35 protein-coding genes are annotated in these 41,648 nt (G+C 46.1%); 18 read left to right on the top strand and 17 right to left on the bottom strand.

Annotated elements, in window-relative coordinates:
- The first annotated feature begins 224 nt into the window (after positions 1 to 224).
- A complete protein-coding gene (gene cofE, locus VNN20_16475; protein ID HWP93786.1) occupies positions 225 to 989 on the top strand; it encodes a coenzyme F420-0:L-glutamate ligase in 765 nt (254 codons plus the stop codon).
- A 311-nt stretch (positions 990 to 1,300) separates the two neighbouring features.
- On the opposite strand, the gene VNN20_16470 is transcribed toward cofE, so the two are convergent.
- Positions 1,301 to 2,182 (bottom strand): decaprenyl-phosphate phosphoribosyltransferase, encoded by an 882-nt coding sequence (locus VNN20_16470; GenBank protein ID HWP93785.1) that lies wholly within the window; start codon positions 2,180 to 2,182, stop codon positions 1,301 to 1,303.
- A 70-nt stretch (positions 2,183 to 2,252) separates the two neighbouring features.
- Here VNN20_16470 and VNN20_16465 point away from each other — a divergent pair, with 70 nt between their 5' ends.
- The 4 genes from VNN20_16465 (at position 2,253) to VNN20_16450 (ending at position 5,708) form a co-directional block, all read left to right on the top strand.
- Complete coding sequence (locus VNN20_16465; GenBank protein ID HWP93784.1) at positions 2,253 to 2,936, top strand: glycerophosphodiester phosphodiesterase family protein; 684 nt, start codon at positions 2,253 to 2,255, stop codon at positions 2,934 to 2,936.
- A gap of 62 nt (positions 2,937 to 2,998) precedes the next feature.
- On the top strand, positions 2,999 to 3,685 hold the full coding sequence (gene cysE, locus VNN20_16460; protein HWP93783.1) for a serine O-acetyltransferase: 687 nt from the start codon (positions 2,999 to 3,001) through the stop codon (positions 3,683 to 3,685).
- A 397-nt stretch (positions 3,686 to 4,082) separates the two neighbouring features.
- On the top strand, positions 4,083 to 5,276 hold the full coding sequence (gene nifS, locus VNN20_16455) for a cysteine desulfurase NifS (protein HWP93782.1): 1,194 nt from the start codon (positions 4,083 to 4,085) through the stop codon (positions 5,274 to 5,276).
- Between the two features lie 6 nt (positions 5,277 to 5,282).
- Positions 5,283 to 5,708 (top strand): transposase, encoded by a 426-nt coding sequence (locus tag VNN20_16450; GenBank protein ID HWP93781.1) that lies wholly within the window; start codon positions 5,283 to 5,285, stop codon positions 5,706 to 5,708.
- Between the two features lie 367 nt (positions 5,709 to 6,075).
- Here the strand turns inward: VNN20_16450 and argC are convergent, their stop codons facing one another.
- Complete coding sequence (argC, locus tag VNN20_16445) at positions 6,076 to 7,116, bottom strand: N-acetyl-gamma-glutamyl-phosphate reductase (protein ID HWP93780.1); 1,041 nt, start codon at positions 7,114 to 7,116, stop codon at positions 6,076 to 6,078.
- Between the two features lie 144 nt (positions 7,117 to 7,260).
- Here argC and gap point away from each other — a divergent pair, with 144 nt between their 5' ends.
- The 3 genes from gap (at position 7,261) to VNN20_16430 (ending at position 10,802) form a co-directional block, all read left to right on the top strand.
- On the top strand, positions 7,261 to 8,262 hold the full coding sequence (gap, locus tag VNN20_16440) for a type I glyceraldehyde-3-phosphate dehydrogenase (protein ID HWP93779.1): 1,002 nt from the start codon (positions 7,261 to 7,263) through the stop codon (positions 8,260 to 8,262).
- Between the two features lie 6 nt (positions 8,263 to 8,268).
- Entirely contained in the window at positions 8,269 to 9,468 is a 1,200-nt protein-coding gene (locus tag VNN20_16435) for a phosphoglycerate kinase (protein ID HWP93778.1), read from the top strand.
- A gap of 248 nt (positions 9,469 to 9,716) precedes the next feature.
- Positions 9,717 to 10,802, top strand: coding sequence for a class I fructose-bisphosphate aldolase (locus VNN20_16430; protein HWP93777.1), 1,086 nt, complete (start codon positions 9,717 to 9,719; stop codon positions 10,800 to 10,802).
- A gap of 256 nt (positions 10,803 to 11,058) precedes the next feature.
- On the opposite strand, the gene fbp is transcribed toward VNN20_16430, so the two are convergent.
- The 3 genes from fbp to VNN20_16415 all read right to left on the bottom strand — a co-directional run bounded on the left by fbp (position 11,059) and on the right by VNN20_16415 (position 15,949).
- Positions 11,059 to 12,069, bottom strand: coding sequence for a class 1 fructose-bisphosphatase (gene fbp / locus VNN20_16425; protein ID HWP93776.1), 1,011 nt, complete (start codon positions 12,067 to 12,069; stop codon positions 11,059 to 11,061).
- A gap of 235 nt (positions 12,070 to 12,304) precedes the next feature.
- Positions 12,305 to 12,910 (bottom strand): CvpA family protein, encoded by a 606-nt coding sequence (locus VNN20_16420; GenBank protein ID HWP93775.1) that lies wholly within the window; start codon positions 12,908 to 12,910, stop codon positions 12,305 to 12,307.
- Positions 12,911 to 12,913: 3 nt separating this feature from the next.
- Entirely contained in the window at positions 12,914 to 15,949 is a 3,036-nt protein-coding gene (locus VNN20_16415) for an AAA family ATPase (GenBank protein ID HWP93774.1), read from the bottom strand.
- 118 nt (positions 15,950 to 16,067) lie between these two features.
- Between VNN20_16415 and VNN20_16410 the strand changes: the two genes are divergently transcribed.
- Together VNN20_16410 and VNN20_16405 are read left to right on the top strand one after the other, a co-directional pair.
- Positions 16,068 to 17,048: a polyprenyl synthetase family protein gene (locus VNN20_16410; protein HWP93773.1), complete on the top strand. Its 981-nt coding sequence runs from the start codon at positions 16,068 to 16,070 to the stop codon at positions 17,046 to 17,048.
- 44 nt (positions 17,049 to 17,092) lie between these two features.
- Entirely contained in the window at positions 17,093 to 18,742 is a 1,650-nt protein-coding gene (locus VNN20_16405) for a methylmalonyl-CoA mutase family protein (GenBank protein HWP93772.1), read from the top strand.
- 30 nt (positions 18,743 to 18,772) lie between these two features.
- Here VNN20_16405 and rimI read toward each other — a convergent pair whose 3' ends face one another.
- A complete protein-coding gene (gene rimI, locus VNN20_16400; protein ID HWP93771.1) occupies positions 18,773 to 19,195 on the bottom strand; it encodes a ribosomal protein S18-alanine N-acetyltransferase in 423 nt (140 codons plus the stop codon).
- Positions 19,196 to 19,548: 353 nt separating this feature from the next.
- On the opposite strand from rimI, the gene VNN20_16395 reads away from it, so the two are divergent.
- The 4 genes from VNN20_16395 (at position 19,549) to cobT (ending at position 24,421) form a co-directional block, all read left to right on the top strand.
- The gene (locus VNN20_16395; protein HWP93770.1) at positions 19,549 to 21,657 is read left to right on the top strand and encodes a cytochrome c/FTR1 family iron permease; all 2,109 of its coding nucleotides are present in this window, start codon (positions 19,549 to 19,551) and stop codon (positions 21,655 to 21,657) included.
- 245 nt (positions 21,658 to 21,902) lie between these two features.
- The gene (queC, locus tag VNN20_16390) at positions 21,903 to 22,577 is read left to right on the top strand and encodes a 7-cyano-7-deazaguanine synthase QueC (GenBank protein HWP93769.1); all 675 of its coding nucleotides are present in this window, start codon (positions 21,903 to 21,905) and stop codon (positions 22,575 to 22,577) included.
- Positions 22,578 to 22,716: 139 nt separating this feature from the next.
- On the top strand, positions 22,717 to 23,358 hold the full coding sequence (locus tag VNN20_16385; protein HWP93768.1) for a radical SAM protein: 642 nt from the start codon (positions 22,717 to 22,719) through the stop codon (positions 23,356 to 23,358).
- Position 23,359: 1 nt separating this feature from the next.
- Positions 23,360 to 24,421 carry a nicotinate-nucleotide--dimethylbenzimidazole phosphoribosyltransferase gene (gene cobT / locus VNN20_16380; GenBank protein ID HWP93767.1) on the top strand — a complete coding sequence of 354 codons (1,062 nt, stop codon included), beginning with the start codon at positions 23,360 to 23,362 and terminating at the stop codon, positions 24,419 to 24,421.
- Between the two features lie 130 nt (positions 24,422 to 24,551).
- Here cobT and cobU read toward each other — a convergent pair whose 3' ends face one another.
- The 3 genes from cobU to cobS all read right to left on the bottom strand — a co-directional run bounded on the left by cobU (position 24,552) and on the right by cobS (position 26,713).
- A complete protein-coding gene (cobU, locus tag VNN20_16375) occupies positions 24,552 to 25,064 on the bottom strand; it encodes a bifunctional adenosylcobinamide kinase/adenosylcobinamide-phosphate guanylyltransferase (protein HWP93766.1) in 513 nt (170 codons plus the stop codon).
- The gene (gene cbiR, locus VNN20_16370) at positions 25,046 to 25,813 is read right to left on the bottom strand and encodes a cobamide remodeling phosphodiesterase CbiR (protein ID HWP93765.1); all 768 of its coding nucleotides are present in this window, start codon (positions 25,811 to 25,813) and stop codon (positions 25,046 to 25,048) included. Before cbiR ends, cobU begins: the two co-directional genes overlap by 19 nt.
- 144 nt (positions 25,814 to 25,957) lie before the next feature.
- Positions 25,958 to 26,713 carry an adenosylcobinamide-GDP ribazoletransferase gene (gene cobS / locus VNN20_16365; GenBank protein HWP93764.1) on the bottom strand — a complete coding sequence of 252 codons (756 nt, stop codon included), beginning with the start codon at positions 26,711 to 26,713 and terminating at the stop codon, positions 25,958 to 25,960.
- 535 nt (positions 26,714 to 27,248) lie between these two features.
- Here cobS and VNN20_16360 point away from each other — a divergent pair.
- Positions 27,249 to 28,757, top strand: a complete 1,509-nt coding sequence (locus tag VNN20_16360; GenBank protein ID HWP93763.1) for a DASS family sodium-coupled anion symporter — start codon at positions 27,249 to 27,251, stop codon at positions 28,755 to 28,757.
- Positions 28,758 to 28,923: 166 nt separating this feature from the next.
- Positions 28,924 to 29,100: a DUF559 domain-containing protein gene (locus VNN20_16355; GenBank protein ID HWP93762.1), complete on the top strand. Its 177-nt coding sequence runs from the start codon at positions 28,924 to 28,926 to the stop codon at positions 29,098 to 29,100.
- Between the two features lie 89 nt (positions 29,101 to 29,189).
- On the opposite strand, the gene VNN20_16350 is transcribed toward VNN20_16355, so the two are convergent.
- The gene (locus VNN20_16350; protein ID HWP93761.1) at positions 29,190 to 30,845 is read right to left on the bottom strand and encodes a diguanylate cyclase; all 1,656 of its coding nucleotides are present in this window, start codon (positions 30,843 to 30,845) and stop codon (positions 29,190 to 29,192) included.
- A gap of 87 nt (positions 30,846 to 30,932) precedes the next feature.
- Positions 30,933 to 32,744: an EAL domain-containing protein gene (locus VNN20_16345; protein HWP93760.1), complete on the bottom strand. Its 1,812-nt coding sequence runs from the start codon at positions 32,742 to 32,744 to the stop codon at positions 30,933 to 30,935.
- A 727-nt stretch (positions 32,745 to 33,471) separates the two neighbouring features.
- Between VNN20_16345 and VNN20_16340 the strand changes: the two genes are divergently transcribed.
- Complete coding sequence (locus tag VNN20_16340; protein ID HWP93759.1) at positions 33,472 to 34,182, top strand: SIMPL domain-containing protein; 711 nt, start codon at positions 33,472 to 33,474, stop codon at positions 34,180 to 34,182.
- A 75-nt stretch (positions 34,183 to 34,257) separates the two neighbouring features.
- Here VNN20_16340 and VNN20_16335 read toward each other — a convergent pair whose 3' ends face one another.
- From VNN20_16335 to VNN20_16315, 5 genes are all read right to left on the bottom strand, one after another.
- Positions 34,258 to 34,629 (bottom strand): DUF971 domain-containing protein, encoded by a 372-nt coding sequence (locus tag VNN20_16335; protein ID HWP93758.1) that lies wholly within the window; start codon positions 34,627 to 34,629, stop codon positions 34,258 to 34,260.
- Between the two features lie 31 nt (positions 34,630 to 34,660).
- Entirely contained in the window at positions 34,661 to 36,142 is a 1,482-nt protein-coding gene (locus VNN20_16330; protein ID HWP93757.1) for an AAA family ATPase, read from the bottom strand.
- A gap of 85 nt (positions 36,143 to 36,227) precedes the next feature.
- The gene (locus VNN20_16325) at positions 36,228 to 37,772 is read right to left on the bottom strand and encodes a 2-isopropylmalate synthase (GenBank protein HWP93756.1); all 1,545 of its coding nucleotides are present in this window, start codon (positions 37,770 to 37,772) and stop codon (positions 36,228 to 36,230) included.
- Between the two features lie 291 nt (positions 37,773 to 38,063).
- On the bottom strand, positions 38,064 to 38,300 hold the full coding sequence (locus tag VNN20_16320) for a type II toxin-antitoxin system Phd/YefM family antitoxin (GenBank protein HWP93755.1): 237 nt from the start codon (positions 38,298 to 38,300) through the stop codon (positions 38,064 to 38,066).
- Positions 38,297 to 38,695 carry a type II toxin-antitoxin system VapC family toxin gene (locus VNN20_16315; protein HWP93754.1) on the bottom strand — a complete coding sequence of 133 codons (399 nt, stop codon included), beginning with the start codon at positions 38,693 to 38,695 and terminating at the stop codon, positions 38,297 to 38,299. Before VNN20_16315 ends, VNN20_16320 begins: the two co-directional genes overlap by 4 nt.
- 488 nt (positions 38,696 to 39,183) lie before the next feature.
- Between VNN20_16315 and VNN20_16310 the strand changes: the two genes are divergently transcribed.
- Positions 39,184 to 40,110, top strand: coding sequence for an HNH endonuclease (locus VNN20_16310; GenBank protein HWP93753.1), 927 nt, complete (start codon positions 39,184 to 39,186; stop codon positions 40,108 to 40,110).
- Positions 40,111 to 40,483: 373 nt separating this feature from the next.
- Here VNN20_16310 and VNN20_16305 read toward each other — a convergent pair whose 3' ends face one another.
- Complete coding sequence (locus VNN20_16305; protein HWP93752.1) at positions 40,484 to 41,539, bottom strand: pentapeptide repeat-containing protein; 1,056 nt, start codon at positions 41,537 to 41,539, stop codon at positions 40,484 to 40,486.
- Positions 41,540 to 41,648: the final 109 nt, after the last annotated feature.

Here is a 41,648-nt window from a genome sequence, read left to right as displayed (position 1 = left end):
ATGTGATTTGGACAGCATATGCAGAGTAAACAGACAAAAGAGGGGTAACCTGGTTTTGAAAAGGAGGTTTTATCTGTCTAAAAGCCTTGTTTTACGGGGATGGATTTCTTGATACCTGATTATTTTGGACAGCAGTGTTTTATTCTATTAATTTAGACTAGCTAAATGAAAGTTTTCTTCCCCCACACCTAAACTTCCGTTATAATGAACATCGGAAAATCACAATGAGTTCCCGCCCACAAACTATCTCCATCATTCCCATCCCTGGCATTCCGGAGATAAATCCGGGAGATGACCTTATTAATATAGTGACCGATGCTTTTTTCAAACAAGATATTTCCATAGTAAACGGAGACATAATAGTTTTTGCCCAGAAGATAATCTCAAAGGCAGAGGGCAGAATTGTTAAACTTAGCGAGATAACACCTTCTACATTTGCCATTAAATTTGCTAAAGAATGGAATAAAGACGCGCGCATGGTAGAAGTAGTGCTCTCCGAATCGAAAAGGATCGTCAAGATGGATAAGGGGAGATTAATAGCCGAGACGAAACACGGCATAATATGCGCAAACGCCGGCGTCGATGCGTCGAATGTATCGGGTGGAGATACAGTTACCATTCTACCAATTGACCCGGACCAATCGGCAAAAAAACTGGCGGAAGGGTTCAAAGAGAAACTGGGTGTAGAAGTAGCGGTTATAATCACAGACACAGTAGGAAGACCCTGGCGCGACGGGCTTACAGAGATTGCTATCGGATGCTGGGGAATGAAACCGTTAAAAGACTACCGAACGAAGCTCGATTTAAAGGGCTACGAACTCAAAGCCACTCTCATTGCCGTTGCCGACGAAATCGCCGGGGCCGCCGGGTTGGTCATGGGTAAAAACGATTCCGTCCCGGTGGTCGTAGTAAGAGGCTACGCATTCGAGAGAGGGGGCAAAGGGGCAGGGGAGCTCATCAGAAAACCCGATGACGACCTGTTCCGGTAGGTAACAGTGTATAATTGGGCAACTCTCCCAACTGCTATAGCCGAATACTCACCGCTTATGACATGCGGGAACAAACTATATCGGGTATCCATATTTTTTGTCATCCCCGAACATATTAATCGGGGATCCATTTTTTAAAACTGGATTCCCGCTTCCACGAAAATGACGACATGTGATATTGCCCTTCCCTGCGCACGCGGGGATAGGCTTCGCTGGAATGTTAACTGGTAGGTGTTTCGGTTCTCAGTTTTCGAGAGGATGAACCTGGAATAAATGAATCTTCAGATGTATTGATACCGTCAAGACCTAATTTATTTTAGAAACCGCATGATATCGTTAAGGTGGATAATAATGGCCGTTACCACAACCCAGAGAAATACACATATGAAGAGCCCTTTATCTTTGAGCAGGGCATCGGTCGGGTCGCCGTTTGCGTTCGTTTGCACCAGATACATATAGCGGAGAACCCCGTAGATAACAAAGGGCACCGTCACTATTATTCCTCTCAGGCCTCTATCCACCACATATATCGAATACGCCACGATGGCCGTAGTGGAAAATATGGCCAGGGTAGTGTCAAGAAAGTTCACCGTATATTTCGCCAGCACCTTCCGATGGGAGGTTGAGTTGTCAAATGACGCCAGCTCAAAACGCCTCTTGCCGAATGCCAGTAGCAGAGAAAGAAGAAAGGTTACCAAAAGAAGCCAGATGGAAATCTGCACCTTGGAGGCCACACCCCCCGCTTCAATCCTGAATACAAACCCGAGAGCTATACAAAATGCATCGACGATGAGGATATGTTGGAGAAAATAGGAGTAGGCAACGTCGAGTATCAGGTAAAGAGCTATTATCAGAATGAAATATTGGCCGAACTTCAAGGAAAGCCCGATAGATATGGCCAGGGTTATAAAAATCAGGAGATATGCCTGAGACTCGGTTACCCTTCCCGATGCTATGGGGCGATTTTTCTTCTGCGGATGGAGGCTGTCAGCCTCCTTGTCGAACAAGTCGTTAATTATATACCCAGCAGAGGAGGCAAAAGAAAAGGCAAAAAAAGCATGGATCATCTTTAAGAATACCTCATGATGGGTGAAGAGCACGCCGCCAAATAGAGGAGGGGCAAAAATCAACAGGTTTTTAACCCATTGAGCAGGTCTAATGAGATAAAAGAAATCCTTTAACGGAATATTCATTTGGGTTATCATTCTACAGTTTCCCAAGTATATTGCAACGAGACTCGTGTAGCTCAGGTATATTAACCTTATGCAAAATAGCCAAAAACGCCATTTCTATAAAATTGCCCATCGCGGTGCGAGTGCATACGAGCCTGAAAACACCCTTCGTTCTTTCCGGCGGGCACTGGATATGGGAGCCGATTTAATCGAGTTTGATATAAGGCTGTCTTCGGATGGACATTTGATAGTCATACATGATAAAAAGGTGGACAGGACAACCGATGGAACCGGCCTGGTAAGAGAAATGACGCTCGGTCAACTGAAGAAACTGGACGCTGGAAAGGGAGAGAAGATTCCCACCTTCGAGGAAGTAATTGATTTCGGTAAAGGGAAAACAAGGTTTGTAGTTGAGCTAAAAGAAGGAGGAACCGAGGAAAAGATTGTTAATCTAATAAGAGAAAATGACTTGTTTCAAGACGTGGTTATAGTCTCTTATCATAGCAAATTGGTTAAAAACGTAAAGGCGCTTGAACCTAGGGTATCCACCGGACTTATCTCTCTTCTCCCTTTTAATGCCGTGGGAAACGGAAAAGAATCCCTGGTGAATATTATCGCCCCGTTTCATTATCTGGTCACCAAGGGCCTTGTGGAAAGGGTTCACCGGAACGGCATGTTCCTTTTTACCTGGGTCGTTGACAATCAAAAAAGGGCGGAAAGGTTAAAGGAGATCGGGGTAGATGGAATTGTAACCAATAAACCCGATATAAAATAGTTTAAATAGACCTTTTGACCGGTTTCTTTGTTTTTTAGTTATTCGGAGTTAGAATAAAAAGCATGGGAATTCTGGATGAAGTCAAATCAGACTTTAATGCTGTATTCGAGAGAGACCCAGCCGCAAGAAGCTCCCTCGAAGTCATATTTGCCTACCCCGGTTTCCACGCCATAGTCCTTCACCGTATGTCCCACTGGCTATGGAATAACCATTTGGAATTTCTAGCAAGGGTGCTGTCTCATATTTCTCGCGCCCTTACCGGAATCGAGATTCATCCCGGGGCCAAGATCGGAAAGAGCTTTTTCATCGACCACGGCATGGGCGTGGTGATTGGAGAGACTTCCGAAATAGGAGATAACGTAACCATCTATCACGGGGTTACTCTGGGCGGAACCAGTTTTACCAGGGGAAAGAGGCATCCGACCATTGAAAACAACGTTACGATCGGAGCGGGGGCGAAGATTCTGGGCCCGTTAACTGTTGGGGCCAACAGCAAAGTAGGAGCTAATTCTGTGGTAATTACTGATGTCCCGCCTAACTCAACCGTGGTAGGTGTCCCAGGAAAGACTGCCTTGAGGGAAGTTTACCCCGGCCTTGAGCACAACAAGCTTCCCGACCCCGAAGAACGCGCTATCCAATCCCTGGCCGACCAGATGAAGGAACTAGAGAAGCGGATTAATTCTTTGGAGTCCGAGTTGGAAAAAACCAAACAAGAGAATAAAGTCCTCAAAGTGGTAAAGACAAAGTAATAATACGAAAATCGTAAAAAGATCCAGTATCACGGGTCATGATTCTCTTTGAAGTATGGTAAAACTCAATTAGTTACAAGCTTATCCATGAAGAGGCTACAAAACTCTTTCAATCTGTTAAAAGAACCCGCTCGTTCTGAGCCTGTCGAAGAACGTCTCTCATGGAGAATAAGAATACTTCATCCTTCGATAAACTCAGGATGAGCGGATGTAGTTATCCGCTAAATACTAAATACGACGTAACTGGAACATCGTTGGGACTGAATAGATATTCAGTAGGACCTGCAATTTAGGACTATATTAGAAACCTGCTAACTAGGTTATAACATTAACCAAAATGAAATCTCTTATTTAGACTATATTACATACCTGGCTTCGCTCGAAAATCTAAAAAACCATGAAAAAAATATATCTAGACTACAATGCAACAACTCCTGTCGACCCTCGGGTTTTTGAGGCAATGATTCCTTACCTCAAAGAGGAATATGGCAATCCTTCGAGCATTCATTCCTTCGGAAGTCGAGGTAAAGCCGCACTCGACAACTCCAGAGAACAGGTTGCAGAACTCCTCGGAGCTCGACCCAAGGAGATCGTTTTCACCTCCTGCGGAAGTGAAAGCAACAATTTCGCCATAAAGGGCGTGGCAATTGGTTTAAGGGAGAAAGGAAATCATTTAATCACCACCCAGGTAGAACACGCCTCGGTGATCGAAACCTTCCGATTCCTCGAAGACCAAGGGTTTAAAGTCACATACCTGAGCGTCGATAAAGATGGACTTATAAATTTAGATGAGCTTAGAGACGCCATAACCGACCAAACCATTCTGGTCTCCGTCATGTCTGCCAACAACGAAACCGGGGTAATCATGCCGATTAAAGAGATTGCCGAGATAGTTAAAGAGAAAGGAGTTATCCTCCACACCGACGCCGTTCAGGCAGCAGGAAAGATGGAGATAGATTTGAAGAATATCCCTGTTGACCTTCTTTCCATTTCCGGCCACAAGCTATACGGGCCGAAAGGCGTGGGTGCTACTTACATAGGAACCAATGTAGGAACACGCCATGGCCTGTTCCTAAAGCCAATAATCCACGGAGGCGGGCAGGAGAGAGGAAGACGTTCTGGAACAGAGAACGTGGCCGGGATTGTAGGACTGGGAAAAGCTTGCGAGATTGCAAAAGAAGAAGTCAGGAGTCAGGAGTCGGAATACCGAATAAAAAGCTTGAGAGATGAACTCTGCAGAGGAATCATGGAGAGGATAGATGGGGTTAAACTGAACGGCCATCCGGAAAAAAGGCTCTCCAATACACTCAACTTGAGTTTTGATGGAGCAGAGGGTGACTCGCTGGTAATGAATCTCGACCTCGAAGGAATTGCAGTGTCGACCGGTTCCGCCTGTTCCGAGGGAAACGTCGAGCCCTCGCATGTGCTCCTGGCTATGGGACTGACCAGGGAAGAAGCTGTTTCATCCCTCCGGTTCAGCCTGGGAAGATTTACGAAGAAGGAGGATGTAGATCGGGTAATAAATGTTTTGCCCAACATTGTGCAAAGAATAAGAACGATTCGTAGAGACGCCATTCATGGCGTCTCCTGAGAAACAATGTCTGACACAGGTTTATACAAAGGCAAATACCGTACCGAATCCACCCGATTAAAGGAATGGGATTATTCCTCTTTTGGTCATTATTTCGTGACGATTTGTACGAAAAATCGGGAATGTGTATTTGGTGAGATCGCAGTTGGGAAAATGGAATTATCTAAAATTGGAGAAATGGTCATGCAATATTGGCTAGAAATCCCTCGGCAATTTCATAATGTTAAATTAGATGAATTTGTGATTATGCCAAATCATGTTCATGGGATTGTAACAATTGAAAAACGAAATGATAAAGATGCAACTAATTGTAGAGACGGGATTAATCCCGTCTCTACAATTAGACAGAATCCAATGCTGTCAGAACGCTCGTTATTCAAGATAATTCGCTGGTTTAAAGGAAGATGCACCTATGAAATAATAGGATGCTAAAAATCCGTTTTTCCTGGCAATCAAGATTTCATGACCATGTAATCCGAGATGAAGAATCGCTACGAAAAATCAGGGAATATATACGTAATAATCCTCTTAAATGGGATTTTGATGAAGATAACCCCACTGTTTTTCTAAAGAAGAAAAAGAATCATCACGATACCTAGAACAAAATAGGGGGGGGTAAGCTAGCTGCAATCGACGGCCGTGTTGTGAAAAGATGAAATAAGGGAGTATGGGAGTGTGGGGGTATGGGCGTATGGAGGTGTGGGAGTATGAATGAATGGGGGAAAAGGAAATGAACCAATTTACACTGGTAATAGGAAATAAGAATTACTCATCCTGGTCGCTTCGCGCCTGGATAACACTAAGGAAACACCGGAGGCATGTCCAGGCCGAGAGACTCGTCAAACCCCATCATGACGTTCATATTCTGAATAGCCTGGCCGGAGGCGCCCTTTACCAGGTTGTCGAGGACGGAGATTACGACCGCAGTCTTGTTCCTTGGATTTGCCCTCATTCCGATATCGCAGAAGTTTGAGCCTCTGACATCATTCGTGGATGGATAGGTTTTTTCCGGTGTGATTCTAACGAATTTTTTGTCTTCATAGAAGCGGCCATACAAATGAAGAAGCTCTCCGGTTTTTATTTCCTCTTTCAGCCTCACGTAAATTGTCGAGAGTATTCCCCTGTCCATAGGAATTAGATGAGGGGTGAATGAAACTTTTACATCCAGCCCGGAATAGCTCGAAAGCACCTCCTCGATCTCCGGCGTATGGCGATGTTCTCCCACCTTATATGCCTTAACACCCTCGTTCACCTCGCAGAAATGAAGGCCGAGTTCTGGCGACCTCCCCGCTCCAGAGACGCCTGATTTTGAGTCTACAATAATTGAGTCCGCCTCTATCAATTTATTTTTTAGAAGAGGGGCCAGCCCAAGGATGGCCGATTCCGGATAGCATCCCGGATTGGCCACGAGCCTGGCTTTAGCAATCCTGGATTCAAAAAGCTCGGTGATCCCGTAGACCGCTTCATTTATAAGCTCCGGGCAATGGTGTTCCCCGTACCATTCCTTATAAACCGGGTAACTGAGCCGGAAATCCGCTCCCAGGTCTACAACCTTCTTTCCTCTCTCCACCAGTTCCTGAACCACTTTTGCCGAGGCTCCGTGAGGAAGGGCGGCAAACACGGCTTCGACCTCGTCAGGAATTAACCTTGTATCAAGAGGTTGAAGCTCTAGGTCATAAAAACCCCGAAGGTGGGGGAGCACTTCCCAGATCTTTTTTCCGGCATGTTTTTCCGCAGTTGCGTATACTACCTCAACTTTAGGATGAAGAAGAAGAAACCTTAGCAGGTCACTCCCGGTATAGCCGCTTGCCCCTAAAACCGCAACCCTTTTCTTTGACATGAGACCTCAAAAATATCTGGTAATTAGGCTAAATTCAAGTTTTAGATTGATATGTAATAGACCCTAAAACCTTGACTCCAAAGTTCAAAAGGGGTAATTTGTAATTAGACTTATCCCACTAAAGACAATCTTCCGGAGGAAAAAATGTCAATAAAGGTAGGTATTAACGGTTTTGGGAGAATAGGAAGACACGTTCTTAGAATCGGTCTTGGCAGAAAAAATATAGATTTTGTAGGCATTAACGATATTACCGATGCAAAAACGTTAGCTCATCTCTTTAAATACGACTCGATTTTCGGTCCATACAAAGGCGATGTTAAATCAGAAAACGGTCATATCCTGGTGGACGGGCGAACCATCCGGGTATTTTCCGAGAGGGACCCGAAAAAAATCCCCTGGGAAGATGTCGGTGCAAACGTGGTTGTGGAGGCAAGCGGGCTTTTCACCTCGAAAGAGGCCGCTTCATCCCACCTGAGAGGCAGTGTTAAGAAAGTGCTAATTACCGCACCTGCGAAAGGAGAAGTTGACCTCACCGCAGTGATAGGCGTTAACCACGACCGGTACGACCCGGCAAAACACCACGTCGTTTCCAATGCCTCTTGCACCACCAACTGCTTCGCCATGTTGGTCAAGGTACTTCATGAGAACTTCAAGATCAAGAGGGGTGAAATGTCCACGATTCATTCCTACACCAACGACCAGAGAATTCTGGACGCCCCGCATAAAGACCTGAGAAGGGCACGCGCAGCCGCTTTATCTATAATCCCGACCAGCACCGGAGCGGCTAAGGCAATTGAATTGATATTCCCGGAGTTGAAGGGCAAATTGAGCTCCGTGGCTTTAAGGGTGCCGACCGCCGATGTGTCGGTAGTGGATTTTAGCTGCGAGGTCGAAAAGAATACAAGCGTAGAGGAAATCAACGAGAAGTTTAAACAGGCTGCCGAGGGAGAACTCAAGGGTTACTTGAGATATACCGACGAGGAACTGGTCTCATCCGATTTCGTGGGCGACTCCCACTCAGCGGTCTTTGATTCATCCCTTACCTCGGTCGTAGGCGGCAACCTGGTCAAGGTCATAGGCTGGTACGACAACGAGTACGGATATTCCTCCAGGGTAGTCGACCTAATCGAACTCATAGGGAGATAAGAGTTCATGTCCAAAATGGTTATCTCAGACCTGCCCGACTCCGAATTTGAAGGAAGAAGGGTGTTTGTAAGGGTCGACTTTAATGTGCCGATCAGAGACGGAATAATAAGCGAAGATTACAGAATAAGAAGGGCAATCCCCACCATCGATTACCTCGTAGAAAAAGGGGCAAAGGTCGTGCTGGGCTCTCATCTGGGAAGACCCAAGGGAAGAGCGATACAGGACCTTTCTTTAAGGGCAGTCTCCTCACGAATCTCCGAGCTTCTGGGCAAACCGGTGAAATTCATCGGAAAGGTGATAGGAAGGGAAGTAAAAAGCGAGGTTGACGACCTGGAAGAAGGAGAGGTGATGCTCCTAGAGAATTTGAGATTTCATATCGAAGAAACCGAGAATGAATCTGAATTCTCCAAGCAGCTTGCGTCTTTAGCCGATATATACGTAAACGATGCGTTTGGGACATCCCACCGGAAACATGCCTCTACTTATGGTATGACTTCTCACTTTGATTTAAGGTTGGCCGGATTCTTGGTCAACAAGGAGTTGAAATTCCTGACTAAACTCAAAGAAAACCCAGAGCACCCTTTTATAGTAATCGTGGGAGGGGCAAAGATTAAGGACAAGATAAGCGCCCTTAAAAATCTTATCGAAAAAGCAGACAAGGTACTCATTGGGGGTGGAGTAGCCTACACCTTTCTCAAAGCAAAGGGGGTAAACGTAGGAAGCTCCCTTACAGAAGACGAGATGATAGATTGGGCCAAAGATGCGCTACAAAACTACCAGGAGAAGATCTATCTCCCTATAGACCATGTGGTTGCGGAAAGCATCGAAAAGCGGAAAACCCTCATGGTCGTGGACCAGGAGATTCCCGAAGAGTTTAAGGGGTTTGATATCGGGCCCAAGACTGTGGGCCGGTATATATCGCAGATTCAGGGGAACGGATTAATTTTCTGGAATGGCCCCATGGGGGTTTTTGAAGTAGCCGATTTCTCCGCAGGCACGACCCACGTTGCCCGCGCGGTCGCCCTGGCCACCTGGAGGGGAGCTACCACGGTGGCGGGCGGTGGCGAAACTATATCCGCACTCAGAAAATCCGAAGTTCTGGATTCAGAGATAGTGCACATCTCTACCGGCGGCGGGGCTTTACTAGAATTTCTGGGCGGCGAAGAACTCCCCGGAATCTCGATATTAAATGATAAGAGAGAATAATAATTAACAAGCCACGAATTAACACATATGAGCACGAATGAAACCAAAATTCCAAATAATAAATCACAAATCTCAAACGATCTCGAAGTAATAAATTCAAAATCTTTTAATAGAGTAATGACAGTAAATTCAGTATTTGGAAATTAGAGTTTGTTTGTAGTTTGAAATTTGGTCAGTGACGCTTCTATCACATTAAACTTTGGTTAATCAGCAGTCGGCAAAAATAAAAAATAAGGGGGTAGAAAAAAATGGCACGAGTTAGAACTTCTTTCAAATCCGATACCGCCTCGATAGTCGAATTATTAAGAGACGAAGCCGATTATCTCTTGAGTCACGAGTGCAAGACCATTTCTAAAGAACAACTACATCTTCCCGGACCCTCCTTTATAGATGACATACTAATTCCCTCTGACCGTCCTACTGCCGTTTTAAGGAATATGCAACTGCTCTTCAACACCGGCCGTTTAGCCGGTACCGGCTATCTGTCGATCTTACCGGTGGACCAGGGAATAGAACACTCTGCCGGTGCTTCTTTTGCTCCAAACCCGATTTACTTCGACCCGGAAAACATCGTTAGACTGGCAATCGAGGGCGGATGCAATGCGGTGGCCTCAACACTTGGAGTTTTAGGCTCGGTATCTAGAAAGTACGCTCACAAAATTCCTTTCATCGTGAAGATCAACCACAACGAATTACTCACCTATCCCAACAAGTACGACCAGATTCTTTTCGCCAACGTCGACCAGGCCTTCCAGATGGGAGCAGTTTCAGTCGGTGCTACCATATACTTCGGCTCGGAGGAGAGCACCCGCCAGATTCAGGAGATAACGGAGGCCTTCCACTATGCTCATAGCCTAGGATTGGTCACCATACTTTGGGCTTACCTGAGAAACCCAGCCTTCAAGACAGATAAAGCGGATTACCATCTCTCTGCGGATTTGACCGGACAGGCGAATCATCTAAGCGCAACGATCGAGGCGGATATAATCAAACAGAAACAGGCCGTAAATAACGGAGGCTTCAAGGCGTTAAAATTCGGGAAAACGGATGAAAGGGTTTATACCGAACTCACCTCAGACCACCCAATAGATTTGACCCGCTACCAGGTGATAAATTGCTACATGGGCCGGGCCGGGTTGATAAATTCAGGCGGCGAATCTACAGGCCAGAGCGACCTTGCCGAAGCGGTGCGAACGGCGGTGATAAACAAAAGAGCCGGTGGAATGGGCTTGATTACAGGTAGGAAATCCTTCCAGAAACCGATGAAAGAGGGGATTGAGTTGCTTCACGCCGTCCAGGATGTCTATCTCAATAAAGACATTACCGTGGCGTGAAAATTTAAGTTTTTAGCAACTATGGATAGATAGCCGGCACTTTCTATTGACCATACGCTGTGGAATACCCACATTAATTGATGCAAAAGGTTAGAAAACCCATTCCGCCTCTACCTAATCGTTCTTAGGGAACGCATATATGCGTTCCCTATAGTTCCTATTACCTGAGCTGTGCTATTGTCTTAACTGGTTAAGTCTGGCTTGAATTAACAGTTGATTTAGGTTGCATAGCCATTACCCTATGCACGTCTAACCACTATGCGGAGTACTTTCTCATAAATTCCTCTGCTTTCAGAACCATTTCCTCAGAGCCAATAAAGATAGGTGTCCTTTGGTGTAACTCCTTAGGCTCGATATCCAGAATACGCCTGAATCCATCAGTGGCCCTGCCTCCGGCTTGCTCGACGATGAATGACATGGGATTACATTCGTATAAGAGTCTTAATTTTCCGCGGGGCGAATCCTTCGTGGCCGGATAAATAAAGATGCCCCCGCTTATCAGGTTCCGATGAATATCCGCCACCATCGAGCCTATGTACCTCAAGGAGTAGGGACGGTTAGTAGACTTATCTTCATGCTTGCAGTACCTGACGTATTCCTTAACCCCTTCTGGAAAGCTAACAAAGTTCCCCTGATTGATCGAATATATCTTTCCGGTTTTCGGTATTTGCATATTGGGGTGAGAAAGACAAAACTCACCGATTGATGGATCCAGTGTAAATCCATTAACTCCATGTCCAGTCGTATATACCAACATAGTGGACGAGCCATATACAACGTAGCCGGCCGCAACCTGCTCCGAGCCCTTTTGCAGGAAATCTTCTATAGTACAAGAACTGGACGGAGGAGAAATGCGCCGATAAATTGAAAAGATAGTGCCAACCGATACGTTGACATCGATATTCGAGGAACCATCTAACGGGTCTATAGCCACTACATATCTTGCGTCCTTAGATATTTCATTATCCACTGCTATGATATCTTTGTTTTCTTCAGAGGCGATGCCACAACACTCCCCGCCTAATTGTAGAGCGGCTATAAACCTCTTATTGGCAAAAACGTCTAGTTTTTTAACCTCCTCCCCCTGTATGTTCATGGTACCTGCCGTACCCAATATATCCACCAATCCCGCTTTATTCACCTCTCTATTGACGATTTTAGCCGCGAGTCCGATATCCCTCAAAAGTCGGGACAGTTCACCGGTGGCGTAAGGAAACTCCGTCTGTCTTTGAATAATGAATTCATCGAGGGTCAAAATACCGATCATAACCCTAATATTACCCAAAGTTTCAAGGCAAGGGAACTTCCTGGCAAAAGGTAAAACTGGAATAGCTTCTAACACCAGTTTGGTGGGCTAAACCCAGGGATGACATTCCCACCGGTTATGTAGCCACACCCTGCATTTGAGCGGTTTCTAGCTTCGTTTACGTAGCCAGGGCTCCCTCCTGTGTTGGTCCCCGGTTTAAGGTGAAAGGACGCCGTTTCTACGGCTTATAGTCAGTTTATTTCTTCTTTGTTTCCTTCTTCTCCGTGGTTTCATCTTTGAAAGTCTCTCTAATCCTCTCCGCTTCTTTGAATGCCGTTGTTAGCCCTTTTTCCTGGATTAGTTTCTTTACTCGAATTATCCCGTCACTAAAATCCTCAGGGACGGTTTCCTTAAGGGCAGTGAACGATTCTTCGATATAGGGAACCATGGTCGAATCTCTGAAGGGAGGCTCTTTTGGAGAGAAGAAAAAACCTACTGCTGAAACGAGTGAAAAAGCAATGACGATTCCTTTTATTGCCCCTACCATACCCCCGCATGCTCGGTTAAGCCAGCTCAGACTCAACGTCCCTATTATCCTGGTCAGCATCCAGCCCAGTATCTGGAATAATATATAGACGACCAGGCTTGTGGCTATGAACCCGGCTATGCTGGCCATAGGCTTGTTTTTCAGGAGGCCGTAACTAATGAATATATCCCCGGCTAAGTCGTAAAACATCACACCGGCTATTATTCCACCGATCAGTGCAACTACGGAAATTACCTCCCTGATCAATCCCCGCATGAAACCAAGGAGTGTAAACAATCCAATTATTATCAATATGGCAATGTCTAACCAGTTCATATCCTATGAATGAAGAACTTCGAAGCTAGACCCCCTCCCCGGTTCTTTGGTAACTTCAATTCTCACCGGGAATTTGTCCTTCAAGTCGTCGACGTGAGTAATCACCAGAATCTTATCAAAATCGTCCTTTATCGCATTTATCACCTGGATAAACTGGCCGAGCCCGTCCTTATCCTGAGTGCCAAAGCCCTCGTCTATCACCAGGGTTCTAAGCTGAGCACCAGAACGGTTGGCGATGAATTTGGAGATTGCTACCCTCAAGGCAAAGTCTATCCGGAAAGCTTCTCCCCCGGAATAAGTCTCGTAGCTTCTAGTACCCGATGAATCGGCTATTTTGATATCAAGTGTCTCCTTCTCCCCGCCCTTCTGGGTCGGCCTCAGCATCTCTAGGCTAAGAGTCATAGTTCCCTCGGTCAGTTTCGACAGGAGATTATTGGCCTCGACCTCAATCTCCGGTACCGCGTTTTCTATTATAAGCGCCTGTATGCCGTTTTTGCCAAAGGCCTTTTCAAGCTCCTGATAAACGGTCAAATCATAACCGAATTTCTCTATCTGTTTTAATACTTGTCCCCTTCTGTCCTCTAATTTTATGATTCTCTCAAGCTCACTGAAAACCCTGCTCTTCTCTTCCAGCACGGTATCCTTGTCTCTTTTATATCTGAAAATCTTCTCCTGAAAAGCGTTTCTCTTATCCTCAAGATCCCGGCTTTGGCTCACCACTTCCTCCAGGTCTTTTATTTCTTTCTCGATCCTCTGAATCCTCTCTCTATCCTCGTTTATCCTTTTTTGAATGCTATCCCTCTCCCTTTCCCGGTGAGTTAAGCTCACCTTAGCTTTGTTAAGGTTCTCTTTTTCCCTGGAGAATCTCTCCAGTTTGTGCAGGGTGCTCTTTATCTCTTTGTGTTTTTCCTCATCATACCCGACCTGGTCGATTTCTATCTTAATCTTGGCGAGCTTATCTTTGTGCTCAAGCGCATAAAGACCCTGGTCGATCAGTCTCGATTGATAGGCAATATCTTTTTGGGTATGGGCAAGCTCTTTCTCTATATCCCCCTTACTCCTTTGCGCCTCCTCCAGCAGCCGGTGCTCCACCTGAAAACTTCTGAGTGCTTCCAGCCTTCTCCTAAGCTCCTCATGCTCCGATTCTTTGTAGTCTAAGCCTTCCATCTGAAGCTTTAACTTTTTATACTCTTCTCGAAGTTCAAGAGCAAAATTTTCTTTTCCGAGAGTGTCCTTTAAATACTCAAGTTCCTTCCCTGCGGTCTCCAATTCTCCAAGGGCAGATTTCGAATCAGCCAGGGTTTTTTCCTTTTCCCCTAGCTCCTTGCTGAGAATGGATATGTCCATTAGCCCCGATTCAATCTGTTTTATCCGAGAAATGACCCCATTTTCCTCTTCCCCAAGACTGGAAAACTTCTCCAGCTCTTCCCTGAGAGCATTTTGAAGCTCGTTGATAGATCTCTCAAACTTTTCCATAAGCGCCTTTCTAGCCTCCTCCTCTAGAGGAGACTGGCAAAGAGGGCATTGCGCTTTTTCCGCCTCAGACCTGACGATTGCCAGCTTCTGTCTTTCCTCTTCCAGCTTTCTCTTTAATTCGGATTCTTTCCAGCTCGATTCCTTCTTGGATTCACCTATTTTCTTGAGCGTCTCCTTCAAGGCTTCTGCCTGGACTCGTATTCCCTCGTTGTCTCTAATTTTAGCCCTCAACCCCTCACACTCTATAGTTAGCCTTTCCACATCCCCCGCTCTTTGACGAAGATCCTTGATCCTTGATTCGACCTCTTTTATTTGCGCCTCGACCTGGAACCGGACTCTTTGAATTTCGTTCTCTAATTGGTTTGACCTGGTTTTGAGTTCATCAAATACTTGCTTCTTTCGTTCTAACTCCACCTGCCGGCTCTCTACCTCCAGGAATTTTTTGAATCCGTCTACAATCTCTTTCTCCCTCTTTATAAGCTCTCCGACCTGGTCGAGCCTTCTTTGAAGCTCCCGCTCCTTTCCCTTTAAAGAGCTTACCCTCTTCTCTATTTTGTATCTCTCCTCGGTGATGGCCCGCTCCAATTTCTCGCCTTCCCTTAGAAGTTTCGTATAAACCATCAGCTTCTCAGAATAAACCTTCTCCTTTTCTCTCGCTTTTTCCAACTGTTCATAACCCTCGAGGATATCACCCTCTTTAGCAATAACCTCTTTGTCCCTTTCAATCGCCGCCGTTATCTTATTTAGCTCCTGGTCAAGACTAATGCTATTCTCCTCGGTTTCCTTCCTGTCTCGAATTAGCCCATCGTAGATTTCCATCTTTGCGTTTATTGCTTCCAATTCCCTTATGAGCGCTTCATAGGACTTCTCGGCCGCCAGTAGCTCTCCGGTGAGTTCCTCCTCTTTGGTTTTGACCTCTTCCAGTTTTTTTAGTAATTCCTCTTTACGCCCAATTTCATACCCAATCTGGTTTTCCTCCCTCCGAAGAGACTCCTCTTCTACCCCTGATTTCAGGGCCAGCTCTCTGGCCTTCCGGGCAAGCCTTTCATATTTATCCAGTTCCAGGATACTTCCCAGGATTTCCTTTCTTTCCGCCGGGGTTCTCTTTGTGAACTCATCCGCCCTACCTTGGAGAATGAACGAAGAACAAATAAAAGAGTCATAGTCCATTTTTAGTACCTTCTCCACCTCGGTCCTCGCTTTATTATCCTGGGCAAGGGGCTTAAAACCCCCCAAACCGCGGTCGAATATCTGGAGTTGAAGAGAACCGGTGGACTGCGACCCTCTCCCTCTTTTTATCGACCGGAGAATACGGTAAAGATTTCCTTCAACCTCAAACTCGAATTCCACTCCGGACTCACTGGCGCCCCTTTTTATAACCTCATCCTTATTTTTTACCCGGCACTTTCCCCAAAGCGCCCAGGTCATAGCGTCGATAAGTGCGGATTTCCCGTGTCCATTCTTTCCGGAGAGGCAAGCTATGTTGAATTCCTTAAAATCGAGAGGGGGGACGGAATCGCCATAACTCAGGAAATTCTTCAAGGATAGTCTAACCGGAACCATAGTTTGAATACTTTACGAAATCTAATGATACATAAAGCCAGTTGGGAATTAAAGCGGAGACCCTCTGATAACGCCACTACTTTGACTTATACGGCTGGTTCAGATAACTTAAAATCAGATGAAACTATCTGAAATCATAGAAGTTATTGCCCCAGATTTAGAACAGGTGGAAAGAGAGCTCGAGGAGAACATAGGCTCTCTGGCTTCCCTGGTCAATGAAATGTCCAAATACATACTGGGAAGCGGAGGGAAGAGGCTTCGTCCCTCGGTTCTGCTACTCTCCAGCGGCGCCTGCGGCCTTCTCTACGGAAAAGAAAGAATCGCATCGGCTGTAGCCATTGAACTCATTCACACTGCCACTCTTCTTCACGATGACGTGGTGGACGATGCGCACATAAGGCGGGGCAAAGAGGCCTCAAACATCGTCTGGGGCAGCAAGCCCTCCGTACTAGTCGGGGATTTCATGCTCGCCCGCGCCCTCGGACTCATGGCATCCTGCGGTAGTTTAGAGATAATAAAAACAATAACCGACGCCGCGGCAAAGCTGGCTGAAGGACAGGTATTCGAGGTTATGGTCGCCAAGAATATGGTCGAGGTGTCCGAGGATGTTTGCTTCGACATAATAAAGAACAAGACCGCCTCGCTCATAGAGAGCTGCGGAAAAGTAGGAGCGATTCTGGCCGGTTCAAACGGAGAGACAAGGGAGGCCCTCGGAAACTATGGATTCAATCTAGGGATAGCCTTCCAGCTTACCGATGATGCACTCGACTATTCGGCCACCGCGGAGGAGTTCGGAAAAGAGATCGGCCAGGACTTGAACGAAGGAAAAATGACTCTACCCCTGGTGTACGCCCTTCGTCGAGCCTCCACTAGAGAGAAGTCTAGGATTATCGATATCCTAAGGAATGATGGATTCAGGAAAGAGGAGTTCGAATTCATCATGGGTGTAGTAGAAAAATACAACGGGGTTCAGCAGACAAAAAAATTGGCAAAGGAATTTGCAGACAAGGCTAAGTATGCCATCTCCTCCCTTCCGGACAACAAATGCAAAGAATCCCTCGGTTCACTGGCCGATTATGTAGCAGAAAGAAAAAAGTAAATTCGCTTTCAGACCGGCATTCTTCGACCTAGAGGAAAAGCGAGATGTCCATAAAAAAGAGTGATTGGGAAAAAAGGATGAATAAAAACCTGAGGGAGAGAAAAAACAAATTCACCACCCCGTCCGGTTTAACCCTTGAAAGACTCTACACACCCGAGGATGTTGAGAAAGTAAGCTATGAAAATGATATCGGCTACCCCGGCGAATATCCCTTTACCCGCGGCGTCCAGCCCACCATGTACCGCGGGAGATTCTGGACCATGCGTCAATACGCTGGGTTCGGCACTGCGGAGGAGACCAACAAGAGATTCAAATATCTACTGGAACAAGGGCAAACCGGGCTTAGCGTCGCTTTTGACCTTCCAACCCAGATGGGATACGACTCAGACCAGCCGATGAGCAAGGGTGAGGTAGGAAGGGTTGGCGTAGCTATAGATTCCCTCGAGGATATGGAGATTCTGTTCGACGGAATCCCGCTAGGAGAGGTAAGCACTTCCATGACCATAAACGCCACGGCTTCTATGCTCCTGGCTATGTACATGGTAGCAGCGGAAAAACAGGGGGTGAGCTCGGATAGAATCCAGGGAACCGTCCAGAACGACCTGCTCAAAGAATTTATCGCCCGGGGGACATACATATTTCCCCCCGAGCCGTCGGTAAAGATCACCGTTGATATCATGGAATACTGCCGCAATTCCATTCCCAAGTGGAATCCAATCAGCGTAAGCGGCTACCATATGAGGGAAGCAGGCTCCACCGCCGTCCAGGAGGTTGCATTTACCCTAGCCGACGCAATAGTGTATTTACAGAATGCAAGGGCAAGAGGACTAGACGTCGAGAAAATAGCGGAGAGGGTCTCCTTCTTCTTTGCCGTTCATAATAACTTTCTGGAAGAGGTGGCAAAGTTCCGTGCAGCCAGAAGGCTATGGGCGAGAATTATGAAGGAAAGGTTCGGGGCCAAAGATGACCGGGCCTGTATGCTCCGGTTCCATTCTCAGACCTCCGGTGTTACCCTAACCGCACAACAGCCAAGAAACAACATCATGAGGGTAACTATACAAGCACTCGCTGCGGTACTGGGCGGGACGCAGTCACTTCACACCAACTCTTTTGACGAGGCCCTGGCACTGCCGTCTGAAGAGGCCGCTACCATCGCCCTCCGCACACAACAGGTGATCGCATACGAAAGCGGTGCAGGAGACACGATAGACCCGCTGGGCGGTTCCTATGCCGTCGAAGCCCTAACCAACAAGATAGAGGAGGAAGCGGTTAAATATATAGAAGACATAGATAGAAGGGGGGGGATGATAAAGTGTATCGAGGACGGCTACATCAACCAGGAAATCGAGGATGCTTCCTACCGCTATCAGCTTGAAGTTGAAAACAAAGAACGCATTATCGTCGGGGTGAATGAATTCACGAACAACGATGGAGAGCCTGTCGAAATTCTCAAAATTAACCCGGAGATCGAAACCATCAAAAGAGAAAGGCTCAAAGAGCTTAGAAATAAGAGAGACAACCATAGAGTGAACTCGGACCTGAAGAGGCTGGAAGAAGCGGCAAGAGCCGGTGAGAACCTAATGCCCTTCATAGTGGAGGCGGTAAGGGATTATGCTACCATAGGCGAGATGGCCAGGGCATTGGAGAGGGTATACGAAAGGTTTGGAAGAAGAAACAAGGCCGCGGTCGGATAATCACAGGGGTGACCCGGCCGTTCGTCCATATTATTTCATGCTAAGCATCATCACTATAGCGTCTTCTCCGGTATCACTGTAGTATCCTCGTCTTATACCTATGGGTTTAAAACCCAATTTTTCGTATAGTTTTTGCGCCCCGGTGTTAGTGTGCCTGACCTCCAATATGGCGTACTTTGCCCCCTTCTCTGAAAAATGGTCAAGGCACTCCCTCATCAGGCTGTCGCCTATGCCCATCCTCCTAAAATCTGGATGAACGGCGACGTTAAGTATGTGTCCCTCATCATGTATCATCCATCCAATTATATACCCAGCAACCACACCGCCAATCCTGGAAACGCACTTAAAAGAACGCTTGGATTTTAGCTCCATCTCAAATATCTGCCGGGGCCACGGTGTGGGAAAGCATAATTGCTCTATTGCCATAACCTCATCGAGGTCTTCTGGTCTCATATCATGCAGCATTGGCTTTGGAAGTCTCATAATTTGGAAAGATTTTACAGCGCCACCGAAATCATGGCAAATTGATTTACCAGCATAGGCAACATTCCTTGACACCCCGTATACTCATGGTAACCTTCAAAAAACTATTCATTATTGAAAATAAATTTCAATTTCCCTTTTGCTTTCAGGAACACTGCCGAAATAAGATGCATGTATGTTTTAATAGCTTATTAACCAGGCCTCGCCGACACGACAGTACTCGCTCCCTTGTCCTCCTGAGTATACTGACGACGATTCTTCTCCTTATTCTCCCTGGCATCCCTTCTCACGCATCGGAAGAAGCAAAAAGAATACTCTCTCTTGTGGACTACATTGGCGGAGACTACAAGAACGCTGTCCGGGACGGAATCACCACCAGTGAGGAAGAATACGCCGAGATGCTCGATTTCTCCTCCGAGGCCCTCAATCTTTTCGGAGACCTAAAGTCCTCTGGCGGGGATAAAGCGGGGATTGAATCGAACCTGGTCGAGCTTAGGCGAAAGATTGAGAACAAGTCCTCGGTCAACGAGGTTGAATCTATCTCCAAAGAAATAAAAGCTAGCCTTATATCCGCCTACGGGATAATAACCTATCCCAAGAGTCATCCGTCATTCCAGGTAGGAAAGGATTTATACGAGGGGAACTGTGCCCAGTGCCATGGAGTTTTAGGCGCAGGAAATGGACCTATGGCCTCTAACCTTACCCCTCCTCCCACAAACTTTACCGACGGCGGTACTACCGGAGGGCTTTCTCCATTCAAGGTGTATAACACCATGAGCTTTGGCATAGAGGGAACGGCTATGCCCTCATTCCCGAAATTATCAGAGGACGAAAAGTGGAACATAGCTTTCTACGTGCTTTCGCTCAGCTTCGACCAGAACGCAAGCGAGGAAGGAAAAAAAATACTAAGGGCAACTGATGTGCCAGGGGATATAAATAACTTAAAAGACCTTGCTACACTATCCAATCAGGAAATAATGAACCAAATAAGCCCTTATTTAGAAGATAACGATATATCAAAGGTCGTAGCTTTCCTGAGACGAGGAACGATTGAAACCGAAATCGAAAGAGAGAATCCATTAGCAGTAACTACCAATTTACTAAGAGAGTCAGAGGCGCTCTACGATGAAGGAAAAAGCAAAGATGCATACACAAAAGCGCTCGACGCTTACCTAGAAGGGTTCGAGAGAGTGGAATCAAAGCTGGCGCTTAAGGATAGCAAGCTCACCAGCGAAATCGAAGCAAAATTTACCGAACTAAGGGGAGCAATTAAGGCTGAAAGCGAATCCGAAGAAGTAAAAGCGATTTATGGAGAAATAAATAACAACCTTAACCGGGCCGCTCTTATTCTCGAAAACGGAAAGCCCATCGGTAAGGCCTTTTCGTTCGTAAATTCATTCTCCATCATCGTGCGCGAGGGTTTGGAGGCGGTCTTGATAGTAGCTGCGGTGATAGCCTTCCTTACCGCAACCGGCGCCGGAAGTGCCATCAAATACGTTCACCTCGGGTGGATACTGGCAATCGTCGCCGGCCTCATCACCTGGGTCCTGGCCCAGACGGTCATATCCATAAGCGGGGCACAAAGGGAGATCATCGAGGGTGTAACATCCCTAATTGCCGCAGTGGTGCTTTTTTACGTTAGTTACTGGCTCATCACCAAGATCGAGGTCAAAAAATGGAAGGAGTATATCCAGGGCAAGGTAAAGAAGGCTCTCACCAAGAAGAACGTTTTTGCACTGGCCAGCGTCTCCTTTTTCGCCGTGTATAGAGAGGCTTTCGAGACAGTGCTGTTTTATCAAGCGCTATGGCTGCAGGCCGAGAACTCCCAAGGTGCAGTAATATGGGGGTTTATTGCCGGTCTGGTTTTGCTCCTGGGTCTGGTGGTGGTGATCTTTAAACTCGGTCTCCGCATCCCCCTAAAATACTTTTTCAGCATAACCAGCTTTTTCCTTTATTTTCTTTCTTTCGTGCTAATGGGCAAGGGCATAAGGGAATTTCAGGAGGCAGGCCTGGTGGGGATAACCCCGCTTGATTTTATCCCACAGATAGACCTTCTTGGAATTTACCCCACGCTAGAGACAACCATACCCCAGGGGATACTGCTTCTGGCGTTTATCGCGGCTATTCTGTGGACGAGCTTAATAAAGCAGGAGAGAGAGAAAAAGGAAATTGCTGTCAGTGTGTCCCGCATAGCGGACGATATGAAATCCATGCATGAGGCTTTCGAGCACATAAAAGGACATATTATAGAGTGGAAAAGATGCGAGGAGATAAACCTCGAGGCCGAGGAGTTAGACCGGCAGATTCAGGACGTAATCAGATACGTAGACGAGTTGGAAAACAAGCTGGGAGACTTTTACGATACGGTCTCCAAAAACAGCGAGAAAGAAGATAAGCCCCCGGTAATGGACAAGAAACCCCTTATTAATTGAGAGAAGGTTAATGCCTTTCTCACCTTGTTTAGCCACCCTTAAACATTTATTATTAATAATCTAAATCTCAATTTGAGTTTTACAGAGCAAGAGATTCCTCCCCCCTTGTGGGGGAGGATTAAGGTGGGGGTCAGGACAGGCTTCCCCCGCATAGGGGGGGTGGGAATTACAGTGTTCATATATTCGAACTGCCGTTATCAAAAGATCCAAGTAGATATTATTTACTATTGAGTAATAACAGACACATGAAAAAAAAAGCGGTTGTCATTGCCTCGGGTGGAGTAGATAGTTCAACCCTGCTTTACAAAGCAGTCAAAGAGAACTACGAAGTGTATGCACTCACGTTTATTTACGGACAAAAGCATGAAAGGGAAATCGACTCCGCCAAGAAAATTTGCAGAGGGATTGATATCCCCCACAAGGTCATAGACCTCTCTGCACTAAAAGAAATTCTATCCGGCTCCGCCCTGACCGATTCTAAAATAGAGGTCCCGGAAGTCCCGGAGACGGCAGAACATTATGAAACTTTGAAGACAACCATAGTGCCAAACAGAAACTCAATCTTTCTATCCATAGCCATAGGCTATGCAGTGAGTATCAACGCAGAACAAGTTTTCTTCGGAGCGCATCACTCGGATAGGGGAGTATATCCTGACTGCAGGGGTGAATTTGTAGAAGCATTTGAGAGAGCAGAACAACTCGGCAACGACAACCCGCATTTGGTTATTTCTGCTCCTTTCGTGGACCTGGATAAATCGCAAATAGTCAAATTGGGGGCAGAGCTGGGCGTTCCATACGGGGATACCTGGTCTTGCTACAAAGGAAGGGAAATACACTGCGGCGTCTGCAGTTCCTGCCGGGAGAGAAAAAGGGCTTTTCAGGGGGCAGGCGTTTTAGACCCAACGGAGTACGAAAGTTGACTTGAATAGGCTTATTAAAAGCAGATCACCATAAATAACCAAAAGTAGGAGTTCAACATGTTGAACTCCTGCAAAGTTAGGAGAATTTTATCATGTAGGGACACGGCATGCCGTGTCCTACCAAGATAGAACAACAGAGATGAAAATAAGCGAGATATTCTTTTCCATACAGGGTGAAGGCGTCGAGATCGGGCTACCCACTATCTTTGTCCGCCTATTCGCCTGCGACCTCCGGTGTACATGGTGCGATTCGATGTATGCCGTCGAGGGCAGGGATTTCAAAGACATGACCATAGATGAGGTAAAAGGCGAGATAGAGAAATTCGAATGTAAAAGGGTTTGTATCACCGGCGGCGAGCCGCTTATCCAAAGAAAAGAGGTGGAGGCTCTGGCCAAAGATTTAATAGGAGATGGGTACTCGATAGTGCTCGAGACCAGCGGCCATAAAGACCCTCCTCCGGTTTTCTGGACCGAAAGCTGCCGGATAAGCATGGACTGTAAATGTCCCAGCTCGGGAATGCAGAAAAAGATGGAACTTCCCCTTTTTGAGAAACTTCGTCCCCAGGATCAACTTAAATTCGTTATTGAAGACGAAGTGGACTATGAATACGCAAAGGAAATTCTAGGCAGATATCAAATAAATGCAAACATAATCTTTCAACCGGTCTATGGAACGAACCTTAAATGGCTGACGGAGCGGGTGCTAGAAGACGGATTAGAAAAGGTAAGGGTTCTTCCCCAGCTTCACAAGATTATCTGGGGTGAAATAAGAGGAGTTTAAGATGAGCTTACTTCACCGGGTTATGGAATCGATTAAACCGCTTGATCCCCGATACATCGCCCATGCTTCCGCACGCCTGGATAACCTCACCAAGCCAAAAGGAAGCCTGGGAGCACTGGAGGAGTTTGCAAAGCGTGTCGTCGCTATTACCGAGGACACAAAACCGAGCTTGGATAAAAAAGCAGTATTCGTCCTGGCCTGCGACCACGGAGTGGCAGAGGAAGGAGTCTCAGCCTATCCCAGAAAAGTAACAAAGGAGATGGTATATAACTTTCTTAGCGGAGGCGCCGGTATAAACGCTCTGGCCAGGCACGCCGGGGTGGACGTCTTTGTGGTAGATATGGGAGTGGATTGGTACTTCGAGAAAACAGACGGCCTGATAACCAGGAAGATAAACAACGGTACAAGAAACCTGGCCAGGGAGCCGGCAATGACGATGGGCGAAGCAATAATGTCTATTGAATTGGGAATAGGGCTGGTCATTGATGCCGTCGAGAAAAAATACAATTTTCTCGCCGCCGGAGATATGGGGATAGGAAATACAACCCCATCTGCGGCGGTCATCTGCGCTTTAACCGGGCTCGACCCAGAAGAAGTAGTAGGATACGGCACGGGCATAAACGATGAAACCTGGAAACACAAAGTAGAGGTAGTAAAAAAGGCGCTGGCATTATACAACTCCGACCCTGATTTCCCAGTCGATATTTTGGCCAAGGTGGGAGGGTTTGAAATCGGCGGAATTGCTGGGGTAATCCTCGGCGGAGCTTCAAAGAGAGTCCCGGTTGTGGTTGACGGGTTTGTAGCAACTGCAGGTGCTACCGTGGCCATTACCCTTTGCCCTGAAGTAAAAAATTATATTTTCTTCTCCCATAAAAGCGCCGAGGGGGGGCACGGCCTCATACTACAAAAGCTCGGGGTAGAACCCATACTCGACCTCAACATGCGCCTCGGAGAAGGCACCGGCGCCGTGCTCGGAATGTTCATAATCGAAGCCGGGGTAAAGGCCTATAACGAAATGGCTACGTTTGAGGAGGCAGGGGTATCGAGAAACAAACCCAAATAATATTTAGCCACGAATAAACACATATTTGCACGAATAATAAGATGTAAGATGCACGATGTAGGATTGGAGAAATTTTTACTTGCATCCCGCTTTTTAGTAGAGTTGATTCGTTTTAATTAGTGGCTTAACTCTACTTGACTCTGAGTGGTAGGCCCGAAATCAACAAATACACTTCATCGCATATTTTCGCTACCGCTTGATTCAGGCTTCCCAGTTCTGATTGATAGCGCCTTGAGATCTCATCCGCAGGAATAATCCCCCAGCCTACTTCGTTAGTTACAACTATTGCCTTACCGTCGAAGTTATTCAATGCCTCGATAAAACTATCCGTCTCTCGTAATTTTTCCTCTTCCTTTAATTCAAAGAAGAGATTAGAGAGCCAGAGGGTAAGGCAATCTATGACCGCTGTTGAATGTCTTACTTCACTGAGGGCATTTCCGAGATGAATTGGAGCTTCTATCGTCCTAAAATCACTCCCCCGTTCTTCTTTGTGCTTTTCTATCTTTTTCTCCATACCCTCATCAATCGGGCGCGCCGTGGCGATGAAGATTTTCTCTCCATTTCCCGTCTCTCTGGCAAGTTTAAGGGCAACCCGGCTCTTCCCGCTCTTTATCCCGCCCGTGATCAGAATCTTTTTTCCCAAGACAAAATCTCCTCATCGAGAATTCTCTTCGACTCAAAAAAATCCTCTACTCCAAAAACCTCAAGCGTAAGTAAGCCGTCGAAATTTGAAGAAAGGATTTTATTGACGACCGACCTTACAAAGCCCCTCTCCGCTCTCTGAATCCCGGTGTGTCCATCCCCGTCTATCTCCGGGCCATAGAAATGAATCATCCTTATAGTGTTGAAGTTGTTATCAAGAATTTCCTCCCAATCATCCGAGCATTTGAGGGCATGGCTTATGTCTAGACAAAGCTTGAACTCAAATTCCTCCACTATCGGAAGTATGTGTTTGATTGGATAACTCAAATTCTCTATACAGATGTCTCTATTTCCAAACTGGATAAAGAGCTCGGAAAGAGACCTCACCGTTCTCAAAACCCACATCTCCTCGGATTCCACTTCCCTCCTGGGGAGATGAACAATATAGCCGGTCGGATTCAAAGGAGCGGTCAGCTTCATTATGTCCGCCATTCGATTCAGGGAAAAGTTTCTAAAATCACCGTCTTTAGAGCATATATCCAAGTCTATGGGAAGATGGACCGTGTAGGTAATTCCCGATTGGCCAGAGAGCTTCTTCAAGGTATTTATGTCTTCCGCGCTTGGAAGATTAGAGTAGTCCTTCCCTTCAAAAAGAACAAGCTCGACGTCGTCAACAAGATTTACCAGTTTCCTGACATTAGGAATTATTTCATCAGGGTATATGTATGAAGTAGTGCCTATTTTCATCATGAATATTGTTTAGCCACGAATGAACACAGATTCACACGAATAAAATAATCCATGATAGATGATCTATTTTTTGAATCATCCTGCATCTTGCCTCCTGCATCATATATCTCGCTCATGTTAATTTATCCCAATTTTGCGGCTGAATTATGACCCGATTACGACTCCTACTACCACAAACCCGAATACCTCCGAAAGTTCGATTATCGCGCCAAAGACATCGCCGGTTACCCCGCCGAATGCACGAATGAAATACCGCACGAGTAGAAAGCTGAAAATCGAAACCACGATAAAAATAGCAAATCCCTTAAATCCGAAGAGCAGAAAAGAAATTACCAGGGCGGTCAGTCCGCTTATTAAAAACGCTTTCCCGGTCGAGTAAACGCTGAAAACATATCCAAGTCCCTTGGCCGAGGCCGGTGCGCGTTCTCTTGCCACGATCGAGGAAGTCCACCTGGCCAGAGCCGGAATGAGTATAAGGCTTTTACTTCTAAATTCATCGGGAAGAGCATATAAGGCCACAATCTTTCCCACAATCACTATGACCAAGGCCGATGCGCCGAATGCACCGATCGTCTTTCCTTTCATCACCTCAAGCGCTTTTTCCCTGTCCCGTCCGGCAAAGTGAAGAGCATCGAAGCAGTCGGCGACGCCGTCCAGGTGAAGCCCGCGGGTAAATACCGCCAGGACTATGACGGCAAACAGCGAGCGGATCAAGCTAGAGACAACAAAATCCCTCAGAAGAAACTCGACTAGGGCGCAAACCCCACCCAATAAAACCCCCACCAAAGGGAAGAACATAATCGAGTTTGCAATATCGTCTCTTTCTAATCTTTCATTGGATTTTCCAATTTTTATAACCGTAAGGAACTCGATTGTGGCTTTTAGTTTTTTAGATATCATAGAAACCCATTCTGTTCGCGGTGCACTATTTTAACCAAAATATAAAGCTATCAAAATTAATGACTTCGAGGAATAAGAATCACAGTACAATCCAGAATGTAGAATAGCATGATCATACAACCTATGGTGTTATTACGAGGAGTCCCTCGACTCCCTAGCATAGACTCTGACAAAAAGGGATTATTCTCGAAACCTAAGATTTCTCACCTTAGACAAGCTCAGGGTCGAAATGACAGGAGAAGTGGACGAAACGGCGTTATCATACTTGTCATTCCGAACCCTTCGATTCCTCAGGGTAAACTCTGTGAGGAATCTAAACACATTGCTTCGTTGCGTTATAAGGTAGCTATCAAGCCTGTCCTGAGCAGAGCATGCCCTGAGTCATGACGAAGGGTCAAAGGAAGGGGAAATTCAGGGAACCTTAACACTGGCAATTGACAGTTTAAACCCAGCAGAAAGCAAGATTTCTATGGTCAGAGTTATGACATTCAACAAACTTGCTTACTCTTATAAAATCTGAATAAATGTTATCGCTGTGATAATCGAGACGGAGGACCGGTTTGAAAGAAGAAGGAGAACCGCCGGGCTTTTCCTTGCCCCGGCCATATTCTTAATAATATACTTTCTTCCCCTGCCCTCGCTTAGCCCCCAGGCGCACATTCTTTCGAGTATCGTGGCTTTTACCATAATTTGTTGGATAACGGAGTGTATCCCCATTCCGGTCGCTGCGCTGCTCGGACCGACTCTAGCCGTCGCCTTTCAAGTAGACTCGGCAAAAGCCGTCTATGCGCCTTTTGCCGACCCGATTGTGATTCTACTCCTTGGCAGTTTCATCATTGCAAAAGCCATGTCTTACCAAGGTTTGGATAGACGTCTTGCCTTTGAGATTCTATCCATAAAAGGCGTCTCCCGCACTAGCACAACAGTTTCGTTCGGAGTGGGCATAGTAGTAGTTCTCCTTTCCATGTGGATAAGCAACTCCGCCGCAACCGCGATGATGTTTCCCATAACCCTGGGAATCCTTGGCGCCCTTAGCTCAATCCTAGCACAGACGGGAGAGCCGGGCATTAAAGACCAGAGATACGCAACCGGCCTTATGTTGATTATTGCCTACGCCGCTTCGATAGGGGGGATCAGCACCCCGGTTGGCACTCCCCCTAACTTGATAACCTTGGGAATGCTCGAAGAAATCGAGGGAATAAAAATAGATTTTCTTAAATGGATGGCGGTAGGCATTCCCATTACCCTCGTGATGTTTCTTTTGGTCTGGCTGTACATGTCCATTGTTTGCCCTTCGTCAGTCAAAGAGTTAAAGGGATTCTATTCCTTCATCTCCAACCAGAAGAAACAGCTCGGAAATTGGAAACGGGGAGAGATAAACGTTCTCATTGCCTTCGGGCTGGCCGTAGTCCTGTGGATAGCCCCCGGTATCATAAGCATTATTTCAGGCCCGGACTCATTGACTTATAAAACATACGATAAAAGCCTCCCCGAACCCGTTGTAGCGCTCATCGCCGCTTCCATGCTCTTTATGCTCCCTACAAACTGGAAGAGGCGGGAGTTCACGCTGACCTTTAAAAAGGCAACTGAAATAGACTGGGGGACTCTTCTTCTCTTCGGCGGCGGGCTCTCTCTGGGCTCTATGATGTTTAAAACGGGGCTGGCCGAGGCTATAGGGAAATATCTGGTGAACCTTACCGGTGCAGATTCCCTGGTCTCCATAACCGCATTGGGTCTTTTTATGGCCATCACACTCTCCGAGACCACCTCAAACACGGCAACCGCTAACATGCTCCTTCCACTCATAATCGCTGTCTCCGTCTCGGCGGGAATAAGCCCTCTTCCGCCGGCCATAGCGGTAGGGATTGGAGCAAGCTTTGGATTCATGCTTCCGGTCTCTACGCCCCCAAATGCTATAGTTTACGGGTCTGGACTCATCCCGATGACTAAAATGGTTAAATACGGACTGGTGGTCGATATCGTCGGTTACTTCGTTATCCTGGCTGGCGTGTTAATCTTATGCCCGCTTGTTGGTTTAGAATAGGGCTCAATTCTGCCCAAATCGTATAAGTTCAAATGGCCTAACAACGGGAGAATTAAACAGTCACCCACTCTCCAAAGGGAACACACCCCGACTCTCCGAGTCACCCCTCTGTAGAGGGGATTTTTCTTTCAAGTCCCCTCTCCAGAGGGGAATTTAGGGGTGTGTCATGCTAGAGATAGAGATCGACGGAGTCAGCCATGATTTTGAGGAGGTATATATAAAAGATATGGCGAGAGAGCAAAGACTGGAAAGCCTTGGGGTTCACTTCTTGTGGTTTGATAATAAAGAAGTTAAAAAAGATGTAAACAGCGTTCTCCAATCCATGGAAAGCTGGATTTTGTAGTATGAGAAGAAGTACGGAAGGTAAGACACACCCCGGCTCTTCGAGCCACCCCTCTCAAGAGGGGATTTGTAGTAGAAAAAAAATCTCTCTTAAGCCAGCAGCTTCCTTTCGGTCATCAAGGACAGGAAAGCCTCCACTACCTGTGGGTCGTACTTTGTTCCGCTGCCCTTAATAATTTCCGAGATAGACTCTTCTAATGAAAGAACGGGACGATAGGGACGGTCGCTGTGCATGGCATGGAATGCGTCTACTACGGCGATGATCCTCGCTTCCAAAGGTATGGAGTCTCCCACTAGCCCAAAGGGATAACCATGTCCGTTAATCCACTCGTGATGATATAGTACGGCGGGAAGGACGTCCCGGAGAATAGGGAACTGCTGAATCAATCTCGCCACTATAAGCGGGTGGTATTTGATTATCTCAAATTCGTCCGGCGTAAGCTTCGAGTTTTTATTCAGTATTCCTTCCGGTATGGCTATCATACCGATATCGTAAAGTATCGCTCCAAATCTTAGACTCTTAACCCGGTTGTCGGACAGCTTGAGTTTTTTCCCTAATTGCACCGCATGTTTTGATACTGCCATGGAGTGTTTATAAATGTACGGGTCCTTTGTGATTAAATGAGAGGAGGTAATTTGCTCCGCTGCAAATTCTTTTAGTTTGATTTTGATATCCTCGATAACCTTGGAATCGGCCATGCGGTAGAAGAGGTCGTCATATTCACTTTTCCGGTCGCCACCCTCGTATAGCAGAACCTGGTTTTTTCCGCTTTCCTTGGACAGATATAAGGCCTTATCGGCCTGTCTTACCGCTTCGTCGACGCTTATATTCTCGTCGGGCTCTATCCCGGTAATTCCCCCGCTTAGCGTTATTCGAGGACTACGGCTATCCGAAACCTCCTTCAGGATTCGCTGAATTGCCGAATGGGTCTCTTTCTTATCCGCCTTTATGATGACGGCAAATTCATCCCCGCCCAAGCGAAACATCTTATCCTCTTCCCTGAGCAGGTCCCTAAACTTAGACGTCACCTGCTTCAGAATCATGTCTCCAAAGGCATGACCGTAGGAATCATTAATGTGCTTAAATTCGTCTATATCAAACACCGCCAGGCTGACCGGGGAATTTTTTCTCCGCCCTTCCGATATGTCTTGGGATAAGAACTGATAGAAGGCGCGGCGATTGAAGACGCCGGTGAGCGGGTCTATGAGAGAAAGCCTTTCTATATTTTCCTTCTCCGCCCTTTCTTTTTCCTCACGCTCCCAGAGGGACGAGAGCAGGCTGGATATCAAACGAACATGAGAAAAATCGCTATCCTCATTAGAGAGAGGGTCGTATTTCGAAAAGTTGATGAACAAGATTGGTTTCTCATTATGCAGTACCGGCAATGTAAAATTAAAGTCCGGCTTGTCGGGGCCTTCATCCCCTACCAGATTCTCATGTGGCAGGATTCTAATGTTCTTGAGGATAAGGTTAAGGTCTTTCCCCAATTTCAAAGCGCTTTCACCGATGCTATCCAGGATAAAGGTGAGATAGCCCTTTTTAACCTTTCTATGGGCGAATACCGTGCAATCGTTTTTAATTACGTCGAGAGAGACCACGAGCGAAGGATTGGACAATAAATGCTTAGAGTTATTCCCTAAGTACCTTACCGTTTCCTCGAAGCCGTTTCTTAGCGCATATTCGACAAAATCGCTCAGGAAATCGAGCCTCGTTGCTTGCCTTTTGCCTAAAACAGTTTCATTCATGACCGCTTCTCTCGTAATCCCTTGATGATATCGTTATATTTGCCCTCTTATGGGACAAACCGCGGGGAATTCTCAACTTAAATTCTCTTAATAGAAATATCTGATGATCCATGTAAATTGCTCCTCCCTGGCAAAAACCGGTTCTATGGCATGGCCGGTTATGAATACTAGCGTGTCGATAGCACCCAGGTCTGAAGGATTTGCCATGGCCACGACCAGTTTCTTGATTCCTCCCTCTGTTTTAAATCCAATCGGCAGGACCTTGTATTTTTCGGCTACGTCCCTGGGGATCAAATTAACCACTTTTTTGTCTATTCCTTTCTTGAATAGGTTCACACCCTCAAAACCGCGCTGTTTTGCCAGGAATTCTATCAGGACATCCTCGTTTACATATCCAAACCTCATCAGGATTTGACCCAATTTTTCGTTGCATGCCCTTTTCTCTTTCAAAGCACGGCTGAGCTTTTCCGAGTCGATAAAACCCGACTCCAGGAGCAACTCCCCCAGGAATTTCTTCCTCCAGCTTTCCTTTGCCCTCTTCAATATCTCCGGGGAAAGTTTATGCCCCTTCTTGATTAATTTTGTAAATTCCTCTGCCGGTACGGGTTTGCTGAATAGAAATCCCTGAATCCGGTCGCAATGATGAGAAAGCAGGAACGCCAGTTGATCTTCAGTTTCCACGCCCTCCGCTATGACATTCAACTTCAGCGTGTGGGCCATAGAAATGATGGTTTTGATGAGGGTTACATCATTATCACCGCGCCCTATGTCCCTGACGAAGGACTGGTCGATCTTTAACGTGTTGACCGGGAAACTCTTCAGGTAGCTCATAGAAGAGTAGCCGGTACCAAAATCATCTATGGAGATCTGCAAGCCCATGGACCTTAGTTCTTTCAGCAACCTGACGCTGTTATTTATGTTTTTTACGGCAGTGCTCTCGGTTATTTCCAGCTCGAGGGCTTGGGGATGGGTATCAGTCTCTCTCAGCACCTTTCTGATTAATTCCGGCAGGTCCGGCTGTTGGAACTGGCGCGCAGTAAAATTGACCGCAACCTGCACTGGCGGACGACCGGGGAGCTGCCACTCCTTGCTTTGAATACAGGCAGTGCGCAATACCCACTCGTTTATGGGTACTATTAAACCGGTCTCCTCGGCCAGGGAGATAAAATCCGACGGGGAAAGGAGGCCTCTCTCCGAATGATGCCAACGCACCAGGGCTTCCGCTCCGATAATCCTTCCTGTTTCTAGCGAGAGTATAGGCTGATAATAAACCCGAAAGTCCTCACACTCCAGCGCCCGCCAGAGCGCACTCTCCAGCCTTATGAGTCCGTTAGAACCGGCTTGCACCCTGGAGTTAAACACCTCTTGCCGCGCCTTACCCTGGGATTTGGCTCGATTCTTGGCTATTTCCGCTTTTTGTATCAGGTCCTCCGGGTCGTCCTGGCCCTTTTCGCTGATGGCAATACCTATACTTACGCTTATCATATAATCATGACCATCCACCTTGAGTGGATTCTCCAGCGATTTTTGGATTCGTTCGGCGATACGGGCCGCATCACTGAAATCCTTGATATCACCTAGTAAAATCGTAAACTCATCTTGACCTACCCGTGCCACCTTGTCCTCGGAGCGAAGACAATGCTTAATCCGGCTGGCTATCTCGGCTAGTACCTGGTCGCTGATCTTTTCTCCATGTCTATCGCTCAGGGATTTGAACTGGTCCAGGTCCAGGTAAAGCACCGCAAATAAATAATCTTCGTGCTGTCTTCTCCTCTCGATGCTACACCCTAAGTGTTCGGCAAATATAGATTTATTAGGAAACCCGGTCAGCGGGTCGTAAAAGGTTTCATCAACGACCTCGTCGTTTAGCACCAATACGTTGGTATTTATAGTGGGCATGTATGTTATTTAATCCCTTTTTACCCATTCTAGAGCAAAATATATGCCATAAATTCGCTCTAATTTAACTAATGTTTATCGATGGTTGAGATTTAAGCTATTAAAATCATTACAAAACTTGTCACCGGTCTGCTGTTTTTTGCCATTTGATTCCGATTTTTGTACGTTGTTGCCGCCAGGGAAATATATGTCACTTCAAGAACTGGAAAAGAATCCTAGGAATTCCGGTAAATTTGCCTGTAGCAAATAAGCGGTCAAACTCAAAACGCAAGAATTAAGACGAAAAATGAAAACCTAATCCGAGATTATTCGTATTTATTCATAGAGAAATGGGGAAATGTTAAAATAAGGAACTTAATTATTATCAAACCTGCCCAAGATAAGAGATTGATAGTCGGTGTTGGCCTGATGGTACAAAGGACTTCAATAATGGACGAAGAAGAACACCCCGTTCTCCTCCCCCATTGCGGGGGAGGATTAAGGTGGGGGGGAGTTTATTTCCATTCACCCCTTATCCCTTCGGCTTCGCTGGACAGTGTTAGGACAGCACTTGCATAGCAAACATAAAAGGGGGGAACCCGATTTTAGAAAGACTTTTTTATCTATCTAAAGGCCTTGTTTTACGAGTGTCAATCGTTGGTTTCTTATTATTTTGGACAGTAGTGAATTATTATGATAAAAATAGTGCGAAATTCTGAATCCCTAAAAACACCAGGAGGAAAAGGTAATGTCGAAGAGGCAATTATTACTGGTCCTTGTTTTCGCCGTTTTGGCCGGGAGTACAGCCATTGCGCAAACAGACAAGTATGAGAAAAGCATACTGGAAGTGAGCGGAAGGGGCGAGGTAAAGATAAAACCGGACGTAGCCTATCTCACCCTGGCCGTGGAGACAACCTCTAAAACCGCCTCGGAAGCGGTTAAAAGCAACTCGGAGAAAATGAACGGCGTCATAAATAAGCTAAGATCCATCATCGGCAAGGACGATAAAATCTCCACAACCGGGTATCAGTTGTCTCCGACCTATGAGTACGACGAGAAGACCAGAAGGTCGGTATTGACCGGGTACAGGGCTTCAAACCAGGTTGTAGTGGAAATTAAAAACCTAGGCGACCTCGGAAAGCTGATAGACTCGACAACGGAGCTCGGTGCAAACCGTATAGACAGCTTAAGCTTCGGCACGGATAAAAGGGAGGAATATAGAAGAGAGGCTCTGGTCCAGGCGGTAGAGGATGCCAGAGCAACGGCAGAGACCGTATCTAAAGCCGCGGGGGTAAAGATTTTGAAGATTTTAAGAATCTCCCCTTCCTATGAAGCACCTATACCGGTGTATAGAGACTTCGTCCAGGCAAAAGTAACCCCGGAGGCCGCTCCTACCCCAATCGAGCCAGGTGAACTAACCGTAAGCGCCAATGTGAGCATAATATTTGAGATAGAGTAACTTGACCTCGGATTGTAGAATGCGGATTGCGGAATAGAGTGTTTCAAATCCGTAATCCGCAATACCAAATCCGCATTACTCACGGCCCGGCTGGCACTTCTCGCAGGTACAGAGTTCTCTCAGGAAATCAAAAGTATATATTCCGGTATCGTGCCCGTCATTCCAGGCAAACCGGATTGCGTATAGACCCACCGGTTCTATGTGACGCGGTCTTATATGTGCCGACCCGGTTTCAAGAGGAATGGTGCGCTTAAAAGGCGACCCGCCCTTCTTGGCGGACTTTCTGAGTTCGTTACATCTGGCACAGGGACATGCCTTTCTCAGGTCCTCATACAGATACAAGCTCTCATGGCCGTCGTCCCAGACGACCATCAAGGCGCTATCGCTGAATTCAGTTATCTCTCTTGGCTTTGATTGCAATGGTGGATTCAAATCGTAGGAATGCATATATGCATTCCCTAAACTTAAGACTGAACAATTATTTAGACGCCTTTACCGCCCGGTTGGTTGCCCAGCGTTCCAGCTTGGAGATCTCCTCCCTCATAGTCGTAGAAAGCGGGACGATGGATGATGCCGCAATTATCAATTCCTTGTTATCCAGTTCTTTTTTCTTCGAAAAGGATTCAAATAGGGCGGATACGACAGCCTGTTCTATCTCTGCACCGGAAAGCCCCTCGGTGTTTTTGGCAATCGAGTCCAGGTCAAATGAATCAGGGTTCCTGCCGCGACTGGAAAGGTGAATCCGAAATATCTCCTTCCGCTCTTTCTGCGAGGGAAGCGAGACAAAAAAGATCTCGTCAAAACGTCCCTTCCTCAAAATCTCCGGAGGGAGCAGGTCTATCTGATTTGCGGTGGCGGCTATAAAGACCGGATTCTCCTTTTCCTGCATCCATGTAAGAAAGTACCCGAATATTCTTGATGCCGGTGTGTCGCTGGTTTTTTCCCCGCTCCTAGTGATTCCCGCCTCAATCTCGTCTATCCAAAGCACGCAAGGTGCGGCCGCCTCGACTGTCTTTATGGCCCTTCGAAAAACCTCCTCCGGGCTTCCTAAAGCGCCGCTGTAAACCTGATTGAGCTCCAGTCTCAAGAGCGGAAGCCCCCAGGCGGTGGCCACGGCCTTGGCGCAAAGGCTCTTTCCACACCCGCTTATCCCCATGATCAGGACACCCTTCGGGGTGTCAAGCCCAAACTCCCTAGCCCTGGAGGAAAAAGCCAGGGACCTTGTCTCAAGCCATTCCTTCAAGTTTTCAAGACCGCCAATTTCATCAAGGCCGATACGGGTTCTGACGAACTCAAGTGTCCCGGATTTTCTTATAAGTTGTGCCTTCTCTTCTAGTAAAGCCTCAACTACCCCCTCATCCACTTTCTCTCTACCCAGAAAGGTCCTTCTAAGCGCCAGCTCCATCTCCGTAGCTCCAAGGCCCAGTACGGCCCGAATACATTTTTCTCTAAGCTCCTGGTCGAGCGCGTCCGGGGGACTGTCAAACATGGAGCTCATCGCCGAGTCAAAAATCACGGTGGCCTCGTCTACGTCCGGAAGTCCCACGTCGACCACGGTTACCTCTCTCTCCAGCTCGTTGGGAAGGGTTAACAACGGAGAGAGGATAAAAAGGGTTTTGTGCATTTTTTTAAGCGCATGGTAAGCGTCCTTAAGCCTTCTAATCAGTCTGGGGTCATTCAGAAAAAAATGGAGGTCTTTGAAGAGATAAAACCCGCTTTCCCGGTTATCGATGACCTTCTCCAGCGCCTGGATAACGTCCCTTGAACCGTCGATCTCGCCTGTCCCGTCTCTCATTCCATCGGTACAGGACCAGGTGTAAAACTTCGGGGTATCCCTAAAAAGCCTGTTTCCGATAAGCCTTAAATTATTCTCGACGCGCTCTTCTTCCCAGGAGATAAGATAGAGAAGTGGATAACCGGCAGTGATAAGTCTCTCGATTGCTTCGGTTGGAAATGCCATGTTTTAAATAGTGAAGAATAATGAATGAAGAGTTAAGAATTTATGAGGAACTTAATTCTTCACTCTAAACTCTTAACTCCTAACTCTAAACTCCAGTTGTCGTGGCCCTTCTTGGGTGTTCCTTTCGCCAGCGAAGTTTATTAAGCGCATTCACATAGGCCTTGGCGCTTGCTACAACCACATCCGTATTAGCACCCTGCCCTTGAGAAAATATTCCGTCCTCTTCTACCCTTACCGTAACCTCACCCTGAGCATCCGTACCTCCGGTAATCGCCGCCACGACGTAGCTTTGAAGGTTGGGGGTCATTCCGGTTGCCTTAGATATAGCTTTATAAACGGCGTCCACCGGGCCGCTGCCATACTCGGATACGGTCACTTCATGCCCGTCGATGGAGATCTTTACCGTGGCTACAGGGCGCATATCCGTGCCGCTGGAAAAGTTTACGGAAATGATCTTGTAAAAGTCTGAAGAGCGAAGAAACTCATCGCTTATCAAAGCCTCTATGTCCTCGTCGAATACGTATTTCTTCTTGTCGGAGAGGTCCTTGAACTTCTTGAAAGCGGTCTCGAAATCCTTATCGTTCAAGAAATAGCCAAACTCCTCGAGCCTTTTCCTGAACGCGTGACGGCCGGAATGCTTTCCAAGGATTATTTTGTTTGAGGGGATGCCCACCTCTTCTGGAGTCATAATCTCATAAGTGATTCTCTCCTTCAGCACCCCATCCTGATGAATCCCTGCTTCGTGTGCAAATGCATTCGCCCCCACTATGGCCTTGTTCGGCTGGACATTTACCCCGGTTACCTGAGATACTAGCCTGCTGGTAGGATATATCTGCTCCGTCACTATCCTGGTTTTATAAGGATTGCGGTCGTTTCTTACCTTTAGGGCCATGACTATCTCTTCAAGAGAAGCATTTCCGGCCCTCTCTCCAAGGCCGTTGATGGTGCACTCGACCTGCCTGGCACCTTCCCTGATGGCGGCAATCGAGTTAGCCACTGCCAATCCTAAATCGTTGTGGCAGTGAACGCTCAGGGTGACATTGTCAAGGCCGGGGACCCTTTCCTTCAAGGTGCTGATTATGTAGGCAAACTCCTCCGGCACCGTGTATCCAACCGTATCCGGGATGTTGATGGTAGTGGCGCCTGCCCTGATCGCTATATCCACCGCCCGGCAAAGGTAATCAATGTCCGTTCGAGTGGCATCCTCACAGGAAAACTCGACGTTATCGACATAGTGCTTAGCGTGTTTCACCGAGGCGCTTATGATTTCCAGTACTTCGTCTCTCGTTTTCTTTAGTTTGTGCTGTAGGTGGATATCGGATGTAGCGATGAAGGTGTGGATTCTGGGGTTTTCGGCCCCCTTTATCGCCTCCCAGCCTCTATCTATATCCACGAAATTAGCCCGGCATAGGCCGGCTATCTCACAGCCCCTTATTTTTTCGGCAATGAGTTTTACCGACCGAAAATCCCCCTCCGATGAGATCGGAAAACCAGCCTCGATGATATCAACTCCCAATCTCTCGAGCTGATGGGCAACCCTTAGCTTCTCTTCCGCAGTCATGCCGCATCCGGGCGCCTGCTCCCCGTCTCTCAAAGTAGTATCAAATATCTTGATGTAATTACCGCTCATCTACTTCATTCCTCCCTTTCTTAACACGCCCAACTTATTCTAAGTCTTTAAAAATTGTTTGTCAATTTTGGAAAGGACAGTAATGCAAGGCTTAGTTTATCGGTCAGCGCGGGACAGGATACCTTCTCCCGATGAATTTCCGTTACTGTCATTCCGAGCAGCCCTCATGTCATTTAGAACGAACGTGAGAAATATTAGCTTTCTAAAACACACATTTTCTCGGCTCTTAAATCACATTGACCAGTAATAAGAAAAAGGGGTTGTAAGAATAGCCTTGGCGAAGCGTCTAATTTAGTCGTCCAAGTTATCATACCTTTTACGACCTTCATGTATAAACCCTACGATCTCACGAGCGGTGATTCCGGTATCCACCCCCTCGACGTCGAGTGGCGATTCCATAGCCGAAGAGGGTTTTAAGATAAAGGTACTCCCATCACGCCGCCTGATTCCGACCGAGCCTTCCTTTTGCGCTTCTTCCAGCAATAACGCCAGCTTCTGCCGTGCTTCAGAATAGGTATATATTTTCATGTTCCCACCTCTAAAACCGTGATACCGACCTGCCTTGCAATATTGACCAGCCCCGTATCAAGTGTTGCCAATGGACACTTTTGATTATGAGCAGACGCAATTATGTAGGCATCATACGCGTAAATTCCACATTGATAGGCTATCTGGATGGCCTCTAGCAAATCCACCTCAACGAACCGTATCGGTATCTGATAATACGCCTCAATTGCTTTCCGTGCTTCGACCAGGGAAATGCGTTTCCGTTTGAACATGGCAGAGAAGGCATTACCAATTTCCCAGTGAACAGAGAAGGGAGCAAGAAGGTTTACTCCCTTTGCCAAGTTGACGAGTGCCGGTTTCCTTGGCTCGTTCATTACTACAGCAATAATTATGGAGGCGTCAATTACCAGGTTCATAATAAACCCAGATTATATGTACAATTGTACAATTAATTTTCGCTAGTTCAAGTGTCCATTCCTCCTGACTTTTAAACCTTGCTCCATTTCATATTGATTTCTCTGATGTCATTCTGACCACACCTCATGTCATTTCGAACCATCGTGAGAAATCTTAGCCTTCTAGAAAAAAGGTTGCACGCCCCCTTTTCAAGAATACACCTTATCTTGTTGTCATCCTGAAGCAAAGCGAAGGATCTCGATTGTCACTCTAAACCCCTTCGGCTCGGCTCAAGACAAGCTCCGGTGAAGAATCTAATTTTAAGATGCTTCATTTCTCCTGATAATAATGGGTTGACCGAAGAATGCGGGCTTTACTGATGTTCACGTGTTGAAAAGAATTATCCTTTTTGACATAATGGTTTAAAAGATTAGCTCAACTAGAGATGGAAAAATAAAAGAATCATAAACTTATTCTTAACCTAAGCTACGGGTACGGTTGTTTAAAGATGAAATTCTGGGTAGGAATAACTGATAACGAATGGTTTGATTACTTATCAAGACTTTCGCCGGAAGAGGTAAATTTTTGGCAACCTAGTGGGAACCTCAAATTTCGAGCTATTCAAACAGGTGGATTATTTTTGTTCAAGTTACACAGTCCTTTGAATTATATAACTGGCGGCGGCTTCTTTGTAAGTTATTCCCAATTACCAATTTCAATAGCTTGGGAAGCCTTTGGAGAGAAGAATGGGGCTCCTAGCTATGAGATGTTGAGAGCAAGAATCCTTAAGTATAGAGAAAGCAGTGGAAGACATGAACTTGACCCAATGATTGGTTGTATTGTTCTGACAAGCCCCTTCTTTTTTACGGAACATGATTGGATTCCCGCACCCAAAGACTGGAGACCGAATATAGTGCAAGGCAAAACATATGATTCTAGTGAACCAGAGGGAGCCTCTTTATGGTCAGCCGTTCAAGAACGCATCACAAACAAAACGGGAACCGAGCACAATTTAATAGCCATGAGAGAAACTACACCTTATGGATCTGAATATTTGATACGTGCTCGACTAGGTCAAGGCGCTTTTCGTGTTCTTGTAACAGAAGCATATAATAGACGATGTGGGATTACTGGTGAACGTACGCTTCCTGCATTAGAGGCAGCTCACATCAAACCATATTCCAACACAGGGCCAAATACCACTAATAACGGACTTTTGCTTAGGTCGGATATACATAGGTTATTCGATCTGGGATATTTAACCATTACTAACGATTTCCATGTAGAAGTTAGTAAACGTATTAAAGAGGAATACGAAAACGGACGAGAGTACTATGCTTTCCATGGCAAAGAATTGAAGGTCCCTTCGAAGTTAGCAGATTATCCTTCACGAGACTATATTGAATGGCATAACCAAAATATTTATGTGCCGTAACTCGACAAACCCCCAGGTCAAACCTTGATTTAGGAGGCTTTCTTTTTTTATTCCTTTTTCCTGTTTATGTGCACGATTCAAGACTTGACCCACCTAACTTCTTGCTTAGCTCTTTAAGAAATTTTAATCTCTTGATACTTTAAAACTCAAAAGACCAGCTATGCCGGCCAACCATATTGGCACAAGTATCCAACCTAAAAGTCTTAATACGGTTGCTATAGACGTAAACCTACTTATTCCCCACATTACATTTGATGAAGGCTGCCACATTGCACCAGCCGGGATATCAACGGGAAGAAATGTTCTAACACTTACCCAAAATGAATCATACCAAGAAATCTTGGTCTGAGCACTATTGCTCAGAATTTGATTATTAGAAATTTGTTGTACGGCCCCCCTCTGATTGAAATATAAAAGTGCCAACAACAATAATAATCAACATAAGCAGAAGAAGACGTCCGAGTTTTACACCATATCCTGTAAATAAGTACAATAATCTATCATAAAGCCAATCAAGAGGTTGCCTAGAGATACTCATTTGCGATGATTCTTTGAGTTTTCGTTTATAATAAATTCTATTCGCTAGTCTTGATTCACCTGCTTTTTGAAGTGTTTCCTCCATCTGAATATATGAGTTACGGTCATACCTCTTCATACGTTCGATTATTTCATTCACAAATGTGATAGGTTCAACACGATCATAGGTGCAACCACTCAAATCAATTGTGCCGTTGAATTGACTTCGACGCTCACCAGCTTCGTGAAAATAAATAATTTTATAAGTTGCGTTTTGAAAACCGACATCTTTCGAAAAGATAGTTCCTTCATAAAAGCAAAAATTCTTGAATTGACTACCCAGAAAAACTGCATTGTCTCTAAATATTGCATACCTAAAATTAGCATTTCCATCAAACTGCGCGCCATTAAAACTAGCTTCTTTCTCAAAAATTACCGAATCAAAAAGTACATGCTGCTTAACATGGTAATTATCGAATATCCCCTTTCCTTTAAAAACACATTTAGAAAATGAGACATTCCCCTCTATTTGAGCACCGCCAAAGTTGACTTCCTGCTCAAACGTAATAGGAGTAAAAATTGCACCTTTTCCAATTGTACAACCTTGAAAATTAGCCTTAGAATAAAATTTAGCCTCGTTAAACTCAGCGTTGCTACCAATCTTCGCCACTACAAAACTAACCTCATCTTTGAAAATAGCATTTCTAAAAAAACCAGCCTCTCCTATTTGTAACCTTTCAAAAGTGGCCTTTTTATCGAAAACTGTTTCTATAAAGACCGCGTCATCTCTAATCCGAGAAGTTGCAAAGTCAGCATTCCCTTCGAAATTAGCGGAATTAAAATAGGCTGTACCAGCAATCAAGGCATTTTGAAAAGTGGCTTGGGGTTTTTTCAATAGGTGTGTAAAAATCATTCAGACGGCCTTCCTTTTTTGCTTTACTTTTACTTCTTCTACCATTATCCCATTAACAAATCTCTTCCCTGCATAAACTTCCGGTAACAACCAGTATCCCCGGAGTGCA

Source organism: Thermodesulfobacteriota bacterium, from assembly GCA_035559815.1.
In the GTDB taxonomy this organism is placed as follows: domain Bacteria; phylum Desulfobacterota_D; class UBA1144; order Nemesobacterales; family CSP1-2; genus DATMAT01.
Note: the sequence above shows the minus strand (reverse complement) of the source record. Positions and strands in the feature narration are given on the sequence as shown.

What these genes read in the sequence shown, in the direction of transcription:
- nifS (HWP93782.1), top strand. Translation starts at nt 4,083, where the DNA reads ATGAAAAAAATATATCTAGACTACAATGCAACAACTCCTGTCGACCCT.
- cysE (HWP93783.1), top strand. Translation starts at nt 2,999, where the DNA reads ATGGGAATTCTGGATGAAGTCAAATCAGACTTTAATGCTGTATTCGAG.
- VNN20_16430 (HWP93777.1), top strand. Translation starts at nt 9,717, where the DNA reads ATGGCACGAGTTAGAACTTCTTTCAAATCCGATACCGCCTCGATAGTC.
- rimI (HWP93771.1), bottom strand. Translation starts at nt 19,195, where the DNA reads ATGAGACCAGAAGACCTCGATGAGGTTATGGCAATAGAGCAATTATGC.
- VNN20_16420 (HWP93775.1), bottom strand. Translation starts at nt 12,910, where the DNA reads ATGAACTGGTTAGACATTGCCATATTGATAATAATTGGATTGTTTACA.
- VNN20_16315 (HWP93754.1), bottom strand. Translation starts at nt 38,695, where the DNA reads ATGAACCTGGTAATTGACGCCTCCATAATTATTGCTGTAGTAATGAAC.
- VNN20_16340 (HWP93759.1), top strand. Translation starts at nt 33,472, where the DNA reads ATGTCGAAGAGGCAATTATTACTGGTCCTTGTTTTCGCCGTTTTGGCC.
- VNN20_16350 (HWP93761.1), bottom strand. Translation starts at nt 30,845, where the DNA reads ATGAATGAAACTGTTTTAGGCAAAAGGCAAGCAACGAGGCTCGATTTC.
- VNN20_16320 (HWP93755.1), bottom strand. Translation starts at nt 38,300, where the DNA reads ATGAAAATATATACCTATTCTGAAGCACGGCAGAAGCTGGCGTTATTG.
- VNN20_16385 (HWP93768.1), top strand. Translation starts at nt 22,717, where the DNA reads ATGAAAATAAGCGAGATATTCTTTTCCATACAGGGTGAAGGCGTCGAG.
- cofE (HWP93786.1), top strand. Translation starts at nt 225, where the DNA reads ATGAGTTCCCGCCCACAAACTATCTCCATCATTCCCATCCCTGGCATT.
- VNN20_16345 (HWP93760.1), bottom strand. Translation starts at nt 32,744, where the DNA reads ATGCCCACTATAAATACCAACGTATTGGTGCTAAACGACGAGGTCGTT.
- cobT (HWP93767.1), top strand. Translation starts at nt 23,360, where the DNA reads ATGAGCTTACTTCACCGGGTTATGGAATCGATTAAACCGCTTGATCCC.
- cbiR (HWP93765.1), bottom strand. Translation starts at nt 25,813, where the DNA reads ATGATGAAAATAGGCACTACTTCATACATATACCCTGATGAAATAATT.
- VNN20_16415 (HWP93774.1), bottom strand. Translation starts at nt 15,949, where the DNA reads ATGGTTCCGGTTAGACTATCCTTGAAGAATTTCCTGAGTTATGGCGAT.
- VNN20_16470 (HWP93785.1), bottom strand. Translation starts at nt 2,182, where the DNA reads ATGAATATTCCGTTAAAGGATTTCTTTTATCTCATTAGACCTGCTCAA.
- VNN20_16465 (HWP93784.1), top strand. Translation starts at nt 2,253, where the DNA reads ATGCAAAATAGCCAAAAACGCCATTTCTATAAAATTGCCCATCGCGGT.
- VNN20_16435 (HWP93778.1), top strand. Translation starts at nt 8,269, where the DNA reads ATGTCCAAAATGGTTATCTCAGACCTGCCCGACTCCGAATTTGAAGGA.
- VNN20_16325 (HWP93756.1), bottom strand. Translation starts at nt 37,772, where the DNA reads ATGAGCGGTAATTACATCAAGATATTTGATACTACTTTGAGAGACGGG.
- VNN20_16305 (HWP93752.1), bottom strand. Translation starts at nt 41,539, where the DNA reads ATGATTTTTACACACCTATTGAAAAAACCCCAAGCCACTTTTCAAAAT.
- cobS (HWP93764.1), bottom strand. Translation starts at nt 26,713, where the DNA reads ATGATATCTAAAAAACTAAAAGCCACAATCGAGTTCCTTACGGTTATA.
- argC (HWP93780.1), bottom strand. Translation starts at nt 7,116, where the DNA reads ATGTCAAAGAAAAGGGTTGCGGTTTTAGGGGCAAGCGGCTATACCGGG.
- VNN20_16410 (HWP93773.1), top strand. Translation starts at nt 16,068, where the DNA reads ATGAAACTATCTGAAATCATAGAAGTTATTGCCCCAGATTTAGAACAG.
- VNN20_16450 (HWP93781.1), top strand. Translation starts at nt 5,283, where the DNA reads ATGTCTGACACAGGTTTATACAAAGGCAAATACCGTACCGAATCCACC.
- VNN20_16355 (HWP93762.1), top strand. Translation starts at nt 28,924, where the DNA reads ATGCTAGAGATAGAGATCGACGGAGTCAGCCATGATTTTGAGGAGGTA.
- VNN20_16310 (HWP93753.1), top strand. Translation starts at nt 39,184, where the DNA reads ATGAAATTCTGGGTAGGAATAACTGATAACGAATGGTTTGATTACTTA.
- fbp (HWP93776.1), bottom strand. Translation starts at nt 12,069, where the DNA reads ATGATCGGTATTTTGACCCTCGATGAATTCATTATTCAAAGACAGACG.
- VNN20_16405 (HWP93772.1), top strand. Translation starts at nt 17,093, where the DNA reads ATGTCCATAAAAAAGAGTGATTGGGAAAAAAGGATGAATAAAAACCTG.
- VNN20_16330 (HWP93757.1), bottom strand. Translation starts at nt 36,142, where the DNA reads ATGGCATTTCCAACCGAAGCAATCGAGAGACTTATCACTGCCGGTTAT.
- queC (HWP93769.1), top strand. Translation starts at nt 21,903, where the DNA reads ATGAAAAAAAAAGCGGTTGTCATTGCCTCGGGTGGAGTAGATAGTTCA.
- VNN20_16335 (HWP93758.1), bottom strand. Translation starts at nt 34,629, where the DNA reads ATGCATTCCTACGATTTGAATCCACCATTGCAATCAAAGCCAAGAGAG.
- gap (HWP93779.1), top strand. Translation starts at nt 7,261, where the DNA reads ATGTCAATAAAGGTAGGTATTAACGGTTTTGGGAGAATAGGAAGACAC.